At 58.1% G+C, this 57,487-nt stretch carries 52 protein-coding genes (2 of these 52 cut by a window edge); 11 read left to right on the top strand and 41 right to left on the bottom strand.

Annotation, left to right across the window (positions count from 1 at the left end):
• Positions 1-193, bottom strand: the start of a protein-coding gene (locus tag AAGD24_RS19290) for an AEC family transporter (protein ID WP_036211478.1). Its footprint begins 695 nt before the window's first position; only the first 193 of its 888 coding nucleotides appear in the window; it begins with the start codon at positions 191-193; the stop codon falls past the left edge of the window.
• Positions 194-398: 205 nt separating this feature from the next.
• Here AAGD24_RS19290 and AAGD24_RS19285 point away from each other — a divergent pair, with 205 nt between their 5' ends.
• On the top strand, positions 399-1,571 hold the full coding sequence (locus AAGD24_RS19285) for a MalY/PatB family protein (RefSeq protein WP_379866021.1): 1,173 nt from the start codon (positions 399-401) through the stop codon (positions 1,569-1,571).
• 5 nt (positions 1,572-1,576) lie between these two features.
• On the opposite strand, the gene AAGD24_RS19280 is transcribed toward AAGD24_RS19285, so the two are convergent.
• A complete protein-coding gene (locus tag AAGD24_RS19280; protein WP_379866019.1) occupies positions 1,577-2,116 on the bottom strand; it encodes a carbohydrate-binding protein in 540 nt (179 codons plus the stop codon).
• A 47-nt stretch (positions 2,117-2,163) separates the two neighbouring features.
• Positions 2,164-3,087 (bottom strand): DMT family transporter, encoded by a 924-nt coding sequence (locus AAGD24_RS19275; protein WP_036211473.1) that lies wholly within the window; start codon positions 3,085-3,087, stop codon positions 2,164-2,166.
• A 293-nt stretch (positions 3,088-3,380) separates the two neighbouring features.
• Between AAGD24_RS19275 and AAGD24_RS19270 the strand changes: the two genes are divergently transcribed.
• The gene (locus tag AAGD24_RS19270) at positions 3,381-3,983 is read left to right on the top strand and encodes a PEP-CTERM sorting domain-containing protein (protein ID WP_379866017.1); all 603 of its coding nucleotides are present in this window, start codon (positions 3,381-3,383) and stop codon (positions 3,981-3,983) included.
• Positions 3,984-4,051: 68 nt separating this feature from the next.
• On the opposite strand, the gene AAGD24_RS19265 is transcribed toward AAGD24_RS19270, so the two are convergent.
• Positions 4,052-5,515 (bottom strand): succinylglutamate desuccinylase/aspartoacylase family protein, encoded by a 1,464-nt coding sequence (locus AAGD24_RS19265; RefSeq protein ID WP_075194674.1) that lies wholly within the window; start codon positions 5,513-5,515, stop codon positions 4,052-4,054.
• Positions 5,516-5,736: 221 nt separating this feature from the next.
• Between AAGD24_RS19265 and AAGD24_RS19260 the strand changes: the two genes are divergently transcribed.
• Positions 5,737-5,895: a YqaE/Pmp3 family membrane protein gene (locus AAGD24_RS19260; RefSeq protein WP_007155136.1), complete on the top strand. Its 159-nt coding sequence runs from the start codon at positions 5,737-5,739 to the stop codon at positions 5,893-5,895.
• A 42-nt stretch (positions 5,896-5,937) separates the two neighbouring features.
• On the opposite strand, the gene AAGD24_RS19255 is transcribed toward AAGD24_RS19260, so the two are convergent.
• The gene (locus AAGD24_RS19255; protein WP_288352450.1) at positions 5,938-7,575 is read right to left on the bottom strand and encodes an MBL fold metallo-hydrolase; all 1,638 of its coding nucleotides are present in this window, start codon (positions 7,573-7,575) and stop codon (positions 5,938-5,940) included.
• Between the two features lie 282 nt (positions 7,576-7,857).
• Here AAGD24_RS19255 and AAGD24_RS19250 point away from each other — a divergent pair, with 282 nt between their 5' ends.
• Entirely contained in the window at positions 7,858-8,286 is a 429-nt protein-coding gene (locus AAGD24_RS19250) for a thioesterase family protein (RefSeq protein WP_036211464.1), read from the top strand.
• Positions 8,287-8,289: 3 nt separating this feature from the next.
• Here AAGD24_RS19250 and AAGD24_RS19245 read toward each other — a convergent pair whose 3' ends face one another.
• The 4 genes from AAGD24_RS19245 to AAGD24_RS19230 form a co-directional block, all read right to left on the bottom strand.
• Positions 8,290-9,564, bottom strand: a complete 1,275-nt coding sequence (locus AAGD24_RS19245) for an MATE family efflux transporter (RefSeq protein ID WP_051947109.1) — start codon at positions 9,562-9,564, stop codon at positions 8,290-8,292.
• 268 nt (positions 9,565-9,832) lie between these two features.
• Positions 9,833-10,330, bottom strand: a complete 498-nt coding sequence (gene tpx / locus AAGD24_RS19240) for a thiol peroxidase (RefSeq protein ID WP_007155738.1) — start codon at positions 10,328-10,330, stop codon at positions 9,833-9,835.
• Positions 10,331-10,432: 102 nt separating this feature from the next.
• Complete coding sequence (locus AAGD24_RS19235; RefSeq protein ID WP_379866014.1) at positions 10,433-11,638, bottom strand: Bcr/CflA family multidrug efflux MFS transporter; 1,206 nt, start codon at positions 11,636-11,638, stop codon at positions 10,433-10,435.
• Between the two features lie 223 nt (positions 11,639-11,861).
• On the bottom strand, positions 11,862-12,773 hold the full coding sequence (locus AAGD24_RS19230; RefSeq protein WP_379866012.1) for a LysR family transcriptional regulator: 912 nt from the start codon (positions 12,771-12,773) through the stop codon (positions 11,862-11,864).
• Positions 12,774-12,912: 139 nt separating this feature from the next.
• On the opposite strand from AAGD24_RS19230, the gene AAGD24_RS19225 reads away from it, so the two are divergent.
• The gene (locus tag AAGD24_RS19225; RefSeq protein WP_085678462.1) at positions 12,913-13,584 is read left to right on the top strand and encodes a haloacid dehalogenase type II; all 672 of its coding nucleotides are present in this window, start codon (positions 12,913-12,915) and stop codon (positions 13,582-13,584) included.
• 167 nt (positions 13,585-13,751) lie between these two features.
• Here AAGD24_RS19225 and AAGD24_RS19220 read toward each other — a convergent pair whose 3' ends face one another.
• Positions 13,752-14,903: an alpha/beta fold hydrolase gene (locus AAGD24_RS19220; RefSeq protein WP_379866010.1), complete on the bottom strand. Its 1,152-nt coding sequence runs from the start codon at positions 14,901-14,903 to the stop codon at positions 13,752-13,754.
• A gap of 182 nt (positions 14,904-15,085) precedes the next feature.
• Between AAGD24_RS19220 and AAGD24_RS19215 the strand changes: the two genes are divergently transcribed.
• Positions 15,086-16,000, top strand: coding sequence for an acyltransferase (locus AAGD24_RS19215; RefSeq protein ID WP_379866008.1), 915 nt, complete (start codon positions 15,086-15,088; stop codon positions 15,998-16,000).
• Here the strand turns inward: AAGD24_RS19215 and AAGD24_RS19210 are convergent.
• From AAGD24_RS19210 to folE, 18 genes are all read right to left on the bottom strand, one after another.
• On the bottom strand, positions 15,994-17,082 hold the full coding sequence (locus AAGD24_RS19210; protein WP_075194679.1) for a S41 family peptidase: 1,089 nt from the start codon (positions 17,080-17,082) through the stop codon (positions 15,994-15,996). The two genes, AAGD24_RS19215 and AAGD24_RS19210, sit on opposite strands and share 7 nt — an antisense overlap.
• 40 nt (positions 17,083-17,122) lie before the next feature.
• On the bottom strand, positions 17,123-17,935 hold the full coding sequence (locus AAGD24_RS19205) for a hypothetical protein (RefSeq protein ID WP_136633694.1): 813 nt from the start codon (positions 17,933-17,935) through the stop codon (positions 17,123-17,125).
• Positions 17,935-18,390, bottom strand: coding sequence for a YcfL family protein (locus tag AAGD24_RS19200; RefSeq protein ID WP_379866006.1), 456 nt, complete (start codon positions 18,388-18,390; stop codon positions 17,935-17,937). The genes AAGD24_RS19205 and AAGD24_RS19200 overlap by 1 nt, the downstream gene beginning before the upstream one ends.
• Entirely contained in the window at positions 18,387-19,631 is a 1,245-nt protein-coding gene (locus tag AAGD24_RS19195; protein WP_075194682.1) for a hypothetical protein, read from the bottom strand. Before AAGD24_RS19195 ends, AAGD24_RS19200 begins: the two co-directional genes overlap by 4 nt.
• Positions 19,615-20,256, bottom strand: a complete 642-nt coding sequence (locus AAGD24_RS19190; RefSeq protein ID WP_075194683.1) for a penicillin-binding protein activator LpoB — start codon at positions 20,254-20,256, stop codon at positions 19,615-19,617. Before AAGD24_RS19190 ends, AAGD24_RS19195 begins: the two co-directional genes overlap by 17 nt.
• 18 nt (positions 20,257-20,274) lie before the next feature.
• On the bottom strand, positions 20,275-21,642 hold the full coding sequence (locus AAGD24_RS19185) for a carboxyl-terminal protease-like protein (protein ID WP_379866004.1): 1,368 nt from the start codon (positions 21,640-21,642) through the stop codon (positions 20,275-20,277).
• A gap of 458 nt (positions 21,643-22,100) precedes the next feature.
• Positions 22,101-22,304, bottom strand: a complete 204-nt coding sequence (locus AAGD24_RS19180) for a hypothetical protein (protein ID WP_085678484.1) — start codon at positions 22,302-22,304, stop codon at positions 22,101-22,103.
• A 67-nt stretch (positions 22,305-22,371) separates the two neighbouring features.
• A complete protein-coding gene (locus tag AAGD24_RS19175) occupies positions 22,372-24,360 on the bottom strand; it encodes a ribonuclease R family protein (protein ID WP_379866002.1) in 1,989 nt (662 codons plus the stop codon).
• Positions 24,361-24,435: 75 nt separating this feature from the next.
• Entirely contained in the window at positions 24,436-26,154 is a 1,719-nt protein-coding gene (locus AAGD24_RS19170; protein ID WP_379866000.1) for a diguanylate cyclase, read from the bottom strand.
• 74 nt (positions 26,155-26,228) lie between these two features.
• Positions 26,229-26,678: a DUF411 domain-containing protein gene (locus tag AAGD24_RS19165; protein ID WP_036211433.1), complete on the bottom strand. Its 450-nt coding sequence runs from the start codon at positions 26,676-26,678 to the stop codon at positions 26,229-26,231.
• A 125-nt stretch (positions 26,679-26,803) separates the two neighbouring features.
• On the bottom strand, positions 26,804-29,068 hold the full coding sequence (locus AAGD24_RS19160) for a heavy metal translocating P-type ATPase (protein ID WP_379865998.1): 2,265 nt from the start codon (positions 29,066-29,068) through the stop codon (positions 26,804-26,806).
• A gap of 6 nt (positions 29,069-29,074) precedes the next feature.
• On the bottom strand, positions 29,075-29,506 hold the full coding sequence (locus tag AAGD24_RS19155) for a MerR family DNA-binding protein (protein ID WP_199448358.1): 432 nt from the start codon (positions 29,504-29,506) through the stop codon (positions 29,075-29,077).
• A gap of 217 nt (positions 29,507-29,723) precedes the next feature.
• A complete protein-coding gene (locus tag AAGD24_RS19150) occupies positions 29,724-30,041 on the bottom strand; it encodes a hypothetical protein (protein ID WP_036211429.1) in 318 nt (105 codons plus the stop codon).
• Between the two features lie 58 nt (positions 30,042-30,099).
• The gene (locus tag AAGD24_RS19145) at positions 30,100-32,361 is read right to left on the bottom strand and encodes an EAL domain-containing protein (RefSeq protein WP_075194691.1); all 2,262 of its coding nucleotides are present in this window, start codon (positions 32,359-32,361) and stop codon (positions 30,100-30,102) included.
• A 54-nt stretch (positions 32,362-32,415) separates the two neighbouring features.
• Entirely contained in the window at positions 32,416-33,723 is a 1,308-nt protein-coding gene (locus tag AAGD24_RS19140; protein ID WP_379865995.1) for an HD-GYP domain-containing protein, read from the bottom strand.
• Positions 33,724-33,775: 52 nt separating this feature from the next.
• The gene (locus tag AAGD24_RS19135; RefSeq protein WP_228209987.1) at positions 33,776-34,189 is read right to left on the bottom strand and encodes a CoA-binding protein; all 414 of its coding nucleotides are present in this window, start codon (positions 34,187-34,189) and stop codon (positions 33,776-33,778) included.
• 14 nt (positions 34,190-34,203) lie between these two features.
• Positions 34,204-34,584: a dihydroneopterin triphosphate 2'-epimerase gene (gene folX, locus AAGD24_RS19130; protein ID WP_036211420.1), complete on the bottom strand. Its 381-nt coding sequence runs from the start codon at positions 34,582-34,584 to the stop codon at positions 34,204-34,206.
• A gap of 26 nt (positions 34,585-34,610) precedes the next feature.
• Positions 34,611-35,177, bottom strand: a complete 567-nt coding sequence (gene folE / locus AAGD24_RS19125) for a GTP cyclohydrolase I FolE (protein WP_075194694.1) — start codon at positions 35,175-35,177, stop codon at positions 34,611-34,613.
• Between the two features lie 194 nt (positions 35,178-35,371).
• Between folE and AAGD24_RS19120 the strand changes: the two genes are divergently transcribed.
• Positions 35,372-36,286 carry an alpha/beta fold hydrolase gene (locus AAGD24_RS19120; protein WP_036211414.1) on the top strand — a complete coding sequence of 305 codons (915 nt, stop codon included), beginning with the start codon at positions 35,372-35,374 and terminating at the stop codon, positions 36,284-36,286.
• 11 nt (positions 36,287-36,297) lie between these two features.
• Here the strand turns inward: AAGD24_RS19120 and AAGD24_RS19115 are convergent, their stop codons facing one another.
• Positions 36,298-37,401 (bottom strand): diguanylate cyclase, encoded by a 1,104-nt coding sequence (locus AAGD24_RS19115; RefSeq protein WP_051947084.1) that lies wholly within the window; start codon positions 37,399-37,401, stop codon positions 36,298-36,300.
• 142 nt (positions 37,402-37,543) lie between these two features.
• Between AAGD24_RS19115 and AAGD24_RS19110 the strand changes: the two genes are divergently transcribed.
• On the top strand, positions 37,544-38,638 hold the full coding sequence (locus AAGD24_RS19110; protein ID WP_379865992.1) for a patatin-like phospholipase family protein: 1,095 nt from the start codon (positions 37,544-37,546) through the stop codon (positions 38,636-38,638).
• A 69-nt stretch (positions 38,639-38,707) separates the two neighbouring features.
• Positions 38,708-38,956 carry a CDGSH iron-sulfur domain-containing protein gene (locus tag AAGD24_RS19105; RefSeq protein ID WP_379865991.1) on the top strand — a complete coding sequence of 83 codons (249 nt, stop codon included), beginning with the start codon at positions 38,708-38,710 and terminating at the stop codon, positions 38,954-38,956.
• On the opposite strand, the gene AAGD24_RS19100 is transcribed toward AAGD24_RS19105, so the two are convergent.
• The 12 genes from AAGD24_RS19100 to pilG form a co-directional block, all read right to left on the bottom strand.
• A complete protein-coding gene (locus AAGD24_RS19100) occupies positions 38,953-39,951 on the bottom strand; it encodes a PAS domain-containing protein (protein ID WP_126811091.1) in 999 nt (332 codons plus the stop codon). The genes AAGD24_RS19105 and AAGD24_RS19100 overlap by 4 nt on opposite strands.
• Positions 39,952-40,090: 139 nt before the next feature.
• The gene (locus AAGD24_RS19095; RefSeq protein ID WP_036211404.1) at positions 40,091-40,903 is read right to left on the bottom strand and encodes an iron chelate uptake ABC transporter family permease subunit; all 813 of its coding nucleotides are present in this window, start codon (positions 40,901-40,903) and stop codon (positions 40,091-40,093) included.
• Complete coding sequence (znuC, locus tag AAGD24_RS19090; protein WP_036211401.1) at positions 40,890-41,666, bottom strand: zinc ABC transporter ATP-binding protein ZnuC; 777 nt, start codon at positions 41,664-41,666, stop codon at positions 40,890-40,892. The genes AAGD24_RS19095 and znuC overlap by 14 nt, the downstream gene beginning before the upstream one ends.
• On the bottom strand, positions 41,659-42,150 hold the full coding sequence (locus AAGD24_RS19085) for a Fur family transcriptional regulator (RefSeq protein WP_085678507.1): 492 nt from the start codon (positions 42,148-42,150) through the stop codon (positions 41,659-41,661). The genes znuC and AAGD24_RS19085 overlap by 8 nt, the downstream gene beginning before the upstream one ends.
• A gap of 77 nt (positions 42,151-42,227) precedes the next feature.
• Positions 42,228-42,689, bottom strand: coding sequence for a chemotaxis protein CheW (locus tag AAGD24_RS19080; RefSeq protein WP_036211395.1), 462 nt, complete (start codon positions 42,687-42,689; stop codon positions 42,228-42,230).
• An 11-nt stretch (positions 42,690-42,700) separates the two neighbouring features.
• Positions 42,701-43,753, bottom strand: coding sequence for a chemotaxis protein CheB (locus tag AAGD24_RS19075; RefSeq protein ID WP_036211392.1), 1,053 nt, complete (start codon positions 43,751-43,753; stop codon positions 42,701-42,703).
• A complete protein-coding gene (locus AAGD24_RS19070) occupies positions 43,753-51,267 on the bottom strand; it encodes an Hpt domain-containing protein (RefSeq protein WP_379865987.1) in 7,515 nt (2,504 codons plus the stop codon). The genes AAGD24_RS19075 and AAGD24_RS19070 overlap by 1 nt, the downstream gene beginning before the upstream one ends.
• A gap of 11 nt (positions 51,268-51,278) precedes the next feature.
• Positions 51,279-52,178 carry a protein-glutamate O-methyltransferase CheR gene (locus AAGD24_RS19065; protein ID WP_036211386.1) on the bottom strand — a complete coding sequence of 300 codons (900 nt, stop codon included), beginning with the start codon at positions 52,176-52,178 and terminating at the stop codon, positions 51,279-51,281.
• A 27-nt stretch (positions 52,179-52,205) separates the two neighbouring features.
• Positions 52,206-54,281 carry a methyl-accepting chemotaxis protein gene (locus AAGD24_RS19060; RefSeq protein ID WP_036211383.1) on the bottom strand — a complete coding sequence of 692 codons (2,076 nt, stop codon included), beginning with the start codon at positions 54,279-54,281 and terminating at the stop codon, positions 52,206-52,208.
• Positions 54,282-54,372: 91 nt separating this feature from the next.
• Positions 54,373-54,918 (bottom strand): chemotaxis protein CheW, encoded by a 546-nt coding sequence (locus tag AAGD24_RS19055; RefSeq protein ID WP_007154226.1) that lies wholly within the window; start codon positions 54,916-54,918, stop codon positions 54,373-54,375.
• 20 nt (positions 54,919-54,938) lie between these two features.
• Complete coding sequence (gene pilH, locus AAGD24_RS19050; RefSeq protein ID WP_007154227.1) at positions 54,939-55,301, bottom strand: twitching motility response regulator PilH; 363 nt, start codon at positions 55,299-55,301, stop codon at positions 54,939-54,941.
• A 32-nt stretch (positions 55,302-55,333) separates the two neighbouring features.
• Complete coding sequence (gene pilG / locus AAGD24_RS19045; RefSeq protein WP_007154228.1) at positions 55,334-55,726, bottom strand: twitching motility response regulator PilG; 393 nt, start codon at positions 55,724-55,726, stop codon at positions 55,334-55,336.
• 295 nt (positions 55,727-56,021) lie between these two features.
• Between pilG and gshB the strand changes: the two genes are divergently transcribed.
• Both gshB and AAGD24_RS19035 read left to right on the top strand, forming a co-directional pair.
• Complete coding sequence (gshB, locus tag AAGD24_RS19040) at positions 56,022-56,969, top strand: glutathione synthase (protein ID WP_075194698.1); 948 nt, start codon at positions 56,022-56,024, stop codon at positions 56,967-56,969.
• Between the two features lie 39 nt (positions 56,970-57,008).
• Positions 57,009-57,487, top strand: partial view of an energy transducer TonB gene (locus AAGD24_RS19035; RefSeq protein WP_085678515.1) — the 5' portion only. It continues 388 nt past the right edge of the window; only the first 479 of its 867 coding nucleotides appear in the window; the start codon lies at positions 57,009-57,011; the stop codon falls past the right edge of the window.

Below are 57,487 nucleotides of genomic sequence, written 5' to 3'. Positions count from 1 at the left end.
GAGCCAGGCTGGTGTAATCCTGCAGCGGAGCCTGTTGATCAGCCAGAACCGCGAACACCAGCATGGGGACGAACAGCTCCATATTGAGGGTGTTCAAGCCTTTGATGTCTGGAGTGCGATATCGGCCGTAAAGGGCACCACAACCGGCGATCAGAAAGACCGGCAACATCGTGGACAGGATCTGGGCAAGCATTCAGGGGCTCCGAGGGTCGATCAGGGTAAGCAAATAACTCGTTAGGTTCGCAATTATACCGGGTTCCAGGCAAGTAAAACCTGTGCCCTTGCGACCAAAGATAACCCCTTCTATAAGCTGGGGAAGCAGCGCCCAACTTGCACGGATTGTAACGACTGCCACAGAATAACCTTGCCTAACTCACCATCCTAGCGGAGAGCCACTTGTGCCTGAGACCTTTGACCAGCCTGTTGAGCGGGAAAACACCTGTTCCGTAAAATTTGACGCCCGCAAAGCGGTATTCGGCAAAGATGACGTTATCCCCCTATGGGTGGCGGATATGGACTTTCCAGCGCCGGAAGCGGTGACCAGGGCTCTGGAAGAACGGGCAAGGCACCCGGTATACGGTTATACACTGTTTCCGGAGAGCCTGTACCAGTCGGTGATTGACTGGTTTGAACATCGGCATGGCTGGGTCATTGAGCGGGAATGGCTAATGATGGCCCCGGGGGTGGTGCCTTCGCTGCACGCGGCGGCACTGGCGTTTGCTGGCGAAGGTGAAGGGGTGATAATACAGCCTCCGGTTTACCCGCCTTTCTTCAGTGCCATTCGGAAAACCGGTCGTGCGGTGATTGAAAACCCGCTGGAACAGGTGGATGGCCGTTATCAGATGAATCTCGAACACCTTGAGGCCTGTGCAGCGCGGGGCGATGCCAGAGTGTTGCTGCTGTGCTCGCCCCATAACCCGGTGGGAAGGGTGTGGGGCGAAAGCGAGCTCAGGGAGGTATTGGCCATTGCCAGGCGCCACAACCTGGTGGTGCTGTCGGATGAGATTCATTGCGACCTCACCTATCCGGACAAGCCTGCCCATCATGTACTGGCGAAACTGGCCGATGAGGAACAGGCCCTGATTACCACCGTAGCGCCCAGTAAATCCTTCAATATGCCCGGTCTGGGCTTGTCGGCGCTGGTGGTGAAGAATCCAGAGCATCGGAAGTTATTGAAAGACGTGTTCGACACCATGCACATGAACCAGTGCAATCCCTTCAGTATCGCCGGCTTCGAGGCCGGGTATCGCCAGGGTGGCCCGTGGCTGGACGAACTCATGATCTACCTGCAAGGCAATCGTGACAGGGTGATGGACTACATCCGCCAACACATGCCTGACATCCGGGTAACGGAGCCGGAGGGCACATACTTGTTGTGGCTGGACTGCCGGGGCCTGGGCATGAGCGACGCGGAACTGAAACGGTTTTTTGTGCAGGAAGCGGGTATTGGCATGAACCCGGGCATCACCTTTGGTGAGCCCGGCAGCGGGTTCATGCGTATGAATATTGGTTGCCCGCGCCGGGTTCTGGACACGGCCCTGGAGCAGATCCGGCAGGCGCTGACTGAATAACCGGGTCAGTTGGCATTTTCAGCGCCGTTACTGCAGGGATCGTCTACTGGCTGCCAGTGAGGCGGCTGGCTCATGCCTGGCATCTGGCCGTTGCTGGGGCGTATGGCGCGGTAAGTCTGCCCTTCATGGATGGCCATCTGGCCCACGGTATAGCTGCCGCCAAAGCTCCATCGCCCGGGTTCTTTGCAGGCCTGTGGGCGCTCGTTGGAGGCTTTTACAGGCGGTTGGCCGGCGTCGGTCGGTGCCTGTGGCTGACGGTTCAGCCTACCTTCCGATTTGCGCTCAGCGACGTTGCTGTCATCACGACCGACGCCGCAATCAGGCACAGACGCCAGTCTTTCCCATTCGAAATCCGCACCGGGTGTTTTACCCTCGTGGAGTTCGCGGGACTGGTACCAGTCACCCTGGTGAAAGACCGTCTGTCCCGGTGGGTAATAGCGGCTCGGTATCCAGGTATTTTCCTCAGGATCGCAGGGGGCAGCGACCGCTGGGGTGTTGAAAGCCGCCAGTATCAGTACGCCGGCCCATCTGAAGCGCCTTGTCATGCCATTGACCATGAATGCCTGCCTTGTCGATATTTGTTGTTGGGTGCTCAACGGTATTTGCGGCGGAGTTCGGTGGTTCGGGTGGCCAGGAACAGTCCGGCCAGAATCAGAAGGCCGCCAATGACATGGAACAGGCCCAGGCGTTCCCCGAGGAAAATGCCCGCCATCACCGACGCAAATACAGGGGTGAGGTACATGAAGATGGCCGCTTTTGCAGGACCAATCCGATGCACCCCATGATTCCAGAACGCGTAAGCCAGAATACCGGGGAAAATTGCAAAATACATCATGGGCAGCGCGGTTGATGCGTTCAGCTCGAATCCACCTGAGAAGAACAGTAGGTCCACCAGGAAAAACGGCAAGATCACCATAGTGCCGCAGGCGATCTGGACGGTCAGAAAGGTCAGCGGTGGCAATGGTACCGCCTGGCGGCGAAGCAGTACTGAGAACAGACCCCAACTGGATACCGCCAGTACCATGATCAGATCACCGGGTTGCGCCCGCAAACCGGTCAGCACTGAGAGGTCTCCCCGCGCCACAACCGCCAGGATGCCCAGTACCGCCAGCCCGATTCCGAGAGCCTGAATGGGGCGTGTGCGATCTCCCAACAGCAACCAGGCCAGTAACGCCACCATGATGGGTATGGTGGCGTTAATCAGCGCGATGTTGGTGGCCGTGGTGGTCACCGCGGCAAAATAAAGCAGCGAGTTGAACGCCGCCACACTGAACGTGGCGAGTGCCAGTATCGACAGTGCGTGTTCGCGGATGACCCGGCGCTGGCGCCAGACCCCCGGCAGCCCGAAGGGCAGGAGTATCGTCAGGGCAATCACCCAGCGCCAGAACGACATGGACAGAGGAGGAATCTCGCCAACCACACTTTTGGCCACCACGGCGTTGCCCGCCCAGAACAACGGGGTCAGGACCAGGCCGGTGTAGGCCAGCCATAGTGGTTTCGGGGTTTCTGAGGGCACACCGACTCCTGTCAGGGTTTTTGGGTTTCTGATCTGGTTCGGGAGCCCGAAGGATACTACGCCCTGCGAGCTAATGCCTTGTTACCAAAGTGGTAGTGGAGATATTGGTTGATCGTATCCGGCTGGTGACTGTCTGATTGGGTGTCAGGATTTCTTACAAGCCCGCTGCTGGATAAATGCAGGATTCAATATAGATTCTTGTTTTAGATTGGAAATTCAGATGTTGGTATAGCAGGTGCCTGTATGGCGGGGCAGTAAAACGAATGAAATGTGGGATAACCCAGGGAGCAGCTATGCGACATCTTAAACTCACCATTGCACTACTGATTTCAATGTGCCTGCCTGCATTGGCAAGCGCGGCAATGATTTCTGCCAGCTATCAGGTCAACCTGAATGATTCAGACCCCGGACTGGTTGTTGATTCTTCAGACTATGCAGCCAACCCGTTTTCTTTTGATCTGAATGCCGGTGAAAGTACGACCTTTAATCTGTTCAAAATCTGGACGACTGAAGGCACGGTCAACAGCGATGACAAAGTCGCCAAACCGATTTCCGTCGATTTCAACTTCACAGCACCGGAACTGATGAGTGGCTCTGTCAACGGGAACACCTCCGGAGATTCCGTACTCTTTGGCCTTTACCAGGAAGGTGTGCTGTCCTGGAACGGTTCGCTTGACCTGGTGTTTGGCGCATTGGGCGATGGTCTGCTTCGTGTGTCCCTCCTCGACACCACTTTTAACGAAGGCATCTTTGGGCTGGGCAGCTACGGCTCCAAGGTTAAGGCGAAGATTGAACTGATTTCTGAAGCCAGCGAAGTACCAGAGCCTGGAACTCTGGCCATCCTGAGCCTCGGTCTTCTCGGTATGGGGCTGCGTGCCCGCCGACGTTCAGCCTGAACGGTTGCGTTTAGTATCCTGACAGTTGAACGATAAAATCGGGTCAGAGCTTGCTCTGACCCCATTTTTTATTCTCCCGGCACTTCCGCTTCTGTGCCGACGTGATAGGCCGCAAAACCGGCCATGACCACCTGATCCACCGCCATGCCGATAATTCGGCCGCTGCTGCGGGCGCGGATGGGATGCTGGGCGTTGGTGATGGGATCCGAAACATAACCCAGGATTTCACCTTCAGAAACCTTGGCCCCCAGCTTGGTTTCGCTGAACAGAATGCCGCCGTGTTCGGCCCGTATCCACTCGGAATCGTAATAGACGGGTTCGGGGTCTCCCCAGACGAACATCCTTGAGATCATGCCTTCCTTGTCCATCAGACTGGTCAGGCTGTTCACCCCGGCCTTGATCTGGTGCTCCTGGATTCGCAGTGATTCACCGGCCTCCATGGTGACGGACCGGATACCGGCTTCGACAGCGGCGTGACGAAGCATGCCGGTGGTGCCTGTACTGTGGACGACTGCCATGCGGTCAAATCCACGGGTGAGTTCCGCCACTTCCGGGTTATTCATGTCCGCACGCAGTTGGGGCAGGTTGGTGCGCTTGAGAGACCCGGTGTGGATATCCACCAACATGTCGCAATGACGGATTACGTTCTCGAACAGCGAGTGGGCAATCCGGTCCGCCAGGCTGCCATCGGTGCTGCCGGGGAAGTGACGATTGAGGTCACGGCGGTCGGGCAGGTAGCGGCTGCCTTGCTGGAAACCTGGCAGGTTGACGATGGGAATGCCGATCACCCGGCCGGAGAGCTTGTCTGGCTCCAGGTCGTACATGGTTCGGCGGATGATCTCGATGCCGTTGAGTTCATCACCGTGAACGGCACCGGTCAGGCATAGGTTAGGGCCGGGTTTGGAGCCATTGACCACCAGAACCGGTGTTGGTTGCGACAGGCCGGCAATCTGGATGGCAGGGGACCAGGCCAGGCGAGTCGACGTTCCGGGCAGAACCTCGGCACCGAGCATTTTCAGGCTGGTGGCCTTTTCGGGTTCCGTCACCTCAGCAGACTCTTCCACGCCGTTTTCATCGGTCGCCGTTGCGGGGTCTGCGCCCTGGGCAGTGGGTTTGGGCTGATCCGCCGTTGCGTCGGGCTTCGAAGGTTCGGGCTCCGAAGTCTTCGACTCCGCTGGTTCAGCGGGCTTTGGAGGCGGCGCCACCTCCTTTAAATCAACATTGGGGGCCACTTCTTCCACGGCCGGTTCTGCCGTGGAATCTGGTGTTTTATCCTGTGAGGCGAGCTCCTCATCGGATTTCTGAGTGGTGTCTGCTTTACCGCTATTCTTTTTCGGTTCAGACGAGCGCAAGGGTTCCGAATGCTCGACATCCTCAACACTCTCGTCCTCGGCAAGCTCCGCGACGAGCATCTCCGTGTTATCGGAGTCATCGGACTTGTTTGCGTAGACGGCAGGGATTGCGACCAGGCTGCCAGTCAGGGTAAACATCAGGCCAGCGCGAAACAGATGTGTCAGCCAGCGATACAGCATAATTCCTCTCGAGTCTTCAGCCAGTTTGAGGCTCGTTGTCCGATCTGTGAAAACGGTACAAGGATAGAGACCCCATTGTTTCATGAATACGGCTGTGACAAAGGTTTAATGCCACTTTCATGAACTCATTGTGTAATTCCGCAAAATGACCTATTCAAAGAGGTTACAGGATGCGGATTGCAGTTCTGTATCCGTTATACGTTCGATGGAGGATAAACTGTATGGATCTTTTGCGAGTTCTGGTTGCGATTTTGTTACCGCCGTTGGGCGTCTTTTTACAAGTGGGGATTGGCAAACACTTCTGGATCAACATCCTGTTGACGATTCTCGGTTACATTCCCGGTATCGTGCACGCCGTCTGGATCATCGCGAAAAAATAGGCCGCCCCTGAGCAGGAACCAAGTGTCTGTGAGGGGCGGGCTTCAAATGTCGGGAGTGGTGCGCCAGATGTCGCCTTCTCGCGCAGCCCGGCCATCTGCCTCCAGTTTTAGCAGGTGCGCCAGCGCGGAGCGGGCGGCGACGCCATGGATCGCCGCCGGGACATCGTCATAGGCCTTTGCGGTCAGATCTTTCAGGCTGGCCGGGGCGAGGCTTTTCAGCACCCTGACAACCTTGTGCTCCCGTGCCAGACGATGCGTGATGAGATAATCAATCACCGATTCGGGGCGTGCCATCAGGAAACCGTGGGCAGGCGCTATGTAACGCACGGACTCGGCCAGCAGGTCGTACAGCGACTCCAGGTAGGCCTTCATGTCACCGTCTGGCGGATTAATGACCACGGTGGAGCCCTGCATGATGTGGTCTCCAGAAAACAGCAGCTCTTGCTCCAGGAGCAGATAGCAAAGATGGTTGGAGGCATGCCCCGGGGTGTAAAGGGCTTTCAGGGTGCCAGCCTCGGTGACGATCAGGTCACCATTCACCGGCTCTACATCCGGCGAAAACGTCTGGTCCTGGGCCGGGCCTTCGGGAGCCAGCTGGCCGTAAACGCGACAGCCGGTTCTTGCCTTCAGTGCCACTGTTGCCGGCGAGTGGTCCTGGTGGGTATGAGTGACCACCACTTGATCAATCGCTCCACCAGTGAATTCCAGAATGCGCTCAATATGCGTTGCGTCGTCCGGGCCGGGGTCCAGTACCGTAAACCGTTTGTGGCCAAGCACATAGGTGTTGGTGCCGGGGCCGGTCATCATTCCCGGGTTTGGCGCTGTCAGGCGAACCACACCGGCCGCCACCTCCACCGGTTTCCCGGGAACAATGTCCGCGTGTGTAGAGCCTGCACCCTCCGGGTCCAGCTTGACCGCTTCGTCATAGGCGGGTGCCCCCGGCTCCAGCATCGTGGTCCTGTCTTTCTTGACCGCCGGCCACGGCTTGTTGGGATAGGGCTCCGGCGGATTAGCGTGGACATAGCGCATGAGGGCTTCCGTGGTGCCGAACTCCGCCAGTATCCGCAGCGTCCCAATGGTTGGTAACCCTAGCAGGCGGCGGCCACTGCGATGATCTTCCAGGGCTTCCGCCGGGCTCAGCCAGACGTGGTCAATGGTTTCATTGCCATCATGACTTGCCCGTTGCCCTTCCGGTGCCACTGCAATGAAGAAGCGGGTATCAAAGCGCCGGGGAGGTCCCGGCGGTGTCACCCAGTGCCCGAGGTAGCCCAGACGGTCCAGGGGAATGGTGAGGTTATAGCGATGGCACAGTTCCGCCAGGGTTAACTCACCTTTAAACAGAGCTTCGCGGTCGCTGTGAATGGGGTGGTCATGAGTCAGCGCAGCACCTTTTTCATCAACGGCTAACAGAATGCCCGCTTCCTCAAAACACTCCCGGACAGCCGCAAGCATGTAGTCGGCGCCACCTTCATCCATGGCCATTGTCTGGCTGATTTCAGTGTCAGCCCGCCCGATTGCGTGGGCCCGCCCATTGTTTTCCTGATCGTCGACAGAACCACCGGGAAAGACAAAATAGCCCGGCATGAATACCGCGTCCCAGGTTCGTTGCAGCAGCAGGATCTTTGGACCTTCAGCAGTGTCTTTGGTCAAAACCAGCGTGGCAGCAGGGCGAATATCCATAGAGTGTCCGTATCTGTTGGTCAGACTGTTGGTGCTGGAAAGAGGTTGGGAGGCTACTGTCAAAACACGCTCAAGCACGTCCATGTGGCGCTTGAGCTCCGCCATCCATGGCTCCGCACAGTTTTGACAGTAGCCTCCCAACCCCTTTCATCGGGCAACGGTGAAGGCTGCCGGTAAAAGTCCAAGATAACGAATGTTCGGTCTGCTGTCTCGGGGTGTCGGCATGGTTACAACCAAGTATCATTGGGTTTACAGAAAATTCCCCCACACAGGAACGCCGACTTGGCTCGCATCAAGCTCTCTTTCCCGGATAACGCCTTTTATTTTGAAACCAAGATGCCGGTTCGGATCACCGATATCAATGGAGCCAACCATCTGGGAAACGATGCGTTAATCTCCATGCTGTCTGAAGCCAGGGCACAATTCCTGGTGAACTATGGTGTCGAGGAAGCCGACAAAAACGGCGTGGGTATTATCGTGACCGACCTGGCAACGATGTACCAATCGGAATCGTTCTTTCCGGAAATGCTCCGCTTTGAAGTGGGGCTGATGGACTTCAACAAATACGGCGGGGATTTCGTATTCCGCGTAACCAAGGCGGAGAGCGGTCAACCCGTGGCCCTGGCCAAGTACGGTTTCGTGTTCTTCAATTACCAGCGCAAATCGGTTGTGCCCATGCCAGAGAGTTTCCGCGCACGCTTCGGCGATTAGTATTTAGTCCTGGAGTGCCAGCTTTCGGATGCCTTGCCGGTAGAACAGGTAGGCCATGACACCTGCCATCAGATTGCCAACCAGCGCACCGCTCATCAGGCCGTTGATACCGCCGAGCTGTGAGCCGAGCCAAAGCAGTGGCAGAAAGCAGAGGAATAACCGCAGGACCGACACCAGCAGCGCCCGCATGGCAAGCCCCAGCGCATTGCACACCGACACCATCAGCATGCAGATGCCCAGGCCGGTATAGCTCAGCGGCACCCGAACCAGATAACTGCCCAGCACATCGCTGACGGCGCGATCGCTGGTAAACAGCTCTGAGACCACTCCTGACGCTAAAAGCCAGATCAATCCAATGGCCAGTTGCCACACCACCACAAAACGAACCGCCAATCGCACGAGAACGCGAATCCGCGCAAGCTCACCGGCCCCAAGCATGCGGCCAATCATGGGCGGCATCGACATGGTCAGTGCCAGCACCACCACTATGGAGAAGAACTCGAGGCGAGTGCCCAGGCCCCAGGCCGCGACGGCGGCGGAGCCAAAGCCAGCCACCATGGCGGTCGCGAACATGGCCGAGGCTGGCGGCATCAGCTGGCTAACCATGGCCGGCGCCATGATGCCATTCAGTTGTTTCAGTGCCTTGCCGAGGGCCAGCTGGGAAAGGTCGAAGCGTATCCAGCCAGAGCGCAGCAGTTTGGGGTAGATAAACAGGCAACCGATACCGAAGGCGGTCACGGTTGCCAGGGCAGCGCCTTGCAGGCCCCACCCGAAAACGAAGATGTACAACGGGTCCAGGGCGATGTTTGCCACGCTGGTGGCGACCATCATATAGCCAGGGAGTTTGGTATCGCCATGGGAGCGGCACACGCTGTAACCAAAGTAGAGCATGGCGCCGGTCCAGGCGGAGAGCAGCCAGGGTATCCAGTAACTGCGGATCAGCGGTAGCAGGCTCTGTTCGGCGCCCAGGCCAGCCATAATCTGGGTTTGCAGCAGCCAGAGGGCGATACACAGGATAATCACCAGAGTGGCGCCTACGGTGACGACGAGACCGCCCAGGCGTTCAGCGCGGAGTTGGTCGCCGGCGCCGAGGGTTCTGGAGATGATGGCGGTGGTGGCGATGCCAAGGCCCACCTGCAGGCCGATGATGAGCTGCTGCATGGGCAGTGTGAAGCCCAGTGCCGCCAGTGGGTCGCGGCCGAGTTGGCCAATAAAGGCGCTGTCGACGAGTTGGAAGGTCATCAGTGACAGTACGCCGAAGAGCATGGGCCAGGTCATGGTGAACAACTGGCGCGGCAGGCTGGCTTGTGGGGTGGCGTTCGTCACGTTGGTGGCTTCTGTTCCAGGTGTTTTGCTCGGTGGGCGATTCTAGCAGTTATCGGTTTGTGAGTGGGTGCAAAGGCCGGGGCGCCTTCCCCAGACACGCCGTGAACCCATCCATGGGGGCTCGGCATTGCCATCCCTGGCAATGCACGGTCTGGGGAAGGCGCCCCGGCCTTCGCACATCGATTACGGAGTCGCTTTCAGTAAGTCGGAGTGCTGGGAATCAAAGCGCCGAAAGAGCGGCTTCGTAATTCGGTTCTTCCTTGATCTCACCAACCAGCTCACTGTGTAGAACCTTGTTGTTCTCGTCCAGAACCACCACTGCGCGGGAGGTCAGGCCAGCAAGTGGGCCGTCCTGGATGGCAACACCGTAATCTTCCTGGAAGCTGTAGTTTCGGAAGCTGGAAAGGGTAGTGACATTTTCCAGGCCTTCGGCACCACAGAATCGACCGGCGGCGAAGGGCAGGTCGGCAGAAATGACCAGCACCACCGTGTTGTCCAGGCTGCTGGCTTTTTCATTGAACTTACGGGTGGAGGTGGCGCAGGTCGGGGTGTCTACGCTGGGGACAATATTCAGAACTTTGCGCTTACCAGCCCAGTTGTCGAGGGTGACGTCTTCCAGGCCCTGAGTGGTTAGGGTGAAGTTGGGGGCGGTGTCGCCGGTTTGCGGAAGGGTGCCGCTCACGGTGATTGGATTGCCGCCGAGTGTGACGTTGCTCATTTGGAACTCCCTGATACTGGTCTAATGGATTTGTATTTAACAGCTTACTCTGTGTAGCCCATTTTGGATGTTTTTTCATCCGGGAGTCGAGTTAAGTTGGTTTCAGGCGGGCTCAAATCCGGGAGCCGGATGGCGCTGGACCATTAGCAGGTAGCTGCCGAGGGCCGCAATGGCGCAGGCAGCGATGATGCCCGCCATCACCAGTGACGTGCCGTCGTGGAAGTGCCCCACGAGAGCACCCACAATGGCTGCAACCACCATCTGGGTGAAGCCGAACAGTGCGGAGGCCGAACCGGCCATTTGGGGAAAATGAGCCAGGGCCCCGGCCATGGTCTGGGGCAGGACCATGCCCACACCGACCATAAACAAGGCTTGTGGCAGCACCACTGCCCATACGTTGTAAACCTGCGAGGCTGCCAGTGCGGCCATTAAGCCGCCACCGATAACCGATATCGTCAGGCCTCGCACCAGTATCTGATCTGGCGCAAACGAGCGGCCCAGGCGGATGGCCGTGAGGTTGCCGCCAATATAACCGGCCACGATACAGGCGAAGAACAGACCGAAGTGCTGGGGTTCCACGCCCAGGAAATCAATCAGCACGAACGACGAGCCTGACAGGAACGCAAACAGGCCGGCGAAGGTCAGGGAGTTGGTCAGGGTGTAGCCCAGGAAGCTGATGTCCGAGGCGATTGCCCGGTAGTTCTTCCACAGGCTGCTAACGCGAAGGGATTGCCGGTTTTCCGGGCGCATCGGCTCGGGAATACCCACTGCAACCACCACAGCCATGATGAGCGCATAGCCACCCAATGCCAGAAAAATTGACGACCAGCCCAGGCTGACCACCATAAAACCGCCGAGAGTTGGTGCAACAGCGGGTGCCAGGGCCATGATGCTGGCCAGAATAGCCATGATTTTTGCGGCGTCCCGTGGAGAATAGATATCCCGTACGGCTGCCCGGCCCAGCACTGGACCGGCCGAGCCGCCAAGCGCTTGCAGGAAGCGGCACAGGATCAGTGTTTCAATATTGGTCGCAAGAGCACAAACAACGCTGGCGATCGCAAACAGCAGGAATCCGCCAATCATGATGGGCTTACGCCCGAACCGGTCCGCCAGCGGGCCGCAGACCAACTGGGCCAGGGCGAACCCGACCATGTAGATACTCAGCGTAAGCTGTACTTGACCTGTATTGGCCGAGAGCGCCTCTCCCATAGCGGGCAAGGAAGGCAGGTACATATCAATCGCCAGCGGCCCGAGGGCGACAGCGGCTGCCAATAGTATCGTTGTCCATACACTGGTGAGTGCGAGCATTACTGATCCCGGAATCTTTGGAGTACGGCACTGGGTGAGAGCCGGCCTTCTGAAACACGCTGTCAATACATCCCTGTACGCTCGGCTCCGCCATCCATGGCTCCGCACGGTTTTAGAAGGCCGGCTCTCACCCAGCGCTCAATCTGATATGGGGAGTCTACGCTCGTCCTGTCCTGGGATAACGGCCAGCTATTTCATACAACGTATGAACAAATTAGATGAATTAAGTATTGAGGCCATTGATGGTCGCTGCTACGCCGTTGACGTGGTTTCGAATCCAGCGGTGAGCGGGGTCGTTCTGGTTGCGTTTGTGCCACAGCATCAGCAATGTGAATGGCTTGTAGTCGAACGGTAGGGGTGTCCATGCAAACTGTTGCAGTAAGTCCTCACTCATGCGCTTGGGCGCTGTGGCGAGCATGTCAGTGCCATGCAGGAAGGCTGGCAGGCCAGAAAAATTGGACACGGTTACGGCGGTTCTCCGGGTCAATCCCTGGGCGGCTAACGAACCTTCGAAAGCCGTTTTTTCACCCGTGCCGAACAGGATGGCGATGTGGTCCGCCTTCAGATAATCCGCCAGGGCCTCCGGGGCCTGGCGGATGGCGGGATCGTAGAAAACCACCATCTGATCCGCCATCAGGCCCCGCTGCATGATGTCGGTAGCTTCCGGTGCGTGAGGGGAAATAATCAAGTCACACAAGTCTTTACGCAACATGTCGGCGGTCGGAATGCCCGAGGGGACAACCTGCAAGCGGATGCCAGGCGCTTCTTGTCGGATCACGGACAGCAGTCCGGGTAACAGCAGGTCGCGCTGATAGTCGTTGGCGGCGATGGTGAAGGTGAACTCGGCCGTGGCCGGGGCAAACGGCGGCCCGGAAGACAGGGAGTGCAGGTCGTCCAGTATCTGGCGAATGTGTGGGCCGGCCTGGAGAGCATACCGGGTGGGGACAATGCCTCGGCCGGATTTGACGAACAGAGCGTCGCCCAGGGCCTGGCGTAATCGGTCCAGGGTGTGGCTGACAGCCGATTGACTCACGCCCAGTCGCACAGCAGCTCGAGAAACGCTGCCCTCATCCAGCACTGCAATGAAGGTGCTGAGGGAGCGAATGTCGAGGTTAAATGTATCAACAGGGTTCATGAATAGCAGTGTACCCGAGGCGTGGGAGGTTGCCCATTCCGGAGTACTTTGTTGTTGGTGGTTTGAGTAAGCATTCAAAAAACGATGTCGACTGGTTTACGATGTCGTGACACTGGTTGAAAAAATTTAGGAGCACCCGATGAAACCGATCCTGGCGTTCGATGTATACGGAACCCTGGTGGACCCCATGGGAATGGCAGACCTGTTGGCGCCGGACGCAGGCCAGGCGGCGGAGTCCGTGAGTGCCCAGTGGCGGGAAAAACAGTTGGAGTTTTCCTTTCGCAAGGGGCTGATGCGTATGTACGAGGATTTCGGAGCCTGTACGCGGCAGGCGCTAAGGTATGCGATGGCCAGCCATGGGTTGAGCTTAAGTGGAGAGCGGGAAGATGAGTTGATGGGGGCCTATCTGTCCCTGCCTGCGTTTGACGACTCGTTGCCGGCACTGGAATCCCTGCAGGGCGAGTATCGGATGTTTGCCTTTTCCAATGGCACCTATCCGGCGTTGGAGAAGGTGCTGGGGCATAACCATTTGCTGGATCAGTTTGAGGGGTTGGTGTCGGTGGATGACATCAAGAGCTTCAAGCCGGACCCGGCGGTGTATGCCTATGCACGACGGGCAACCGGGGCGATGGATAAGCCTCTGTGCCTGGTGTCCAGTAACGCGTGGGATGTGATTGGTGCCCGGGCGGCGGGGTTGACGGCCATCTGGGTGCAGAGGGATGCCGGGAAGGTGTTTGAAGATTGGGGGATTGAGCCTAATGCGGTGGTTCGGAGTCTTTCTGAGCTACCTGCTACATTGGATAACCTTTAACTTCCGGGGTGGCGCGTCTCGTAGCGTCCCTTCCAAAACACGCCTCAAGACGTCCTGTTCGGCTTGGGCTCCGCCATCCATGGCTCCGCACAGTTTTGGAAGGGACGCTACGAGACGCGCTTCCGACTTATGTGCCGGCGGTCTCCCAGTCGCGCGTTCTGTGTGATTCAGTCCGATCTTTCAGCCAACCACTCCGCCATCTCCAGCCAACTTTCCTTCGGCGCCTTGCTGCCGGCCAGAATGCCCATGTGACCCCCGGGGGTAACCCGGAAAGTGACGTCCTTCGAGCTGACATGGTCTTCGATGCGTTTAACCGCGCCGGGTGTTGCCAGGGTGTCTGTGTCGCCGGCGATGGCAAGTAAGTTGGCGTTTACATTCTCCAGCCGGGCGACGTCTTCGCCGATCTGGATCTGGCCTTTGGAGAGTTCGTTGTCGATCCACAGGCGTACTACCGCGTCCTGCACGATGCCGCCCGGGTAGGCGACCATGCGGTCGAGGAAGGCGGAGGTGGTGGCGTGGCTGGCGACGAAGTCGCGGTCGCCCAGGCGGACGATGAGTTCCCAGTAGCCCATCACGCTGCCAATGGGGTTGGTGAGTTTGAAGCCGATGGTGTTGGCCCAGCCCGGAGAGTGGAACCAATGAGGTTTCACGTCATGCAGGCGGAAGCCGGTGCGCTTACGGACGAAATCGGCGACGTCGGACACCCGCTGGTACATCAAACCCATCAGCCCGGATGCGTGGCTGTCGATGGGCGAACCCAGCACGATGGCGTTGCGGATGTGCTGGTCGCGGCTGAGGGCAGAATAGAACAGCGTGAACATGCCGCCCAGGCTCCAGCCGTGCAACGACAGCTCCTGCTCACCGCTGTGCTCCCGCACCCGGTTCAGGTATGCCGGCAGCAACTCCGCCACGTAGGTGTGCAGGTTGTAGTGACTATGCTGGCGCGTGGGTACGCCCCAGTCGATCAGGTACACCTCAAACCCCTTGGCCCGCAGGAATCGCACCAGGCTACGCTGGGGAAACAGGTCGTAGATCAGCATGTTCACCGCCAGTGGCGGCACGATTACGATGGGCGTCTTGTGGGGCGTGCGCTCCACATCAATCATCTCGCCATCCAACTCGATAAAATCCTCGGCCAGCGGCGGGTAGTATCGCAGGCTCGCCAGCCCATCGGTGTACAAGGTCTCGAACGGTGTCTGCCCTGCCTGCACCAGGCTGGCGGCCCGGAATACGCGGTCGAAGGCGTTACCGGCGTATAGTGCCGTCTGGCGGGTTATTCCCGAGGCTTTGTTGAAAGCGTAGCTGAGCGGGTCGGGCATAGAGGTTTCCATAAGGTTTATGTCGAGAACAGGTTCGGAATAAGACTAGACTACCTATACAGATCGGAACTATGGCAAGAACGTCCACCACTAATGGCAAACCGGTCACTTCAGGCCACTGCCCAAACCTGCCAACCATTGGTATCATTCAGCCATCTTAAAAAACCAACAACAGGACCACCATGCTCAGCTTCCTGCCAGCTCCCGTTATCGGCGTCATCAGTTCCATCCTCCTGGGGCTGAATACCCTGTTCTGGTGCCTGCTTCTCTACATCCCGGCGATATTGAAGCTGATTATTCCCCACACCGGTTTCCGGGTTCTGTGCACCAAAGTTATTATCTGGATCGCCGAAGCCTGGGTTGCCTGCAACACCGGCTGGATGAAACTTACCCAAGGCACGGAATGGACCGTCCACGGCGCCGAAAAGCTTAAACGGGAAAGCTGGTACCTGGTGTTGAGCAACCATCAAAGCTGGGTCGACATCTTCGCCATGCAGCGGGTGTTCAACCACCGTGCACCGTTTCTGAAGTTCTTCCTCAAGCAACAACTGATCTGGGTGCCGGTCATAGGGTTGGCCTGGTGGGGGCTGGATTTCCCGTTTATGAAACGCTACACCCGTGAGTACCTGATCAAGCACCCTGAAAAGCGCGGTGAAGATCTTAAAGCGACCCGTACGGCCTGTGAGAAGTTCCGCTACACCCCGGTGAGCGTGATGAATTTCGTTGAAGGCACGCGCTTTACCCAGGCCAAACACGACAAGCAGAAATCAAAATACACCCACCTGCTGACGCCCAAGGCCGGTGGCGTGGCCTTTGTGCTGGATGCCATGGGCGACTCCATCGAAACACTGGTGGATGTCACGATTGCCTATCCAGGGGGCGCTCCAACATTCTGGGATTTCATGTGTGGAAGGGTGAGTAAAGTCGGCATGGAGATCGACACAGTTACCATCCCGGCGCACCTGAAGGGCCGGGATTATGCCACTGATGCAGAGCACCGAAAAAACGTGAAGAACTGGCTGGCAGAGCAGTGGCGTGCCAAAGATGAGCGGCTGACGCGTATGCTCTCCAGCCGCTCTGCTGATAATACCTACTGAGACGAGGCAAGGGCCGTCGCGAACTCAGGATAAATCTGGCTGGTCGCTTGGATGACGTCGCTGAAGTTTGGGTCTGATCCGTACTCTGATTTCAGGTATCGGGCCATGTCAGTCAGTGACCGGAAACTCATGTCGGACGTTGCTCTGACATACTCCCATCCGCCGATGCTCTCAATGGCGGTACTGCGACCAACGTCCTTGCCGACCTTTGAGCCGACCATGCCGCCGATAAAGCTTCCAAACGGCACGGATTCAAGGGCTTTGTTGGCGGCATAGGCGCCCGCCACTGCTCCTACCGCACTGCCGGCGGTGGCGCCAATATTGGCATTCAAGGCCTTGTTCACCCATTCGGCGGTTACACGGTCGCTGGTGTAAGGGCTCATGAAGTTGCCGGTATTGTCGTGGATGACCAGGCTTTTCCTCGCTTTGGCTTCGGCCTTGTGTTTCAAGTCAGCTTGACGTTGCTTGACCAGAAGGAAATCGCTTTGTGTGGCTAAGGCGCGTTGAAGTGTCACCTCCCGGGGTTCGCTATTGGCGGCATTCAGCAAGGTTAACTGGAGCTCCGTGCCTGGTGTTCCGCGAATCAGCCACACGAGCTGACTGAGTTTGAGATTATCCACCGGATACGGTTTTCCATCCAGAGTCGGGCGGATGGCGATAATCTGATCACCAACGGCCAGTTGTTCACTGGTCGCTGCCGGGCCGTTCGGCGTCAGCCACGAAACAAAGAAGCCTTCCTCTGTTTTTTCCAACGAAGCGCCGATAAGACCGTCGCCGGGTTTGTCTGCTTCCGGAATAGGATGGCTGCTGACGTCTGACGGTAAGAACTGACCAATGTCGTCCTGACACCACCATGTATAGGCAAACGATTCGGGGCGCACCGTTACGGCTGCCTGTTCCGGGTAGATTTTTATCTGCTCTCCCGCCGAGTCCAATCGAACGCACTGCGTCAGACCGGCCCAAAACAGTTGGTTACTCGACATGAGCGCGGGATCGGTGGGCGTCTCAGGTTTACTGGCGCAGCCACCCAGCGCAACGACGATGGGAAGCAGGAGCAAGGTAGGCTTCAATTGGAACGTCATGAAACAACAGTCCTTCTCAGGTTAGGTCGGGTATTGAGCGTTAGCGGGCAACGCTTGCCAGGGTTTGGAGTGCGAGTTCCCCTCCGATTTCATCCAGCGTGAACGTGTGCTCCACTTTCTGGAAACCATGGTCGGTTGCTTTCCATTGACGAGCCTTGTCCTTCTCGGGAGGGACACCGTTGGAACTCAACATGGCGCGAATCGAACCGTTGTGAACGTCCAGTACTTCAATTTCGAACCGGTCATCGGCGATTCGGCGGAATACCAATAGCATGTCAGCGTGTTCACCCAGTGCTCGCATCTCGAGACGGCGTTGATCCGGCGACAGGCGTGAGAAATCGCCGGTTTCCAGGGCATTGTCGGTGATGCGCATGATCGCATTTCGGTCCACCACGGTGACGCCGGCTTCTGTCAGTTGGCTGACCAGACCGCTCTGCAGTTCAAAGGCGGGGCTTGCCGGGCCAGTCGTTCGGTTCGAGCGGTACTCTCCCTGCGCAGCGATCTGGCTTTGCCCCTGCAGGTCGACGTTGCCGTCCGGAACGTTGCCTTTCAGCGAGCCCCGAGCGGATACTACGCCCCGGGTGCTACTGCGCCAGTCACTAACCTGATCGTCAAACGCCCGGTTCCAGAACACGGCCACTCTGGGCGTGTTGCCGTCAAACGCTGCGCGGAAACGATCGAGTATCGCCTCCTCACTTTCCAGGCGTTGGGGGGCCGAGCGCTCATTTTGTAGATCGCTATCGGTCAACGGCTTCTGCGCCGGCGCCATCATCGGTGCCGCTTCATGACTCTGGCTGGCGGCCAGGCTGAAGCCCGGTACGAGCGCACAGAATACAATGGCGAGATGTTTCATCAGTTCAGCTCCCGTACTTCCACGCGGTACTGCAGAGGCTGCGCGGTGGTAGACAGTTCGCGGTAAGTAGAGAGGCTGTTGGCAGGTACGGTGGTTCGTTGCCAGTTAGGCTTCACATCAGTCGGTACGCCATCCTGATCGAAGAACTGGGTTCGGGCTTCAACCTGATAGTCATAATCGGTGTGGTTACGCAGGACGGCGTATACCTCGGTTGTGCCCGTCGCGGTTGCACGCTGACCATGCTGAACCACCGACAACCGATAGCGCTCACCGTCGCCGAACAGGCCGCCAGACCAAGTGCGCTTCAGATTATAGTCGCTGAATACCACGGAATTCATGGTGACTGGCGCCGTGCGCTCAGTCAGATCGGTGCTGTCAGAGGGCAGGCTGGTACAGCCCACCAGCAGACCGAGCCCCATGGTTGCTGCGGTCAATGTTTTAACGAGAGGGTTCATTGAGTTTCTCCTGGGTTCGGGCGACGGGAGGTGGCAAAGGCCAGGCCCGCCCCGCGACCATCAAAATGGAATGAGGTTGAGTCAGTGAGCCCTGGGATAGGCTGATCGTACTGATCGAGGAAGCGAACGACGACTGGCTCCCCCTCGGCAGCGGTCACCGGTATGACATGAATGGTGTCTGGCAGTCCGGCCCAATAGCGTATGTCGGCACGGGTATTGGCGGAGGCTGACAGACCATCTGCGGCCACGCTGATCAGGCTCACAGCAGCGAAACCGGCACCCAGTGCACCACCGGCCGCGGCACTGGCACCCGCCAGTATGCTGTCCTGACTGACCGTGCTCAGGGTCGAGCCGACGGCTCGGGTATTTTCCTTGAACTGGATCTGACCTTCCACGATACGGTCGATGGCGCGTCCACCCCGGGTTGAGGCCTGGAAAAAGACATCTTCCATGGGGTAAACCGACGACCACTCTTCGCCATTCCTGACTTCGGCGCCAACATCCCGGAAGTTCTTGCCCCGTCGATACACCAACTGATAGTGACCAACGCCGTCACCAAGTTTGCGGGGCGATTTACCGGTTTCGACAATCAGCAGAGCATTGTCGTTGGCCCCAGGAATGGGGGCATCTGGCCGGTAAAGCTTGAGCTCTTCAAAATGCTCTGCGGCCAGTTGGTCACTGCCCATTTTCTGTGCGGACCAGCCAGCAAGGTATAATAGCAGTGCGAAATCCGTGCTGTTCTGTTCTTCCTCTGCAAAGGCATCCTGCAACAGGCCGGCCAGAAAACTGGCGCGGGCGTTGCCATAGTCGCCGTCTTCCAGGTAGATCAGGCCGAGGTAAAAATACACCATGGCCCGTTCGTAGGGTTCGCCTTTGAAGTCTTTCTCCGCTTCCTCGTACCAGATGCTTCGTGCCTTTCTGGCGGCCTCGGAATCGGCATAGACATTCTCGATCTCAAGCCGGGCCTGGGTCAGCGTGTTCTTCGCCTCGTCCCGATAGCCGGCCCGGTAGGCTTTGACCCCGATTTCCATCAGGTTCAGCACCTTGTTGCGAGGACCCTCTTCAAACAGGTTCTGGAAGTCAGCACGCAGAGCGGCAGGCTTGCTGTTGATCAGGCTTTGTTCGGCAGGTGCGAGCGCGGCCCGGTCATAGACCTTGGGGCCAGACGCGCAGCCAGCGATCGCGCCGGCAAGAATTGTGGCCAGCGCAGGCTTTAACAATCGCTTATCGATAGACCACATTGTCCTTGGCCGCCTTTCTCATTTCATAGAGTCCGCTCCACACGATGGTGCCCAGTTCAAGATCGACCATTTCGAAGCTGATCTGGCTGTAGCGGGATTGGGTTCCGGTGTCGCGGTCGATGGCGTCCAGCGACGTGATACGGCCACCCATGCGGAAATCGGCACCGGCCTGCGCGGCAGTCTGGCGGATCGTACCGCCGTCGACGGCGCCGTCACGCTTCAGGTCGCGCTCTTTCTGGACCATGTCGGAGAAGTGGCGACCCACAAAAACCATGCGGCCGTTGGCGGCTCGATTCAGTTCGATGCGCAGGCGGTCGGTGAGCATGTTGGTGTTGACCACCGAGGTGCTCTCGTTCTTGATGTACTCGTTGTCGATGATAATGCGAGGCGGTGTAGAGCGACCGGTCAGCATCGGGTTGGCCAGCATATCCCGCATCATCTGGTCGGTGACGGCAACAACGTCCTGGCTTTCGATACCAACGCCGCCAACTCGGCCAGTGCTGGAAACATCTTCGTAGACCGTGGGTTTACCTTTGACGTTCTCGATGTTTCCGGCGCATCCGGACAGAACCAGAGTCGCCGTTGCCAGGGCGCAAGCCGTTGTGAGTGCAGTTTTTCTAAGCATTCCATTCTCCATTTGATGTTAGCGGACTTGCGCGAGGGTCTCGGCCAGTTCGGGATAGATCTGTCGGGTGGCATCCATGGCATCAGCAAAGTTGCCGGTATGGCCGTATTTTGCCTTCAGATAGCGAGCCATGGACGATATATCGTCAAAGCTGCGGTCGGAAGTGCTGCGAATAGCTTCCCAGCCGCCGGACGCGCTGATCGCGGTTTCACGGCCAATGCTCTTGCCGACTTCGGCGCCAACAGTACCGCCCAGGAACCCCCCAACAAACGGCACCTGTTCGAGAGCTTTTTCACCCAGATACGCACCGGCTGCTGCACCGACGCCGGTGCCAACGGTTGACCCGATGTTGGCGTTAATGGCGGAGTTGACCCACTCGGCCAGCACGTCGTCGCTGGTGTAGGGGCTCATGTATTTGCCTTGATTGTCCTTGCGCACCAGTTGTTCGAGGAGCTCTTCCTGGGTTGGAATCCGGATGTTGCCGTTTTCGTCACGGAGTTTGCCGGTATTCGCCGCAGCCAATAACTGGGCCGATGGGGCCTCATTAGTCATGCGATCCACCAACCCCTCGGGGAGGCCAGCGTCCTTGAGCACTTGGTGGTGAGCCCGGGTCATTCCCGTGTAGTAGCCGGATTGAATGGGCTGATTTGGGTAGGCGTTGAGCATCTGCACCAGCAGTTGATCTGCGTCGACGCCCTGAGCCAATCTGGTTTCCAGGTCGATGCCACGCAGGCTATCAGGGCCGATCATCCACGCTTGATAGCGAACCGGCAGGAGATCGGTGTAACCGGGTATATTGCTGTTGGCAGCATGGTAAGCGAGGGTGTCGGTTTCAGGGGCTTGATCGATCAGCTGCAGGATGGCAGAAGGCCGGTAAACGGAGTTTGCGCCGGGGCCGGTTAGGTAGGCTGCAATTTCTTCGGTGGTTTGGGGATTAAACTGCTCGAATTCGGTGCGCTGCTGATCGATAGTGGCCAGAACGTTGTCCCTGTGATAGTCAGTAACGTAGGCTTCGGCGACGGATTTCTCTTCTTCCTTATCGCCCAGTGTACCCAGAAACATCATCGGCGTCGGGAAGTAAACAGAGAAATAGCCGTCGATAGAGTAATCGACACGGCTTTCCAACAGCGTTTCTCCCTGCCAGGTCAGAGAGAAGACGTCTGCATAAGGTGTTTCGTCCTTGATGGGGACCAGCGTCAGCGTCAAGATGTAGCCAAGAAAGCTCAAACCATTTAAATCGGGTGTTCCAGCCATTTCCGTTGTGCGGGTTACGACAACCTCAGGGACATCAGCGGATTCCGGAACCAGCCAATCAGGACGTTCGTCTCCGACAACGGTGAAGGGGACTGTCCCGGTGTTATAGGATGACGAGGTGGGGGCACTCACACTGTCGGGATCAAATCTGTAGGTTTGGCAGCCCGTAAGCAGGGTTGCCAGAGACAGGCCAAGGAGTGATACGCCTGCCCGTTTGATCGAGGACCGTTTTACCTTTGAGGTGGAACGAGAAGGACTTAATGTCATCCCTGATACCTTATATGTGTTGATTTAAAGGTGGTGTCGATAACAACGACACTCTGTTAACAGGGTAACTGTATAAACAATTTTTAATGACAGTGTTAGGCTCGGAAGGTCGCGAGGCAGGGGATCGAGTTAGAAATACGTCGCGGAAAACAAAGAGTCCGTTGCGTAAGCTATTAAAGCATAAGCCTCTTTTTGGAAAAGAGGCATGAAATATATAGAAATGCAAAAAATTGCAAGATAATGTTAGCCCGCCTTGAAGGAAGGTGGTTGGCGGGATCAGTGACAGGCCAAGGACGAACGCTTATGAAGATGCTCGGACAGAACTAATTGCTATCCTCGTCTTCGATTTCGTCCGGGTGCTCTTTCTTGTAGCGCTCCCACTCTTCCCAGTCATGGGGTGTGCCAGCATGAGGGCGCTTCAAGTGCTTTGCGTGTTCCATCGCATTGTGGCGCAGGCTGTGGTCGCGCTCCTCTTCTTCCTCTTCGAAGCCGTACTTCTTCAGGAACTCGGTTGGGCTGATAGGCATCCGGATTCACCTCCGTAACGAATAAGTGCCCGCTTATTCACTAAGATGGCGCTCCGGAGCCGGATTTTCAAGCCTCGTCGGTGTTCGCAGGCTCGCGGCCTTCAGTCGGCGCATCCACCAGATTGAACTGGATCTGCTTTCTTTCGTCGTCGACGCCGGAGAAGGTCACAGTCACGGGTTGTTCCAACTGGAACGTACGGCCGTTTTTGTTGTGAACCAAGCGCAACGTAACGGGATCGAAGCTGAACTTACCTTCAAGTGTCTTACAGCTCACGAACCCTTCCAGGCCGTTGGCGTCCAGCCGTACAAAGAACCCAGCAGGCGTTGTGCGGCTGATCACGCCAGTCATCGCGTCCTCGCCAAGGGTTTTCGCAAAATCGCTCTTGAGCCAGTTTTCAAGGCTGTTGGCTGCTTGGCGGGCGCGGATCTGGGTCTGTTGCAGTTCGGCCAGTTGGTCATCGTTGAGCTCGTTCAGCGATTCCTGCCACAGGATCGACTTGATCAGCCGATGCACGTGGAAGTCGCTGAACTTGCGAAGTGGCGACGTGAACGTGGTGTAGGCGGCCAGCCCCATGCCCTGGTGGGGGGCCGGCGTGAACGACAGCTCGGCGCGGGCAAGCTGGCGGGAAATAATGGCTTTGACAGGAACCTCTGCGTCCAGCCCGTCGGTCTGCTTCATCAGGTCGCGGAAGCCTGCGGCGCTGGTGGCGTCGATATCGGCGAGCTGTGGGGCATAGCCTTCCAGCAAGGCGCGGACGTTGTCGGTGCGGTCGTCCCGCAAACCGGGATGCTGGATAAACAGCCCCTTGTCACGTTGCCCCAGGAAGTCGGCCGCGCAGCGGTTGGCGGCGATCATGCATTCTTCCACCAGGCGATGGGCCTCGTTCTGAACCGAGGGCTCGATCAGCCGTATCCGGCGATTCTCGTCCAGGCGCAGCCGGAATTCGGGGCGGTCACCGTTCACCAGTGCGTGCTCGTTTCGCCATTTGCGCAGAGCGGTGGCGATCTGGTGGAGCTGGTCGAGGCTGTTGGAAACGGTATCCGGAAGCGCCTTGATATCGTCGTCTTCCCGGCCTTCGATCAGGTTGGAGACCAGTTCATAGCTGAGTTTGCCGTGGGAGCGAATCACTGCCTGATGAAATTGATAGTCGCCGAGGCTGCCATCGTTGTTCACCTGAAGGTCGCAGACCAGTGCCAGGCGCTCGGTGTCCGGCATTAACGAACACAGGCGGGTACTGAGGGTATCCGGCAGCATGGGTAGTGGTTCGCCGGGAAAATAGATGGCGGTGGCGCGGCGAAAGGCCTCCTGCTCGGCAGGGCTGCCCGGCTCGATAACAGCCGTCGGGTCGGCAATGGCAATGGACAGTTTCCAGCCAGTGGCGTTGGGCTCTGCCAGCAGGGCATCGTCCATGTCCTGGGTGCCGGGGCTGTCGATGGTCACATAGGGCTGGTCGGTGCGATCGTCCCGGCCTTCGCTTTTTGCGTCAACGGTTGATTCATCCAGCGCACTGGCCTGTTTCTGCACGGCGTCGGGCCAGGTGTCTGGCAGGTGGAAGGTGGCAACGGTGAGTGCGCGTTCGATGCCGGTATCACCGGCTTTGCCGAGGACCTTCAGGATCTTTGCCTGGCCTTTGCCATCCTTGATCGGATGTTTGTGAATCTGGCAGTAGATGTAATCGTCGGGCTCGGCACCCTGGCGTTCTTTTGGCGGTATGAAGATCCAGCGGTTGATGCCGGGGGTTTCCGGCACCACGAAGTGGCCTTTACCTTTCACCAGATAGCGACCAACGAACGTGTCCAAACTGGTGTCCAGAAGCTCGTCGATCATGCCCTGGGTCTTGCCCTTGTCGCCCTCTTCCTCGGTGATCTTGACGCGGTCACCGGGCAGCACTTTCTGCATTTCTTCCGGTGGCAGGAAGACGTCTCGCCCCTCATCCAGCGCAACAAAGCCGAAACGCCCATTGGTGGCTTTGACGGTACCCGGAAAGACAACCTTGTTTTCCTCGATATTGGTTTTCAGCTGGCGCAACTGGCTGAGGGCGTCGGCATTGAGCATGAACAGAACCTGGCTGGATAAAATTTGAGTGTCGCTGCGGAGTATACCGGTTATGGCGGTATGAGTCAGACCATGTTACGCGGGGTTAATTTCCTGGCCTGATCCATCCGTGATAAGCACTTTGTTCCGCCCCTGCTGTTTCACACGGTAAAGCGCCTGATCGGCCTGTCGCAGAATGGTGTCAACGTCGTCACCGGGTTGGCAGAGGTACCCGCCCACGCTAACGGTCACCGGCGTGCCGGTGCGAATGCTGTCCCTTTCGATGGTTTCGCGTATCCGCGCGGCAATCTGGCACAGCGTATCTTCATCGCAGGGCGAGAGCACCACCACGAATTCGTCGCCGCCCCAGCGGCCGGGGTGGTCGTAGGGCCGCACGCCGGCCTTGAGCCACAGTGCCACGCGGCAGAGAATGTCGTCACCGGCCTGATGGCCAAGCTCGTCGTTGATGGCCTTGAAGTGGTCAATGTCCAGCCAGATCAGACCAAAGCCCGTGTTCTGTCGTTTTGCCCGCTGTATTTCTTCATCCAGGGCTTCGTCCAGACCACGGCGGTTCTTCAGCCCGGTAAGGGCGTCAACACGCGCCAGCCTGTTCAGCTCGTCAGTACGTTGCGCAACCTTCCGTTCCAGTTCGCGGGTTGAATGCTCGAGGGTGTCGGTCATTGTCTCGAAATGACTGGCAAGCCGGCCGATCTCGTTGTCCGGTTTTTCCAGGTGCGGAAGCGCAAAGCTGCCACCTCGAACCTTCTCAACCGCACTCTCAAGGCTGACGAGGGGTTTGAGGATGCGCGAACGGATAATCAGATGGAACAGGATCAGGGTGACCAGCAAACTGGTCAGGAACACGGCAACCAGAGGCCATAGGTAACTGCGGGGCAGGAGCGTTTCAAGATCCAGCAGGGTGATCTCGAACCAGCCGATGGCAGGCAGGAAGGCCACGCCAGCCAGGTGTTTTCGGCCGTCCACGGTCACAAAGCTGCTCTCCACGGCACCGGTGGCGCCGCCCCGGTTTTTCAGAAGTTGCAGCATGCCGAGCACCTTCTGCTTGTCTTCCGGGTTATCAAACAGCAGGTCGACGGTGCTTTTCTGGCCTTCGGGTTTGATGATGCTGGCAAAGTCGATGTAGTTGCGGTCGCGGTAGAGCTGTATCGCGCCGTTGTAGTCCACGAACAGGGTGGTGATCCCCTCCTGGTCGATATCCACGATATCCTGCAGGAACGCGTCCAGGTCCAGGCCGGTACCGACCATGCCGACGATACGATCTTCCTCATCCCGCATTAGCACGTCGATCCAGAGTTTGGTCACACCGAGCTCGGTATCGGGGTTTACGTTCAGATGAAAGTTGCGGCCTTCCTCAATCAGTTGGAAGAACCAGGCATCTTCGGGTTTTTCGGGGTCCAGGATGTAGCGGAACTGATCATTCGCAAATTCGTTGTTGGCATTGTTGTAGTAGTAGCGGCGGGAATCACGGAGGGCGACGAAATAACTGTTGTCGCGGAAATTGCTTCGGAAGCTTTCCATTTCGCGTATGGCGTCGCTTTGTAACGCCTTATCTTCCGGTGAGGTAGCCCAGTTGACCAGCGTGGAGGAGTCGGCCATCTGGCGGGCGAGCCCGATTTCCCGTTCCAAGGATTGCAGCAGGCGGGCGCTGTCATAGCGCACCTGTATTTCGGCAACCTGCTGCCCCCAGCGCTCGATGATGTCGTCTGAAAGCTCACGATACGCGAGCCAGGAGGCGACTGAGGCGATGATCATCAGAGCCGCTGCCAGGCCCAGTAGTCGGGTTTTCAGGCTCAAAAGCTTTCCTTATGCACAGTCTGGATCTATCTGGAAGGTATGATAGAGCAGGCATGGCAAAGTGTGTAGGAAAACTAGTTGTGTTCTGCGAAGACTTTGGTCTGGCCGCTGTCGTTGAACATCAACACCTGATAGTGGTCCTTGCGATCCCCCACTTCCATGCCGGGTGAGCCAGCCGGCATGCCGGGCACCGACAGACCCTTTGCTTTCGGGGCCTGGGCGATCAACCGGTGAATGTCGTTGGCGGGCACATGACCTTCAATCACATAGTCGCCAACAAACGCGGTGTGGCAACTGGCGAGTGACGGTGTCAGGCCGGCGTCGATCTTTATCGGATTCAGGTTATTGGTTTCAGTGACTTCCACCTTGAAACCATTTTCCTTCAGGTGGTCCACCCAATCCGTGCAGCAACCGCAGGTCGGTGACTTGTAGACATGGATGTCTTTCAGCCCGTCTTCGGCCTGTAACTGACCGTTCAAGCCGACGGTTGCGACAAGGCCAAGGGCCAACAGTTGTTTTTTCATGATGTTACCTCAATGATGATGGCTGTGATCGTGGTTTGGTTCTCCGCCGCCAGAGGGTGACAACCAGAACCACCAGACGATGGCGGCCATCAGGATCAGTCCTCCGGCATTGACCAGAAGTGCGTTCATTGGTTCCCCTCCTTGCCTGCGTTACTGGTGGTTTTGAACAGTCGCAGCCGGTTGGCGTTGGTAACGACCGTGACCGACGACAGCGACATCGCGGCGCCGGCCAGTATCGGGCTCATCAGAATCCCCCACAGTGGGTAAAGCAGTCCGGCCGCGACGGGTATGCCCAACGAGTTGTAGGCAAAGGCGCCGAACAGGTTCTGATGGATGTTGCGTACCGTGGCCCGGGATATCTCAATGGCGTCGGCAACGCCGTGGAGAGAGCCCCGCATCAGCGTAATACCGGCGCTTTCAATGGCGACATCGGTGCCGGTGCCAATGGCAAAGCCAACGTCCGCCGCTGCAAGGGCAGGCGCATCGTTGATGCCGTCGCCTACCATTGCCACGGTATAACCTTTGCCCCGCATCTCGCTGACGATGGTGGCCTTGTCTTCCGGCAGAACTTCAGCGCGGTAATCGTCGATCCCGGTTTTCTCGGCAATGGCCCTGGCGGTGCCGTCGACGTCGCCGGTCACCATCATCACCCGGATGCCTGCGTCGTGCAGTCGCCGTATGGCGGCTTCCGAATCCTGTTTCACCGCATCGGCAACGCCGACCACTCCCAGCGCCTGATTGCCCAGGGCCAGGAACAGTGGGGTTCCGGCCTCGGCGGTGATGGCATTGGCCTCCTCCTGCAGTTCGGCCAGATCAATGTTCTCGCTCTCCAGCCAGCGGCGGTTGCCCAGGCGCGCGGTTTGTCCATCCAGCTCGCCCTGCACGCCTTTGCCGTTGAGGGCTTCGAAGCGGGTGACATTGTCCGGCGTTGCCCCTTGGTCCTTCGCCTTCGCCATAATGGCTTCGGCCAACGGGTGCTCCGAGTGTTGTTCCAGACCGGCGGCCAGGGCCAGCAACCTGCCGGTATCGCCGTCGGTGGCATGAAAACGGGTGACGGCCGGGTGACCCTCGGTAATAGTGCCAGTCTTGTCCAGGATCACCAGATCCAGCTTGCCGGCCGTCTGCAGGGCGTCCCCCTGGCGAATCAGTGCGCCGTATTCGGCGGCCTTTCCGACGCCCACCATCACTGACATAGGCGTGGCAAGCCCAAGGGCACAGGGGCAGGCGATGATCAGAACTGTTGTCGCGGCCACCATCATGTGAACCACGGCCGGTTCCGGCCCGACGTTGTACCAGACCAGTGCCGATACCACGGCAATCAGCATCACGCTGGGTACGAAAATCGAGGAAATCCTGTCTGCCAGGCGGCCGATAGCGGGCTTGGAGCCCTGAGCCTTTTTCACCAAACGGATGATTTGTGCGAGGGCGGTTTCGCTGCCGACGCGGGTGGCCTTGTAGATAATGGAGCCATGGGTGTTGATGGTGCCGGCGGACACTTCGTCGCCCTCGCCCTTGCTGACAGGCATGGGCTCGCCGGTGAGCATGCTTTCATCAACGCGGGTGCTGCCTTCGGTAATCTCCCCGTCCACCGGGAGTTTTTCACCCGGACGAACGCGGATATGATCACCCGCCCGAACCTGTTCCACCGGCAGATCTTGCTCCTCGCCATCACGGATTACGCGGGCGGTTTTGGCGCGCAGGTCCAACAGCCGGCGCACGGCTTCCGAGGTCTTGCCCTTGGCGCGAAGCTCCAGTGCCTGCCCCAGATTGATCAGGCCGATAATCATCGCCGACGCCTCAAAATACACGTGCCGTGCCATTTCCGGCAGTGCATCCGGGATGCTGGCTACCGTCATGGAATAGACCCAGGCAGTGCCGGTCCCCAAGGCGATCAGCGTATCCATGTTGGCATTGTGGTGCCGGAACGCTTTCCACGCTCCGGAGAAAAAGTGACCACCGGTGACAGCCATGACGCCCAGGGTGACCACGCCAAGGGTCAGCCAGATCGGTTGGTTCTCGCTGGTCACCATCATGGTGCCGAAACCCATGCCCCAGATCATCAGGCCGAGACCGAGTCCCAGACTGACAGCCATCTTCACCAGCAGGGTCTTGTACTGCTTACGATCCTCCTCCTGCTTGCGGTCGTCCGCCGCGTCAGGGTCTTCGATTTGGCTGGCTCCATAGCCGGAGCTTTCCACCGCCCTGATCAGAGCCTGAGGGTCAGCATGCCCGGTCGCTGTGGCAGTTCGGTCGGCCAGGTTCATGTGAGCGCCGGTGATGCCGTCCACCGACTTCAGGGCGCTCTCAATCGTATTCACGCAGGAGGCACAGTTGGCGCCGGTAACGGCCAGTTGAATCTGGCCGTCGTTCAAATCGGTTTTCTCATTCATCGAGCCTTACTCCTTCCAACCGTCGTCCGGCAGGGATTCATCCCAATGTTCAATCAGCCTGCAAATCGTGTGTCCGTCCGGTGTGCCGTCCGGCATATCCTGCCAGGCGGACAGCGCGGCGGTCATACGACTACGCAGTTGCTGTAACTCGGCAATCTCACGCTCCACTTCCACCAGCCGCTGCTGGAACACGTCCCGCACCATCGGGCAGGGCGAATGATGGTCATCTGCCTGCTCCAGAATCTGTCGTATTTCCGGCAGTGAAAATCCGAGTTGCCGGGCTTTGCGGGCAAATCGAAGGCGACGCAAATCCTCAGAATCGTACTGTTGATAATTGTTGTCGGGGTTCCGGGTAGGTTTTAGCAGTCCTTCCCGGGTGTAGAATCTAACCGTATCCGGATTTACACCAGCGCCTACAGCAATCTCTTTAACTTTCATAAGCCAGATCGCTACCAATCAAGTTGATCGAGTGGGTGGCTGAACCTTCTTCCGAAACTGTGCGGAGCCATGGATGGCGTAGCCCAAGCGTACATGGACGTATTTACAGCGTGTTTCGGAAGAAGGTTCAGCCATTCACGAATGGCACCCAAGTATGAGTGCTGTTGATACAAAGAATAGCTTAAAACCTGTGAGCTACTCACAGGTCAAAGGTTTTTCAGGAAGAGTTTTTAGCGCGCAGGAAAGTGCCACAGGCTTTGCACTGGTCCGGGGCCATCAGCTTGGCCTGCCAGCCAATCTTCTGCCCACAGGCGGGACATGCAAGACGCAGTTGCAGAATGATAATGGGGGTAACTAAAGCGGCAATCAGAAGCCCCAGCGGCCCCCAGCTGTCGCCACTGGACAGCCCGAGCTGGCTACTGAAGACCAGAACAATGACCAGCGAGAAGAACGCGAAAATAAAGTAACGCTTGTTCCAGGCTTCCCACCGTCGCAGACGGACATCCTGTTCCGCCGTCAGATACTTTGAACTCATGAGGCCCCACCTTGAAAATGAATACGGCAATAGTGGTGAATTGCGGCACTCATTTCAATCAGCTACCAACCGGCGTGTCGATATCCAGCAAACCAGCAGTTAGCGCTCGCTCCAGTTCACCTGCCGGAATCGGGCGGCTGATCAGGTAACCCTGAATCAGATCGCAGCGGTGATTCTTGAGGAAAGTCAGCTGCTCATGGGTTTCCACGCCCTCCGCCACCACCTGGATACCCAGGTTATGGGCCAGGTTAATCACCGCGCGGGTAATCACTGCGTCGTCGTGGCGCTCGGTAACGTCGGTAATGAAGGAGCGGTCGATCTTCAGCAGATCCACTGGGAAATCCCGCAGGTAACCCAGCGAAGAGTAACCCACGCCGAAGTCATCAATGGCCAGGTGCACGCCCAGCTTGTGTAGCTTGGTCAGCTGGTTCAGGTTGTGCTCGATATTCTGGATGAAGATCTCTTCGGTCAGCTCCACCTCCAGCCGGCTCGCGGGAACGCCATTGCTTTCCAGCGCTTCCTGGATATGGTCGACAATGCTTTCGTCATCCAGTTCGCGCCCAGAGAGATTCACCGCGATGCGCAGATGGGAGTAGGGGCCTTTCTGCCATTTCGCCAGTTGCCGACAGGCGGCCATGACCACCCAGCGACCAATGTCGGTAATGCGGCCGCTTTCCTCCGCCAGGGGAATGAAGTCCACTGGTGGCAACAGGCCACGGCGAGGATGCTGCCAGCGTATCAAAGCCTCCACGCTGTTGATGGACGAGTCGTTGAGATCCAGTTGCGGTTGGAAATAGAGCACGAACTCGTCGTTGGCCAGCGCGTGGTTAAGATCCTTGTCCAGTTCCAGGCGCATGACCTCCCGGTCCTGCATGCCCTCGGTGTAGAACTGGTAGGTATTGCGGCCCTGTTCCTTGGCGCGGTAGAGCGCCACATCGGCATTGCGCAGCAAGGTATCGGCATCCAGGCCGCTTTGAGGATAGACAGCCACGCCCATAGTGGCAGTGATGCTATGTTCCTCACCCTGCACGGCAAACGGCTCTTCAAAGCATTGCTTGATCTGGCCAAGCAGATTGATTACATCATCAATGTTTTCAACATGCTGCTGGCACACCATGAACTCATCGCCGCCGGAATAGGCCACCATCACTTTCTCGTCGCTCAGGGCATTCAGGCGTTCAGCGACTTTGATGAGCAGTTCGTCGCCGAATTGATGGCCGAGAGAATCGTTGAGCGTCTGGAACCGGTCCAGGTCGATCATCACCAGCGCTGCCTGGCGCATCTGACGGTCAGCGATGCTTAGGGTGTGCGCCAGGTCTTCCATGAAAAAACGGCGATTGGCGAGGCCGGTCAGGGCGTCTGTCGTTTCCAGGCGAGCGAGATCTTTTTGCACCGCCTGACGTTGGCTGATTTCCGCATCCAGCTCCCGGCGGGTTTTCAGCAGTGCATGGTTGCGCTTGAGAGTCAGCTGCACCAGGAGTGTGGTAAGGCTGGTCAGCAGGCCCATGAACAGCATCACGATGAAGGTCACAAATGGCCAGCGGCTGCGTTGTTCCTCAACCCACGAGATGGAGGGGGTTACCGCCAGTGTCCAATCGAGTGTTGGCAGGTCAACATCCAGGGTGCGGGAGAACCTGGAGTCTGTTTCCATGGAATCGTTAAGCACGTAGGCGGGGTCGCCTTTTTCCCGGATTTCGATGTGGAAGGAGGTCAGGGCGCGGTTGGAAAGCATGTAATTAGCCAGGGTTTCCATCCGGAACACTCCGGCAATAAAGCCGTTGTTGGCGTCACCGGTGGATATGGGCGCATAGATGACCATGCCCTTGCCGCCCTGCTTCAGATCAATGACGCCAGATATATCCAGATCACCGGTCATCTGTGCTTTCTGAAGCGAAGCACGCCGCTCCGGGGAGAAGGCCACATTGAAACCAATGGCGTCTTCGTTACCTTCGATCGGCACCATCCAGCGGATGACATAATCGCGGTCAATCCACTCGATCGCCTGGTAGACGCCAAAATCTGACAGGTATCGGCGGGCGTCTTGCTCCCAGATTTCTTTTGGCGTGTCCGGTAAGGCTTCAAATCGTTTCGCCATGCGGCTGATGGAGTTTGCGTGAACACGGAATTCCCGCTCCAGCCGCTTTGCCATCGAAGTGGCCTCGCTGCCAAGATTGGACTGGATTTGGGTGTGGTCCTGTTTTTCGATGCCGTACTGCAGAACCAGGGCGATTCCCAGGAACACCAGGAAAATCAGTGCCGGAAACGCCGGGTTCAGCAATCCCCTCACGAACAGGGTTAGCGCCGATGCAGGTTTGTCCACAAAATGCTCCGGTTGATGAGGTGAGTGACTAACATATCGGCCGTATTCATCTAATTATGAGGGATAAACGCTATGATCTGTTACCAATTGCTGAATCCTTCCCTTCAGTGAAATTCCGAAAGCACCATCCGGCAACGGATGGTGAATCGCCTGCTGCTCATCGGTTGTCGGGTTTGCCAGGTCAACGATTCGGGGAGGGACCGGCTTTTTGTTGGCATCCATCAGTATCTCAATCCTGGGTTTGAGTTTTTTACCCGGGTGCACGGTCACGATAAGGGCCACTTCCCCGCTGTTGAGCTCCACCAGTGTTCCAGGTGGATAAATGCCCACCATGCGAATAAAGGCTTCTACCATGTCAGCATCGAACTGCCGGCCGCGATTGCGGTATAGAACGCGGATGGCGTCAGATGCCGGAATTCCGTCGCGGTAGCAGCGGTCACTGGTCATGGCATCGAACGCGTCAACGATGGAGACCAGTCTGGCAAAGCGGCTGATCTGCCATTCCTCCAGTTGTTGCGGATAGCCGCGGCCATCCAGACGCTCATGGTGGTGACGGGTCACGTCCCCGATAATCGGATCCAGCTTCGGGTCAGAGCTCAGCAGCTCATAGCCGAACGTCGTGTGCTGTTGCATGATCGCATATTCAGCCGGGCTCAGAGCGCCAGGTTTATTAAGAATTTCGTCAGGAACCTTAAGCTTGCCCAGGTCGTGAAGCAGTCCGCACATACCGGCAATTTCCAGGTCCTCGTCGGGCAGTCCCAGAAAGCGTGCGAAGGCAACGGTAAAGATGGCCACCCGCAAACAGTGTTCCGCGGTATAGGCGTCGCGGGACTTGATGCGGCTCATCCAGAACATTGCACTGGCGTTGGCTTTGATACTTTCCACGCATTCCCGGATAACCGGGCGGGCGTCTTGCAGGTTCAGGTCATTGCCCCGTTCAATGGCAAGGGTGATCTGTTCCACGAATGCCTGGGTCTTGCCCCATACCTGGTTGGCGCGGGGGATCTCTTCCGCGAGGGAGCGGGTTTCCGGAAGTGGGGTAGCCGTGCGCTGTTTGTGACTGGTGACCCTTGCCAGGGCCTCAGCCAACACTTGCTCGTCGCCTTCAACCAGCGCCCATTCGCAGTACTGACGGAGTATGCGAGCCTGGTGGTCGTTCTCAAGAGTGAAACCCTGGAACAGTACGGGCACTTCGATCCAGGGTCGGTCCAGCTTGACGATGCGCATGCCGTAAGTCAGCAGATCGACGGGCAGACGGACGCGCTCAACTCTGGTTTGGGCGTCAGGGTCAAGCAAACCTGCCTGCGAACGGGCAATCGGTTTTCGTGAAGGTGGTGTGCTGGTTTTACGTCGGAACCACATGGCTCTGCCAGTCTTCTGATTGTCTGGCTAGATTATGGCAGAAGTGCTGTCTTCAGAACAGGCGGGGGATTTCCTGCTTGGGACACCGGTCCATGACCACTGATATGCCAGCGTTTTCCGCTCTGCTGGCCCCGGTTTCGTTGATCACACCAATCTGCATCCAGACAACCGGAATGCCCTTTTCAATGGCGGCATCGATAACAGGGTCGGTGTGGTTCGGTGCAAGGAACAGGTCGGCCATGTCGATTGTCCCGGGAACGGATGCAAGATCGGCGTAGACGGTTTCGCCCAATAGCGTCTTGCCAGCCAGCCGCGGGTTTACAGGGATCACCCGGTAGCCACGTCCCTGCAGGTAGGCCATTACTTCATGGCTGGGGCGGTGGGGTTTGTCACTGGCGCCCACGAGCGCAATCGTGCGGACGGTTTCCAGAATTTCGCGCAGTTGTTCAGGACTGTTTCGGGACATGCGATATCAACTCTTCAGGAATCCCGGTGTGCCTCAAGGCGAACGGACACCGACTCGGCATAGCGTAGCGCATGGGGTTTGTCGATTTCCACTGCCGCCCAGTGAACCGCTTCGTGCTCCATGACAATACTGAGCACCTCGTGGGTCAGCCGTTCCAGCAGGGCAAAACGGTTGCCGTCCACGTGGCCGATGATCTGCTTGGTAATGGTGCGGTAGTTCAGTGCCGCGCGAATGTCATTCTCGTTGATGGCGGCCGCGGCATCGTAGGTCAGGCAGACGTTGATCAGCACATCCTGCTGGTTGTTGATCTCTTCTTCCTTGATGCCGATATAGGCGCGCAGCAGCAAATCCTTGATGCGTACGGTTGCCTGGTGATTTCCGGTCACTGCAGTCATCTGGCCTCCTGGTCAACAATGGATGTTCAGCGATCCCGAATCAGGGTCAGGAACTCAGTGCGCGTGGCTTGCGACCTGCGGAACTGGCCCAGCATCATCGAGGTTTTCATGCGGGAATTCTGCTTTTCAACGCCACGCATCATCATGCACATGTGTTGGGCTTCAATAACCACAGCCACGCCCTTGGCGCCGGTCACCGCCTCAATGGCCTCGGCGATTTCGCGAGTCAGGTTTTCCTGGATCTGCAACCGGCGAGCGTACATGTCGACGATACGGGCAAACTTGGATAGGCCCAGCACCTTGCCATTGGGCAGGTAGGCAATGTGACATTTTCCGATGAACGGCAACATGTGATGCTCGCACATGCTGTACAGCTCAATGTCCTGAACCACGACCATTTCGTCCATGGCGGACTCGAAAACCGCGTTATTGACCAATGTATCCAGGCTTTGCTTGTAACCCTGCGTCAGGAACTGCATAGCCTTGGCTGCCCGTATGGGGGTGTCCTGAAGTCCCTCGCGATCAGGGTTTTCGCCCAGGCCTGCAATGATCTGCTGAAAATGGCTGGCCAGGTCGTCGAGCTTGTTGGTCATAGTCGCTTCCGGTTAAATGAATCAGTTCAGGGCGAAAGCTTAAGGGAATTTGGCCGCGCCCTCCAGATTTACGACCACACAGGGCGAAAAGACCACCCCGGAACGCTCTGGTTCGCAAATTGTCGGACCAGATCTGGCAGGGGCGGTTGGTTTGATTTAGAGTTTCAGTCTCAGGCTGGTTTCAGGAAACCGCAATGGAACAGGTAATACCGGGAGTTCGGGGTGCCGCCCCCGGCGCAGGGAATGCGACACTGGAATGGTGGCAACAGGAGGGCAAGTGGTTTTCCTATGGCGGCCACGCGATCTTCAGCAGAATGGCGGGCCAGGGCGATCCCGTGGTTTTGCTGCATGGCTTTCCGACGGCCAGCTGGGACTGGAGCCGGCTGTGGCCAATGCTGCAGCAGCATCACAGCTTGTTCACCCTCGACATGCTGGGCTTTGGCTTTTCCGATAAGCCGGCACTGTACGACTACAGCATCGAAGACCAGGCCGACATGTTCGAGGGCTGGATCGCCGGTCTGGGATTGAAGACAGTCAGTCTGTTCGCCCACGATTATGGCGGCAGCGTGGCCCAGGAACTGTTGGCCAGGGATCAGGAAGGGTTACTGCCTTTCTCCATTGCCCGGGTCGGCTTTCTCAACGGCGCCCTGTTTCCGGAAGTCCACAGCCCACTGTTAATTCAGAAGCTCCTGGGCAGCCCTCTCGGTGGCCTGATCAGTCGCGGTCTCACCCGTCGTACCTTCGAACGCAACTTCCGGCGTCTGTTTGGCCCGGAGACCCCGCCGTCACGGAAAGATATGGATGACTTCTGGTACCTGTTGACCTACAACAATGGCCGCGGAATTCTGCATAACCTGATTCACTTCATGGAAGAGCGCCGTTGCCATCGTAACCGCTGGGTGGGTGCCTTACAGAAGGCAGAACAGCCAATGAGGCTGATCTCGGGTGTGGCGGACCCGGTGTCCGGTTCCGCTATGGCCAGACGTTACCGGGAGCTGGTGCCGAACGCGGACGTGGTGAGCCTTCGCAACGTCGGTCACTACCCTCATTTCGAATCTACCGGTGAGGTGTATCGGGCGTGGCGGGACTTCTGCAAGCAGTCGGAGTAAGGCCCGAGGTGCTACAGGTCGTTGGCCAACGCTTTGTCTTCAGTATCTTCGGGTGGTTGCTCGTGCGGTCTCCTGGCGGCGCTGACTACTTGGTTACGGCCTCTCGCCTTGGCTTCGTAGAGTGCCTGATCCGCCCGGTTCAGCCAGACCGACCAGGTTTCACCCTTGCCGACTTCCGCCACACTCGCGCTGGCTGTGATCTGTATCCCTTCTACGAACGGGCGGGCACTGATGCTGGTCAGCAATTCCCGCGCGACTTTGTCAGCATCCTTCTGGCGGGTTTCCGGTAGTACCAACATGAATTCCTCACCGCCAATACGGAATAGACGGTCGCTCTCTCTCAGCCGCCTGCCAATCCGCAGTGTCAGCTCCTGTAGCACCTTGTCACCGGCCAGGTGGCCCCAACGATCGTTGATCATCTTGAAGTAATCCAGATCCAGCAATATGAGACTGGACACTCGCTCGTATCGCTCACGCATCTGGATCTGGCCGTTGAGAATATCCGCCAATTGCGAGCGGTTGAGGCAGCCGGTCAGGGGATCGGTGGTGGCCAGGCGAGTCAGCTCGACCTGCAGGCGGCCCACCAGCCAGGCAAAGATCATCACGAACAGGCAGGTCAGGCCGAGGGAAAAGGTGATACGCCAGAAATCCGCTTCTGGAAACGTAATAAACGACACAACGGACATGCTGACTACAAACACGATATTGCTGGCGGTGGCCTCCTTCAACGGAAGCAAAAAAAACAGTGCGGCGGCGGCCGGGTATGCCCAGTACAGCCCGGCGTGGCCATTGATCAGGGTGGAGTACACCGCGCAGACCACTGCCAATGTCGGGAACAGGCGCCCCTGGAGAAAATAGACACCGCGGAATCGAAGGAATGCAATAACGGCCACTGCATTCAGGCAGAACAGAATAAGAAGCGATGCCAGCAGAACATTGCCTTTTTGCCATTGCACCATCACCAGCGGAGCGACGGCAATAAAAGCCCAGAAATGCAGGTGATAGACGATCTGACGTTTAAAACCAATCACGGCCAGGGTGGGGTTGGTGGCCAGGTTGTCTGTAGTGGCAAGAGGATTCACAGCACACTCCCGCTGTTTGTGGTGGGCCCGCATTCCTTGATCCGGGCTTTTGCAAAGTCTAGCACGGCCTTCACGGGAAGGTAGTTGGTTTTACACCTTTCAACGGGCGAGAATCGCGCTCTGGCTGCCGGGAGCCCAGTTCGCTAAACTGGCGGGCTCGGAACAAGGAGCCGTTATGAGCGCAGTACACACCCGTTCTCCCGCATTGACCATACGCGCCGGCCGCCGTGCTTTTGAGCGGTTGCGGGAGCAACCGTTTGCGGCGGGCGACGTGCACGTCATCCCTGGCGCAGCGGGTGGCCCGAAGGCGTTGGGCATTTCCGGCCTGGATAAAGCCATCTTTGGGGACTTTCTGCCCAGGGCGCCACAGGAGCGCTCGCTGATTGGCTCTTCCATTGGCAGTTGGCGATTTGCAGCGGTGGCCTCGACGGATGACCCCAAGGCGCAGCTGGCCCGGCTGGCGGACCTCTACACATCCCAGCGCTTCGCCAAAGGCGTCAGCATGGCGGAAGTCAGCCGCAAGAGTGTGTTGTTTCTGGAAGAGCTGCTGGGGGGCCATGAAGACCACATTCTCAATCATCCCTGGTACCGCCTGAACGTTGTTGTGGTTCGCAGCCGCGGCATGCTGGAGCACGATACCAGGGGGCGCCTCAGTCTGGGCCTGATGAATGCCATCAGTGCCAACATGGTCAGCCGCCGACATCTGGGCCGGTTCATGGAGCGGGGCATCATCCATGATGCGCGAGTGAAAGCACCCCTGGCCAAGCTGGTGGATTTCCCCAGCCATGAAGTGCCATTGAGCCGCGATAACCTGATGTCAGCGCTGCTTGCGTCTGCGTCCATACCCATGGTGATGTCCGGTGTCCGCAACATTCCCGGCGCTCCTGATGGGTTATATCGGGACGGGGGCCTGTTGGATTACCATCTTGACCTGCCGTACGAACAGCCCGGGGTGATCCTCTATCCCCACTTCACCGATAAGGTGGTTCCGGGCTGGTTCGACAAAACCCTGCCCTGGCGTCGCGGCGATGCCACCCGGCTGCAGGATGTGCTGTTGGTGTCACCCTCCCCGGAATACCTGGATTCCCTGCCAGACCGGAAACTGCCAGACCGGAAGGACTTCGAGCGCTACATCGGAGACGACGCTGGCCGCGAGCGCGCGTGGCGCAAGGCGATTGCCGAAAGCGACCGGTTGGGTGACGAGTTCATGGAATTGGTGGAATCCGGGCGTCTGAAGGACGTCATTCGACCTCTGGATGGGAAGCGCTGAGCGCAGGCAATACGCTCCGCTTTGACTATACTGCCCTTGGATACAAAAGAATAAAGCAGGGGCTGACCAATGACTGATGAGAAGCCGGAAATTCCCAGAACCACGCCGTGTTCAGTGCTGGTCGAGGGCGGCAAGAACTACTTCTGGTGCGCCTGTGGCCGCAGTAACAGCCAGCCATTCTGTGACGGCTCCCACAAGGGAACAGGATTTACGCCGGTTAAATACACGGCTGAAAAGAAAGAATGGGTGTGGTTCTGCGGCTGCAAGCACACCGGCAACCCGCCGTTGTGCGACGGCACCCACAAAACCCTGGATTAGGGTGCCTGAATACCGGGCTGGAGGCTTAGCCGGTAACCGCTGAAACCGTGTAGCGTATCCTGCAATGCCAGTACTCTCAGCGTAACAGAGACTTGGCGATCGTCGGCATCCAACAGCTTGAGGTCGATACGCTGTATTTGTCGCTCCTGGCGGGACGCCTGTAGGGTCCTGAGGAAGTTTTCCACGTAGGTGGGGTCGACCAATTGCTCGAATGGGGTGCCGGCCAGGTCCGCCGGTGCCTTATTCAGAAGCTCCACCACCTGGGGTGAAATGTATCCGGTCAGTGCCTTTTCATCCAGCTCACAGATCGTTGCGCCGGAAAGGGCGACCAGGTCCCGGCTGCGTTGTTCGCTGTCATTCAATGCCTGCCGCAGGATCGATTTTTCAACCTGCATGTTGTTCAGTTGCTGTTCGTACCCGTGGGATACTTTTTCGGCGTTTCGGTAGTGGCTTTGCCACCGGCGGATGCGCAGGCACAGGAAAACCACGACCACCGTCGCCAGCACCGTCATCACCAGCCCCGCAAGCCAGATAAAACGGAAGGAACGGTGGGCAGGTTGAGACAGGAATCCGGAATCCGGCAGTGTGGTTACCAGCCAGCGATGCTCTCCAATTTCGACTTCAGAGCGCAGGGACTGGGAACGATCCGGGCTTTCTGCGCGAATGGCCTGGAACAAGGGGGTTTTGGTATGCCGCTCCAGGGTGTCCACGCGCAAATTGAGCATACCGGGTACCGCATCCTTGAACACAGTGGCAAGCCATAGCTCTGCGGGTGCTACGTTATTAATGGTTCTGGCTGGTGCGACTCCATCTGTATAGAGCGGCGGAAGCTCGTCATACCCACGTAGGCGGGCGACAAGCGCATTGTGCTGCTTGCGGTATACCTGCTCAGCGAGTGACCGTGATTGTTCCTCAAGCGCCTGCGCGGTCAGGCCGGTAACAACAAGGCCGGCAAACAATACCAGCAGGGGCGCCCACAGGTGTGGCAGCGCCATAGCGTGTCCTGTCCCTGTCAATCTGGGGCTTTCCATAGGTTGATCCATAACCGGTGGCGAACGTGTAGGGAACTTCCTGCTCTTATACTTTAGACCACTGCTCGTGCCCTGGGAAACTTTGCTCAGGAATCCATCGCTGTCAGGTCTGGACCTGCCGTGCCGAACCGTATACCAGCAGGAATACGGCAAAACCCGTCACCACCACCGAGGGGCCGGCTGGTGTGTCCAGGTGCCAGGACATCGTAAGTCCACCACTGACGGCGATAAAACCGAACAGGATGGCCAGCCCCACCATATGTTCGGGGTTGCCGGCCAATCTTCTGGCGGTGGCTGCCGGAATGATCAGTAATGCGGTAATCAGCAGGACCCCGACAATCTTCATGGCCACTGCGATCACGATGGAAAACATCAGCATCAGCACCAGCCGCAGACGTTCAACCGGTACGCCCTCAACCCGCGCCAGTTCCTCGTGAATGGTGCTCATCAGCAGACCGCGCCAGAGTACAGTCAGTAACGCCAGAATCAGGACGGCACCGCCGTATATCCACAACAGGTCGTTTCGGCTCATGGCCAGCAGGTCCCCGAACAGCAGGCCGGTCAGGTCCACTCGAATGTCGGGCATGAAGCTGAGTGTGACCAGGCCGATGGCCAGGGCACTATGGGCGAGGATACCCAGCAGGGTATCGGTGGCCAGAGTCTTGCTGCGAGAGAACAGCACCAGGGCAATCGCCAGCACCACGCAGGTCACGATAACCCCCACATTCAGCGGAACACTGATCAGAAAACTCAGGGCAATGCCCAGCAATGCCGAGTGCGCCAGGGTGTCGCCGAAATAGGCCATCCGCCGCCACACCACGAAGCAGCCCAGCGGACCGGCGATCAGGGCTACACCGAGACCGCCAATCAGCGCCCGCCAGAAAAAGTCGCCGAGCACGGCATCAATGATGGGCATGGGAGCACTCCGCGTGGTCATCGTGGTCGGCGGACACCACATCGCCATGCAGATCGTGGCTGTGGTTGTGGTGGTGATGGTATACCGCGAGACTTTCCGCTACCGGACGACCGAAGGTTTCGATAAAGGCGGGATCGTGGGAGATATCCGCCGGATACCCGCTGCAGCAGACGTGCTGGTTCAGGCAGATAACCTTGTCGGTGGCGGCCATGACCAGGTGCAGATCATGGGAGATCATGATCACACCGCAGTTCAGTTCGTCCCGCAGGCTACGGATCAGCTCATAGAGCGAGGCCTGGCCATTGATGTCCACGCCTTGGGCCGGTTCGTCCAGAACCAGTAGATCTGGCCTGCGAGCCAGCGCCCTCGCGAGCAGCAATCGCTGTTTTTCGCCACCGGACAATCGATGAACCGAGGCGTCGAGCAAATGTTCCACACCGGTCTTGGTCAGCGCTTCAACGCACTCCTGGTGTGATCTGCCACTGAGCAGCATGAACCGCTTTACGCTGAGTGGCAGTGTCGTTTCCAGTGTCAGGTGCTGGGGCACGTAACCGATGGTGAGCCCGGGCGCGATAGTCAGGGCACCGCCCGAGACCGGCTGGATACCCAGTATAGCCTTGATCAGTGTGGTCTTTCCGGCACCATTGGGGCCGATAATGGTGATGATATCCCCGCGCTGGACTCGCAGATCCACACGGTCCACCACGGGGCGGTCATCGAAGTTGACGGTTAATCGGTTCAGCTCTACCAATGCATCAGTCATGGGCAGTGTCCGATTTACAGCCTGGGCAAGTGCCGGATACCTCGATGGTCATGTTGTCTGGCTGGAAAGCCTCGTCCGCCGCAGCACTCTGGACCGCATCGGATACGCCAGGCGCCGTCAGTTCCAGCACGTTGCCGCAACAACGGCAGATCAGGAACAACCCATGGTGGTTCTTATCCGTGTGAGTGCAGCCGACGAATGCGTTCAGTGACGCAATCCGGTGAACAAGTCCGTGCTGCTGCAGAAAATCCAGTGCACGGTACACCGTGGGGGGCGCCGCATTGTGACCATCCGCAGCCAGCACGGCAAGCACGTCGTAGGCGCCAAGTGGCTTGTGGGATTGCCAGATCAGTTCCAGCACCCGCTCACGGGTGGGTGTCAGGCGGGCATTGTGCTGCTGACAGATAGTTCGGGCCTCTGTCAGCGCCTGGGCAACACAGGCGTCATGATTGTGCGGTCGATAGGGAAGAGCGCTGGGTGACATGGGCACTGTCCTGTAGAATTTGCAACATTATAACATTAGCAAAAGACAGTGCCAGGTGTGATGATCACCGGTGAGCGCTAGCGGGAGGCCTCCAGTGCCAATGACTCAAGGTAGCCGAGGTCGGGAATAAAGGCGGTTTCGCCTTCGACTTCAACCGCCATCAGGTCGGCAGGGCCGGTGTCGCCGTCAACCTTCTTCAACTGATCTTCGGTCAGACGTGTCTGGCTGGGGATGCCCTGGGTGACCAGCGCCATAAAGGGGACCGAGTTATGGTGATCACCGATGGTGTTCAGTATGACGATTCGGCCACGATTGCCACCGGGCACGGTCAGTTTGCCGCCATTCGCGGCATCGTAGGAGATCACCGGCAGGTTCAGGCCCCGCCAATCAAGCTCGCCCACCAGCCACTCCGGTGAATGCGCAGCGGGGTCGGAGCTGGCGAAGTCCACCACTTCCGCAATCGACACGTTAGGCAGCAGCAATTGCTTCTCGCTCATCGGTATCATGACGCAGGGCAGGGTTTGGCTGTTATCGTTCATCACTCATTTCCTCAGGCGGAATCCCGTTTTTGCCGGCCCTTGAGCAGGCAGGATTCTTCAATCGTTTTGACGAGTTCGCGGGCGAGCTGTTCCGGTGTACCACAGTATACGGAACACCCGGTTGCTGCCACGGAATCCGGCATGGAACTGTTACCGCAGCTGCCGCTCTCCTGGACCCATATGCGGCTACCATAGGCTTTCAGCAATGGCGCGGCAATGGCACCATCGTTGCCCATACCGGAAAAGATGATGGCATGGCATCGGGCACCGTAATGGTCGCCGATGTTCAGCAGTACCTGGTCAATGGAGGGGCCATAGGGGCCGGGCCAGGGTGTTTCCCTTTCCCTGAGTGCACCGCTGTCGTCCAGAGTCCACTCTCGCTCCACCGGCATCAGCACAACATCGCCATTGTGAACACGATACCCGGTTTCAGCCCGTTTGAGCTGGTAGTGGGCGTGACGGCCCAGCACGCGAGTCAGCACGTCGGTGAAATTGTTGTCGATGTGTTGGGCATAGATAAAACCCACTGGTAATCCGGGCGGCAGGCTGTCCAGAAAGGTTTTCACCGCGGCCGGGCCGCCCAGTGACGCCCCCAGAATCCAGACCTCTTCCGCCGGCAGGTCCGCTGAGGCCGGCTGGATCCAGTGAGGCAGTTTGGGAGAGGTTTCCGATTGCGGTTGTTCGGTGGCCAGCTCTTCAATAGCGGCCGCGGAATCCAGCTTTTCCAGGTGCCCGAGGGACTGCTCCAGCTTGTCCAGCAACCGGCGTTCCCAGCGGAAGTACTCCGTGGTGCCCGGTTTTGGGGCCGGGTCGAGACCAAACAGTACGGGGGCTTCGGTGTTCTCCAACAGGTGGTCAAACAGCACTGGGTGATCGGCTTCGTCTTCCAGGGTAATCAACCACAGGCTGGCTTCCGGGAATTCAGGGTAGCCCTGCAGGCGATCCGGGTCTCCGGAAAAGCAAACGTCCAGGCCGAACCTGGACGAGGCTTCCTGCAGGCGATGACGCTGCAGGACGATATCCGAGACGATACCGACCGCTGGCCGTCCTGGCTGGCCGGTCATCACTGATTCCTGGTCAGCCGCGTGATGGTGTCAAGCAGCTCGGTTTCCTGGAAAGGCTTGCCGAGGTATTCATTGACGCCAATGGCCAGCGCTCGCTCGCGGTGTTTCTCACCGGTACGGGAGGTAATCATGCAGATCGGCGTGTCCCGCAGGTTGTCATCGTGGCGCACAAAGCTCGCAACCTCGAAGCCGTCCATTCGGGGCATCTCGATATCCAGCAGGATAATATCCGGCTTGTGATCCTGCAGCTGTGCGACCGCATCCAGGCCGTCTTTGGCCGTGATCACTTCCATGCCATTACGCTCCAGCAGGCGGGACGTTACCTTGCGCACTGTTACCGAGTCATCCACCACCATCACCACGGTGGACTGCTCCTCACGGCGGGAGGCCTCTTTCGCATTCTCAAGGTTCGCCAGGCGCTGGCGCTCGGAGAGAATATCGGAACGGATCATGGCCGGCAGATCGAGGATCACCACCACGTTACCGTCACCCAGAATGGTGGCACCGGACACACCCCTGACCGTACTGAACTGCGGTCCGAGCGATTTAACCACGATTTCGCGGCTACCCATCAGGCTGTCCACCTGCAGGGCCATGGGCTGTTCGGCACCCCGCACCAGGATAACCGGTAACGGCAGGGCCTGACCCTGCAGCTTGGGATGGTGATCACTGTTCAGCAGGCTGCCGAGATACTGCAGGCGGTACTGCTGTCCGGCGTATTCGTACATCGGTGCGTCAGGCTTGTAGTATTCCTCAAGCTCGTAGGTACTGACCCGAACGATGCCCTCAATGGTGTTCAACGGAATGGCGTAGAAGTCCTCGCCGGTAGACACCATCAATGCCCGGTTGACCGATACGGTGAAGGGCAATCGAACGGTAAAGACGGTGCCCTTGCCAACGGTGGAGTCGATGTCCAGGCTGCCACCTAGCTGCTTGATCTCGCTGGCAACCACATCCATGCCTACGCCGCGGCCGGAAATCTGGGTAACGGCCTGGGCGGTGGAGAAACCGGGTTGCAGGATGAACTGCAGGATTTCTCGTTCGCTCAGGTCCTCGTCCTTGGCCATCATGCCCTGGCGAATGGCCTTGTCGCGAATGACCTGAGCGGGGATGCCCGCACCATCGTCGATCATCCGCAATACCACATCGCCACCTTCCCGGGTCAGCGACAGCGTCACTTCGCCAGTTTCCGGCTTGCCGGCCGTCTTACGGTCGGCCGGCTTTTCGATGCCGTGGTCCAGTGCGTTACGCAGCATGTGCTCCAGCGGCGCGATCATGCGCTCGAGGATGTTGCGGTCCATTTCCCCTTCCGGGTTGCGGACATCGAACTCGACTTTCTTGCTGAGCTCGCCGCTGATCTGACGGACAATCCGGCGCAGCCTGGGCACCATGGAGGCAAACGGAATCATCCGGGTCTTCATCAGACCTTCCTGGAGTTCCGTGTTGATCCGCGATTGTTGTACCAGCAGGGTCTCGGTGTCCCTAACCCGGTCGGACAGGGTTTCCCTCAGATCCGCAAGGTCCGACGATGACTCCGTCAGGGCCCGTGACAGCTGCTGGATGGCGGAATAGCGGTCCATCTCAAGCGGGTCGAAGTCGTCGCCGTAATCCGGGCCGTGCTCTTTCTCTGCGCGGAACAGGATCTGGGTCTCGGTTTCGATTTCCATCCGGCGCAGCTGCTCGCGCAGACGCTCGATGGTGGCGGCCATTTCGTCCAGGTTGTGGCTGAAATCGCTGGTTTGCTGTTCCAGTCGACCACGGGTAATACTGGTTTCACCGGCCAGATTAACCAATTCGTCCAGCAGCGGCGCGGAGACCCGGATGGTTTCCTGGGGCGCACGCTGGGCGGCAGCCGCTTTCGCGGGCGTCTTGGACGGAACCTTGTTGGGTTTGGGCGCGGGTACGACCGGTTTTTCCGGTTTGGCAGGCGCTTCCGCCGCCGGCTCCTGGGTCTTCGGCAATTTCTCTGTTTTTGCGTCCGGTTTGGCGGGCTCTGGAACAGCGCCTGTGTCTTCAAACCGCTTACGGATATCTCCCACCAGCGCCACAATTGCGTCGTGGTCATTGGTGATGGCCTGCCAGGCCTCGTCGCCCGGGGTATTACCACCCAGGTCGATCAGCCGCGTTTCCAGCGCGTGGGCCTGGTCGCCAAGCTCGACAAGCTGCGACAGCCGCGCACCACCTTTAAGGGTATGGAGGGCGCGCTGGGCTTCCTGGTTAAAGTGGTGGTTAGCCGGGTCTTTACGCCAGTCATCCAGTAACTGCTCCAACTGGTCGAGGATCTCGCCGGCCTCTTCCAGGAAAATCTCCAGGACTTCGGCATCGACGGTTTCACCGTCTGCAGAGGGTTCAGCCTGAGTGTCGGGCGCGGACAGCTCGTCACCGGAGACTTTGTGGGCGTCGTTCAGTGCTTCAACCAACACCATGTCCGCAGTGGGCTTGTTGCCCTCTTCCAGGCTGGTGAGCATGGTTTTCAGTGTGCCATGCGCTTTTTCACTGAGTTCCAACAGGATTGACTGATCGCTGGAACCGGCGATCAGAGGGTCCAGGGCATCAGACCAGGCCTCGGCCAGATCGGCAATCGGGTCGACATCGGACAGACGAGCGCCACCCTTGAGGGTATGCAGCTCCTGCTGCAACTGGGTAACGCCAGCCAGTTCTTCAGGCTCGTCGCGCCACTGGGCCAGGCATTCGCCAATGGCTTCGTGAATCTCCAGGCCTTCGTCGAGGAAGATGCCAACCAGGTCATCGTCGGAGGCCTTTGCAATAGCCTCTGTGACGGATGCCGGTTGTTCGTCGGCTGTGGGTGCCTCGTCGACGGGTTCCGGTTCTTCCGCTGGGTCTTCAGGTTCCGCGGATGGTATTGGCTTGCCAGAGAGGATGGCTTCAACCTTGGCCACCAGTTCTGTTGCCGGCGGGCAGGGTTTCTGGGTGGCAACCTGTTCAACCATTTGCGCCAATCGGTCGTGGCAGGCAAACAACAGATCGTTCATGTCGCTGCTGGCGTTCAGTTGGCCTTCGGCGACTTTCTCGAACAAATCTTCAAGTACGTGGGTCAGGTCGCCAATGGCATCGACGCCCGCCATCCGGGCACCGCCTTTGAGCGTGTGCACATCGCGTTGCAGCTCCGCCGCCACATCGCGATTGTTGGGGTCTTCACTCCAGGTATGTAACGCGCTGCCTGTGGAGTTGATCAGGTCGTAGGCTTCTTCCAGGAAGATGCCGATCAGTTCCGGGTCCAGATGAGACAGATCGGTGGCGTGCTCCTCTTCAGGTTCCTCCACCGTGCTTTCTGGCTCTTCGGTATCATCCTCTTCCAATTCGGCCAGCGGAATCTCGTCATCGTCTTCCGGTTCAGCGTCCTGCTTTCTGACATCGGTCACTGGCCTGGAGCCCGTGGCGCTGTCCATGTAGGCGTGGATTTCACTGATCAGGTCCGGCGCCGGGCGCGGTGGCTCCTGTTGCTCAAGGGCATCGACCATGCCTGCCAGTCGATCATGGCAGCGGAACAGCAGGTCGGAAAGCTCACCGGTAACGGCAAGCCGTTGCTCGGTCAGTCCTTCAAACAGGTTCTCCAGCTCATGGGAAAGATCGCCTACCGGTTGGATATCCGCCAGGCGAGCGCCGCCCTTGAGGGTATGCAGGTCCCGTTGTAGAAGGCGTAAAAGATCCAGGTTTTCGGTGTTGTCGCTCCAGCTCTGCAAGGCATCGGCGGTGCTGTCGATCAGGTCCCGGGCTTCCTCAAGGAAGATCTCCGCCAGTTCCTGGTCCATGTCTTCATCGGTGTCCGCCAACGGTGGCTGCTCGCCATCGAGTTCCGGAGCATCTTCCGCCTCGGCTTCCAGGCTGCGATCGATCTCTTCCAGATCCCCGGTGAACTCCTGCTCAAACGCATCCGGCTCATTGTCTGCGTGCGTCGCGGGAGCGAGGGTGTCCAGCTCGGCAATCAGATCGGCGCTGGCCTCGGTGGCCAGTCCGGCCGCGACCTGATCCATCATGTTGATCAGGTGTTCATGGCCTGCACGCACACTGTCGTAGAAAGGCGAATCGGGAACAAAATCGGGGTTTGAGGCACGCTCGTAAACCTGTCTCAGAGCACCTGACAGCTCAGCAACATCGGCCAATCCGGCGTCCTGTGCGCCCTCGGTGAGCAGGTGCAGCTCCTTGCGCAGGGTGTCCAGGGCGGAGGTTGCTTCGGGATTTTCCGACCACTCATCAAGAATCCGGTCGGCATCCAGCAGGATATCCAGACCTTCGTTCAGGAACAGCTGAACCAGTTGCGGTCGTGCGCTTTCTTGCGGTTCATCGGTTCGGGAGCCGTCGCCACGCAGGGTGGCATTGCTAACCTGCTCCAGTTTTGCCAGGAAGGTTTCGGTGCCCGGCAGGTCCGCCTGGGGATTCTCCCGAATCTGGCCAAGGCCCTGGGTCAGGAAATGACAGGTATCGCCAATCAGGCTTATAGCGTCGCGATCGGCCCGTTTGTTTTGTGCCCGGGCTTCCTTGACGAAGCGTTCCAGGGGCGTGATCACCGCGGCAATAGGTGCGATACCGGCGGTGTGTGCGCTGCCTTTGAGGGTATGAAGCGCGCGAGACAGGTCATCGGTATAAGCAACGCTCGCTTTGTCGCCTGCAGCATCGAGGAAATCCCGCAGGGTTTGCAAGTGGGTTTCGGTTTCACTTTCGAAAATATCCAGCAGCACTGGGTCGACGACGGTGTCGTCTTCCTCTTCCGCTGCTGTCAATTCTGGCTCGGCGTCTCCGTTCGTCGCTCCTGACTGTGGCTCAGACGGAGGCATGGTGCTGGCATCGGGAATTTCGCCGTTTGCCAGGGCGTTGGCGCGTGCTTCCATGCTCGATGTGTCGCGGGAAGGGGGCTGGCGTTTCTCGAAATCGTCAACCAATTCCGGCAGGGCCGCGGTAACGTCTTCCAGCAGCGCCGCAATGTCGTCGTTCATGAAAATGCTGCCGTCAATCACGCGGTTCAGCATGTTCTCAACAGACCAGGCCAGTTCGCCGACAACCAGCGCACCCACCATCCGACCACTTCCCTTCAGGGTATGGAAAGCGCGCCGGACTTCCGAGAGCGCCGTGCGGTCGTCGTGCTGACGTAGCAACATGGGCAGGTATTCGCGAACGGTATCCAGTACCTCACCGGCTTCCTCGATAAAGATCTCGAGAATTTCATCGTCGATAAGGTCATTGTCAAACTCAACCTCAGCTGCGGACGGTTGCCCGGTACTGACAGCTTCGCCGTCGTTGCCACTGTCGATTGTGGGTAGCTCATCATCCGCTGAACTGCCGTCTTCCGATGCGGTGTCGATGTCAGTTTTTCGCGTGGTAGACAGAGCTTCAGCGCGTTCAATCAGCTCTCCAACCTCGCCATCGGCCTGTCCGTCACGGAAGTCGTTGATCAGCGCAGGAATTCGACTGTTGACGTCATCAATCAGGCTGAACATGTCATCGGTGGGTCGTAGCGTCTGGTCGATCACCCGGTTGAGCAGGTTTTCCACGGACCATGCCAGTTCACCGATGCTGGTTGCGCCCACGAGCCGGCCACTGCCCTTGAGGGTGTGGAACGCGCGGCGGACTTCAGTCAGTGCGTCGCGATCGTCGTGGTTTTGGCGCAGGCGAGGATAGAATTCATTGATGGTTTCCAGGACTTCTTCGGCTTCCTCAATGAAAATGCCGAGGATCTCATCATCCAGCAGTTCTTTATCGGAGCTCTTGGATTCGGCTTCTACCGATTCGACGGGTACTTCCGAATCAATAACCGGCACGTCGTCAGCTGTTGGATGCTGCCAGGTAGGCTCCTCGCCAACCGGGAAGCCCAGGGAGTTCAGGCTGGCCTCGGCAACCCCGAGTACGCTCTCATTGTCGCTGATGCCCTCGGCGAGCCGCTCCAGATAGTACTCAATACTGGTAATAGCGTCGGCCAGCGTGTCGAGCTGTTTCCAGTCGGGAACCTGCTTGCCCCCCAGCAGTACGTCGGTGATGTAACGTTCGGCGGAGGCGAGCATGTCGGCCACGCGGTCAAGGGGAATCAGGCTCAGGCCACCACGGATGCTGTGCAGGAGGCCGGGGACGTGTTCGATTTCACCGGTTTCCCATTGGGAAGCGATGAAATTGACGATGGCCGTTTTTACCTGCTCCAGCGTATTGCGGGACTCCCGCAGCAAAGCGCTGCTGGCTTCACCCAGTTCGCGGGAGCCAAGGTTGATGGTTTGGGTGTCGTCGCCGGTGGCATCCGATTCCGACTGTCGGTCACTGTCCAGGCCAGCCAGACTGGCTTCGACGTAGAGCAGAGCGCCGGCAATATCCATCAGGGTGCCGTCATCCACCGAGTCAGACTGGTTGGCCAGCTTCTCGACCAGTTCGATCTGTTCGGTAATGACCTTGCGGGGTATGCCCAGGCCCAGCACCGCCAGGGTATTGGCGACCTGGCGCAGGCCCGGAAGCAGTTCTTCCAGTTCATCGTTCTGGCGTAGCTCGGAGCGCACAAACAGATCGAGCTGGTCTTTGAGTTTGGCCAATTCTTCGTTGAGGGCGCTGACCACCGAGTGGATGGCATCACGCCCTGGGCCGGAAACCCGGTTCTTGGCGGCGTCCACATCATCGTCGGAAGGCAGTGCGTGATCGAGCCGGTAACTGTCGCGCAGTTCCCTCACGAGTGGTGTATCGAGGTCGCGAGCACGAGCAACGTAGTAGAGCAGATGTTTCAGGAGAGCTTCTGGAACCGCCTGCTGCAGGATATCAATGTGCTCGTCTGTAAGACGGCGAATTTCGGCGTCCAGCTCGCGCAACAGGGACTTCACGGCTGTATTGACCGGGTTCGCATGCTGCTGGAGCGTTTCCACGAATGCTCCGGCTGCTTTCCAGAGTTCGCCCCGGGGCGTTTTCTGGCACAGGCGGATCAGCCGCTGGATCACCTTCTGCATGTAATCGAAATGGGCGTCCAGGTCGGCCTCGCGAATCACGCCAGCGAGGGCGAACTGATACATCTGGCGCAATTTGCGGATATGTCCAAGTACCTTCGGATCCTGAAGGCGCTGGGACACATTGGCGGCAGCCGTTGCCCTTGAGGGCGACAGGTCTGGCTTGAACAGCGATGTATCGGACAGCAGGGACTCACCCCGTGCAGCACGGAGATCGTTCAGCAATGGCAGTAGCACCATCGGGAAATCGTCTTTGCTACTGGCCAGGTGCTCCAGATACTGGGGCAGTTGCAGGATGGCCTGCATCAGCACATCGACGGCATCGTCCACACTGGCGACGGTTTCGTTCAGGACCGCCTGGGTCAGTTTCTCCATTTCCTCGGTCAGCAGGGCCGCGCCGTAAAGCTCGACCATCTGCAGGGTACCGTGAACCTGGTGGAGATAGTTCAGGCAGAAGCGCAGGCGCGCGGTGTCGTCACGATTCTCGACATACGCTTCCAGTGCGTGCTGACCCTGGGTCAACGTGTCCTGTATTTCGCCCCGAACCCAGTCCAGGGCGATGCTGTCATGGTGATTGCCCATAACCACTCCGGTTATTCTTCGTCAGTCTGGCGTTTGATCCACGCCAGCACATGTTCCGAGGGTACCCTCTGTAAGCCAGGGGGCTGCCAGTCGGTCAACTCTCCCTGGCCCAGGACCAGCAACCCCCCGGGCGCCAGCCGCTCTGCAAGCCTTTTCACGATTTCCCGCCGGCGCCAGCGCCGGAAATAAATCAGCAGGTTCTGGCAGAAGATAATATTCATTCCATGCATCGGAGCGTGTTTCAGATCCAGCACATTCAGTCTGGTGAAACACACCCGCTCCCGGATGCTTTCTATAATCTCGACGTTGTTCCGTTCCGCCGGCCGGAAATACCGGGCTTTCATGGCGTCATCCATTCCCATCAGCTTGCGGGCACTGAACAGGCCGGACTGGGCCTTGTCGATGGCCGGTTTACTGATATCGGAGCCGGTAACGCCAAACAATGGTTGTAGCGACAACCCCTCCATACTCTCATTCAGCAGCATGGCCAGCGTGTAGGGTTCCTCGCCGGTGGAACATCCCACACTCCAGGCCTCCAGAGGGCGCCGTTTCAGCGTCTCCCGGGGCCGGGTAAGCACATAGTCAGACACCAGCCGGAAGGCATCCGGATCCCGGAAGAACCGGGTTTCCTGAACCGTCAGACGATCCACCAGGGTGGACCATTCAACGACAGCGTCCGGGCCGGATACGATCTTCTCGTAATAGGCCTGATAACTACTGCAACCAATCTCCCGCATGCGAATCCCGAGGTTGGTCTCGAGAAACGATTTGCGCCCGGAAGACAGGGTAATGCCGGTACGATGTTCAAGCAGCGTCTGCCACTGGTTGAACTGCGCCTCGTCCATATCGGGAAGTCGGCGCAGTGACCAGATGCCTTCGGCAGGTGACAGATGGTTGCGTGTTTCAGCCATAAACTGTCAGCAGCCTCGGAGCGGTTGTCAGCTCACCACCGGTACGTCGCTGTCTTCCTCTTCTTCCTGATCGGCCGACTCTTCTTCGGGCAGTGTGAAGCCCGCAACAGAGGACCGCAGTTCAGACGCCATTTCTGCCAGGTTACCGATAGACTTCGCGGTCGCGTTGGTACCGGAGGACGTCTGCGAGGTGATTTCCTGGATGACGTTCATGGTGTTGGAAATGTGCGCCGCAGAGGACGACTGCTGACGGGCGGCGTTGGAAATGTTCTGGATCAATTCCGCCAGGGACATGGATACGTTCTCGATTTCCTCGAGCGCAATACCCGCGTCCTGTGCCAGACGTGCACCACGGACCACCTCGGCGGTGGTGTGTTCCATGGAGATAACGGCTTCGTTGGTGTCTGACTGGATCGTCTTAACCAGTGCCTCAATCTGCTTGGTTGCTGCAGAGGAACGTTCCGCCAGTCGCTGAACTTCGTCCGCAACCACCGCGAAGCCCCGGCCTGCGTCACCGGCCATGGAGGCCTGGATCGCGGCGTTCAGGGACAGGATGTTGGTTTGGTCGGCGATGTCGTTGATCAGGGATACGATGTCACCGATTTCCTGGGAAGATTCACCCAGACGCTTGATCCGTTTGGAGGTTTCCTGGATCTGCTCACGGATGTTGTCCATGCCGCGGATGGTGTTCTGTACCACTTCCGCGCCTTTCTTCGCGATCGCAACCGACCGTTCCGCAACCGCGGAGGATTCAGCCGCGTTGGAAGATACCTGGTCGATGGACACGGCCATCTCGTTCACAGCGGCAGAGGCGCCGGCAATTTCCTGGGCCTGGTGCTCGGAAGCATCCGCCAGGTGCATTGCTGTGGCCTGGGTTTCCTGGGCGGCTGACGCTACCCGTACCGCAGTACCACGGATCGCCTGTACCAGTCCACGCATCTGGTCGATCGCGTAGTTGATGGAGTCGGCGATCGCACCGGTGAAGTCCTCGGTTACCGTGGCCTCCGTGGTCAAGTCACCATCCGCCAGGTCGGCGAGTTCGTCCAGCAGTCGCAGGATCGCGTTCTGGTTCTGCTCGTTCTGTTCCTGGGTCGTTGCCAGACGCTCCTGGGCTTCGCGGTAGAGCACCACACCGATCATCACAACGATACCGACCATCGCGGCCAGGATGATGAATGCCAGCGTGGGGCTGACGAAACGGGATCCGGCCTGGCCGGTGAATTTCTCGGACAGAACCGACAGTTCGTCCAGCAGAACCTGTGAGTTCTGGAAGATGTCGCTGGCCGCAGTACGCACCTTGAAGAGGTCGGGAGAGGCTTCAAGGATGGCGTCTACGTTCTGGGAAACGAATTCAAACAGTTCGCCAACGGCTTCCAGGCCGTAGATGGCATCTTCATCGTTTACCTGGGAGATGCCCATGGCCGGGTTGCCATTGACCTGGCCGTCTAGAACCCGGCCAAACAGGCTGGCGTCGCGGCCAAACCGGTCAGCGGCGATAACCGCGTCTTCGTCACCGGAAAGTACGTTGTTGACTGAGCGCACAATCCGTTCCGCCAGCAGGGACTGGCGCTGTGCCAGTGCGATCTGTTCAGCGGGTGCGTTGTTATCCAGCAGGATCTGAACGATGTCGTCGTATTCCACCTGCAACTGCGGAATGGTTTCGTTCAGGGTCCGTGCCACTTCGTGGAGGCCGAGTACCGCGTCCTGGGTGGACAGGATGCTGTCGGCGTTGTCACGAACCGATTCCCAGGTCGCCTGCACGTTGCTGTCCTGTGCAACCTCGCTTGGGGGCAGGCCGGTTTCCGGATTACCGTCAACTACATAGCCCCACAACCGTTCGAACTCGTCACGGGAACGTCGCAGTGCGTCGAACGCTGACGCGGTACCACCGGCGGCTTCCGTCGCGTTTTTCGCGATTTCCTGAGACAGCACCCTCAGTTCGGCTGAGTGAGCGATGTATTCCTGATCGTTCTGGCTGTCCCGATTGATAATGAACAGCACCGCAACGAGCAGGACGGTCAATGCGATCAGCGCGGCAATCAGGCCGGCAACCAGTTTGTTGCCTCCCTGTCCCATACTGAGTCTTCCGGCTCTATTTTTCATTTTCTGGCTCCCGGCCTCTTCGTAATAGTGGCAAGTTTGTTTCTGCGGGCGTTGGGCAGGCGGGAAGATGTTCCTGCCAATGTCACCACCCTTACCATTGCGCTACATCCAGGAAGCGTTCGTCACCGAGAAGCTCGGCGGCGGAAAACACTTTCCAGACTTCCTCGTTACGCTCGTAGCCGCCATTCACAAACGGCTGAACGCTTGCAGGCACATCCTGTGGCGATGCCACGAAGCTGTCCACTGCGAAATACTGCATGCCTGAGACGCTGTCGACCACCAGGCCACTGAATACGTCCCCCTGTTCGACAACCAGCACCCTGCGTTCGCGGGTGCTGCGAGAAGAACGGGGAACTTCAAAAAAGCCGGCAAGGTCGACCAGTGGCAGGAGGCGGCCACGCACGTTGGCAGCGCCCATCATAAACGGATGAACCCCCGGTATGTGGGTATAGCGGGGGACATGGAGAATTTCAGTGACTTCACCCATGGGCGCTACGTAACGCTCACCCGCCAGAACAAATCCGATTCCGTTCCAGAGTTCAACGGCTTCCTGTTGTTCCGGCAGACCGGCAGCCATGGCTCGGCTGCGTCGGGCGATATCCGTCAGAACGGCAAAAGGGGCGGCCTGGGCGGACATGCTTACTCCACGGTTGGGGATCAGGCAATCAGGCTATTGATTGTTTTGATCAGGTCGTCTTCAACGACAGGTTTGACGAGGTAACCCTTTGCACCCTGGCGTGTTCCCCATACGCGGTCTGTTTCCTGATCCTTGGTGGTGACAATCACCACCGGAATGGAAGCGGTTTCCGGGGCGCGGGTCAATTGACGAGTTGCCTGGAAGCCGTTCAGGCCGGGCATGACGACGTCCATCAGGACCAGATCTGGTGTTTCAGCGCGTGCCTTGGCAACGCCGTCGGCGCCGTTGTCAGCGGTCAGCACTTCGTGCTTGTGCTTTTCCAGAATGGTCGAGATTTTCTTAACCTCGGTCGGGGAATCATCAACAATCAGAATGCGGGCCATGGTGTCCTCAATAGTTCTTTGCTGCAGCAGTTTTATTGTTCCGCCTGGGGAACATACTGGCGAATCGTGTTTAGAAGCTCGTCCTTGCTGAACGGTTTGGTCAGATACTGGTCTGAACCGACAATCCGGCCTTTGGCCTTGTCGAACAGTCCGTCTTTGCTGGAGAGCATGATGACCGGCGTCTTTTTGAAAGAGGAGTTGTTCTTGATCAGTGCGCAGGTCTGGTAGCCGTCCAACCGGGGCATCATGATATCGACGAAAATGATATTGGGTTGGGAATCGGCGATTTTCGCCAGAGCGTCAAAGCCATCCGTTGCGGTAATGACTTCGCAACCGACTTTCTTAAGAAGGGTTTCGGCGGTGCGACGAATGGTCTTGCTGTCGTCGATCACCATAATCTTCAGATTCTCGAAGTTGTCATCCATTGTCCAACTGCCTTGCGCTCAGCGACTGTCGTTATTTTCAACCGGGGTTTTTAACACAAACATTAACGATGTTCTATAAATCCCGCTCATTTATAGAGTATTGGCGGCCGGATAAAAAGTATAACTTTGTGACCAAATGTACTTCTGCCCGGAAAGTCACGTAATTGATACGGGATTTCTCCGGATGCATTCGCGGCTCGGGTACAATACCATCTGTGTCCACAGCATAGCACTTATTCCCAGGATCGCTCTGCAGACCGGTTCGTGTTTTCAACCTTTTACCTGGCGAGGCAATATGACAGTCCGACTCGGCATCGTGATGGACCCCATCGAAAAGATCCATTTCAAGAAAGACAGCTCTCTGGCCATGTTGCTGGCGGCGCAGAAGCGGGGCTGGGAAATCGAGTACATGGAGCTACCGGACCTGTACCTCAAGGGCGGACAGGCGAGGGCGCGAACCCGTGACCTGACCGTACACCTGGACCCACAAGACTGGTTCGGTTTTGGTGGCGCCCAGGACCGGGCGCTTGGTGATCTTGACGTCATCCTGATGCGTCAGGACCCACCGGTGGACCGGGAGTTCCTGATGGCCACGTTCATTCTGGAAATTGCCGAGCAGCAGGGCGCCCTGGTGGTCAATCCGGCTTCCACGCTGCGGGATTGTAACGAAAAGCTGTTCGCCGCCCAGTTTGAGGACTGCACGCCGCCGTTGATCGTTACCCGCTCGGCTGAGCGACTCAAGGAATTCTACGCCGAGCATGGTGATGTCATCATGAAACCGGTGGACGGTATGGGCGGGCGCTCCATCTTCCGGGTCAAGGAAAACGACGACAACCTTGGGGTGATTATTGAAACCCTGACCAACTATGGCGCCCACCAGGCCATGGCGCAGAAATACATACCCGAGATCAAGCAGGGCGATAAACGCATCCTGCTGATCGACGGCGAGCCGATTCCCTACGCGCTTGCGCGTATCCCCTCTCAGGGTGAAAATCGTGGAAACCTGGCCGCTGGCGGGCGAGGAGAGGGTCGTGAACTCACGGTACGCGATCGGGAGATCTGTGACCGTGTGGCGCCAGTGCTCAAGGAAAAAGGGCTCATTTTTGTCGGCATCGACGTCATCGGTGACTACCTCACTGAAATCAATGTCACCAGTCCCACCTGTATTCGGGAACTGGATGCCGCCTACGACATCGATATTTCCAGCCAGTTGCTGGATGCCATCGAGCGCCGTCTGAAATAATGACCTCCAGCCAGGTCTAACCGAGGGTAAATAGCAGGAATGGCAGTACAGGTCAGCGATTTTGATCGGTTTTCGTTCACGCTCTTCATGGCGCTGGCGCTCCACGCCATCGTGGTGCTGGGTATTACCTTTGCGCCCGAGTCTCCGCGCTCCTCGGCTCAGACCATGGAAATCACACTTTCCCAGTTTGACGACGAAACCGATCCGGAGGAGGCTGATTTCCTGGCCCAGACCAGCCAGAAAGGCAGTGGTACCGAGGATGAGCCGGTGGAGATGACCACGCCGCAGCCTTCCGACGTCAGCCAGCCGGAGGTCGCTGAGGTTCAGCCGGAACCTCCGTCTCGTGTTGAGCCCAGGCAAGAACAGGAACAGCCGGTGGTGCAGACACAGGCTCAGAATGAACGCCAGGTATCAGAGCCCTCGGCAGCGGAACCAACATCGGAAGAGCCGCTACCAGTGAAGGAAAAGAAAAGCCTGATGGAGCGCAGCCTGGAAATTGCCAGTCTGGAGGCGCGGTT

The sequence above is a fragment of the Marinobacter sp. M5B genome (assembly GCF_042604615.1).
GTDB lineage: Bacteria > Pseudomonadota > Gammaproteobacteria > Pseudomonadales > Oleiphilaceae > Marinobacter > Marinobacter salarius.
The sequence above is the reverse complement of the archived record's forward strand: the minus strand, read 5'-3'. Positions and strand labels throughout refer to the sequence as shown.

What these genes read in the sequence shown, in the direction of transcription:
- AAGD24_RS19280 (WP_379866019.1), bottom strand. Translation starts at nt 2,116, where the DNA reads ATGACAAGGCGCTTCAGATGGGCCGGCGTACTGATACTGGCGGCTTTC.
- AAGD24_RS19270 (WP_379866017.1), top strand. Translation starts at nt 3,381, where the DNA reads ATGCGACATCTTAAACTCACCATTGCACTACTGATTTCAATGTGCCTG.
- AAGD24_RS19265 (WP_075194674.1), bottom strand. Translation starts at nt 5,515, where the DNA reads ATGCTGTATCGCTGGCTGACACATCTGTTTCGCGCTGGCCTGATGTTT.
- AAGD24_RS19260 (WP_007155136.1), top strand. Translation starts at nt 5,737, where the DNA reads ATGGATCTTTTGCGAGTTCTGGTTGCGATTTTGTTACCGCCGTTGGGC.
- AAGD24_RS19255 (WP_288352450.1), bottom strand. Translation starts at nt 7,575, where the DNA reads ATGGATATTCGCCCTGCTGCCACGCTGGTTTTGACCAAAGACACTGCT.
- AAGD24_RS19245 (WP_051947109.1), bottom strand. Translation starts at nt 9,564, where the DNA reads ATGACCTGGCCCATGCTCTTCGGCGTACTGTCACTGATGACCTTCCAA.
- tpx (WP_007155738.1), bottom strand. Translation starts at nt 10,330, where the DNA reads ATGAGCAACGTCACACTCGGCGGCAATCCAATCACCGTGAGCGGCACC.
- AAGD24_RS19235 (WP_379866014.1), bottom strand. Translation starts at nt 11,638, where the DNA reads ATGCTCGCACTCACCAGTGTATGGACAACGATACTATTGGCAGCCGCT.
- AAGD24_RS19230 (WP_379866012.1), bottom strand. Translation starts at nt 12,773, where the DNA reads ATGAACCCTGTTGATACATTTAACCTCGACATTCGCTCCCTCAGCACC.
- AAGD24_RS19225 (WP_085678462.1), top strand. Translation starts at nt 12,913, where the DNA reads ATGAAACCGATCCTGGCGTTCGATGTATACGGAACCCTGGTGGACCCC.
- AAGD24_RS19220 (WP_379866010.1), bottom strand. Translation starts at nt 14,903, where the DNA reads ATGCCCGACCCGCTCAGCTACGCTTTCAACAAAGCCTCGGGAATAACC.
- AAGD24_RS19215 (WP_379866008.1), top strand. Translation starts at nt 15,086, where the DNA reads ATGCTCAGCTTCCTGCCAGCTCCCGTTATCGGCGTCATCAGTTCCATC.
- AAGD24_RS19210 (WP_075194679.1), bottom strand. Translation starts at nt 17,082, where the DNA reads ATGACGTTCCAATTGAAGCCTACCTTGCTCCTGCTTCCCATCGTCGTT.
- AAGD24_RS19205 (WP_136633694.1), bottom strand. Translation starts at nt 17,935, where the DNA reads ATGAAACATCTCGCCATTGTATTCTGTGCGCTCGTACCGGGCTTCAGC.
- AAGD24_RS19200 (WP_379866006.1), bottom strand. Translation starts at nt 18,390, where the DNA reads ATGAACCCTCTCGTTAAAACATTGACCGCAGCAACCATGGGGCTCGGT.
- AAGD24_RS19195 (WP_075194682.1), bottom strand. Translation starts at nt 19,631, where the DNA reads ATGTGGTCTATCGATAAGCGATTGTTAAAGCCTGCGCTGGCCACAATT.
- AAGD24_RS19190 (WP_075194683.1), bottom strand. Translation starts at nt 20,256, where the DNA reads ATGCTTAGAAAAACTGCACTCACAACGGCTTGCGCCCTGGCAACGGCG.
- AAGD24_RS19180 (WP_085678484.1), bottom strand. Translation starts at nt 22,304, where the DNA reads ATGCCTATCAGCCCAACCGAGTTCCTGAAGAAGTACGGCTTCGAAGAG.
- AAGD24_RS19175 (WP_379866002.1), bottom strand. Translation starts at nt 24,360, where the DNA reads ATGCTCAATGCCGACGCCCTCAGCCAGTTGCGCCAGCTGAAAACCAAT.
- AAGD24_RS19165 (WP_036211433.1), bottom strand. Translation starts at nt 26,678, where the DNA reads ATGAAAAAACAACTGTTGGCCCTTGGCCTTGTCGCAACCGTCGGCTTG.
- AAGD24_RS19160 (WP_379865998.1), bottom strand. Translation starts at nt 29,068, where the DNA reads ATGAATGAGAAAACCGATTTGAACGACGGCCAGATTCAACTGGCCGTT.
- AAGD24_RS19155 (WP_199448358.1), bottom strand. Translation starts at nt 29,506, where the DNA reads ATGAAAGTTAAAGAGATTGCTGTAGGCGCTGGTGTAAATCCGGATACG.
- AAGD24_RS19150 (WP_036211429.1), bottom strand. Translation starts at nt 30,041, where the DNA reads ATGAGTTCAAAGTATCTGACGGCGGAACAGGATGTCCGTCTGCGACGG.
- AAGD24_RS19140 (WP_379865995.1), bottom strand. Translation starts at nt 33,723, where the DNA reads ATGTGGTTCCGACGTAAAACCAGCACACCACCTTCACGAAAACCGATT.
- AAGD24_RS19135 (WP_228209987.1), bottom strand. Translation starts at nt 34,189, where the DNA reads ATGTCCCGAAACAGTCCTGAACAACTGCGCGAAATTCTGGAAACCGTC.
- folX (WP_036211420.1), bottom strand. Translation starts at nt 34,584, where the DNA reads ATGACTGCAGTGACCGGAAATCACCAGGCAACCGTACGCATCAAGGAT.
- folE (WP_075194694.1), bottom strand. Translation starts at nt 35,177, where the DNA reads ATGACCAACAAGCTCGACGACCTGGCCAGCCATTTTCAGCAGATCATT.
- AAGD24_RS19120 (WP_036211414.1), top strand. Translation starts at nt 35,372, where the DNA reads ATGGAACAGGTAATACCGGGAGTTCGGGGTGCCGCCCCCGGCGCAGGG.
- AAGD24_RS19115 (WP_051947084.1), bottom strand. Translation starts at nt 37,401, where the DNA reads ATGCGGGCCCACCACAAACAGCGGGAGTGTGCTGTGAATCCTCTTGCC.
- AAGD24_RS19110 (WP_379865992.1), top strand. Translation starts at nt 37,544, where the DNA reads ATGAGCGCAGTACACACCCGTTCTCCCGCATTGACCATACGCGCCGGC.
- AAGD24_RS19105 (WP_379865991.1), top strand. Translation starts at nt 38,708, where the DNA reads ATGACTGATGAGAAGCCGGAAATTCCCAGAACCACGCCGTGTTCAGTG.
- AAGD24_RS19100 (WP_126811091.1), bottom strand. Translation starts at nt 39,951, where the DNA reads ATGGCGCTGCCACACCTGTGGGCGCCCCTGCTGGTATTGTTTGCCGGC.
- AAGD24_RS19095 (WP_036211404.1), bottom strand. Translation starts at nt 40,903, where the DNA reads ATGCCCATCATTGATGCCGTGCTCGGCGACTTTTTCTGGCGGGCGCTG.
- znuC (WP_036211401.1), bottom strand. Translation starts at nt 41,666, where the DNA reads ATGACTGATGCATTGGTAGAGCTGAACCGATTAACCGTCAACTTCGAT.
- AAGD24_RS19085 (WP_085678507.1), bottom strand. Translation starts at nt 42,150, where the DNA reads ATGTCACCCAGCGCTCTTCCCTATCGACCGCACAATCATGACGCCTGT.
- AAGD24_RS19080 (WP_036211395.1), bottom strand. Translation starts at nt 42,689, where the DNA reads ATGAACGATAACAGCCAAACCCTGCCCTGCGTCATGATACCGATGAGC.
- AAGD24_RS19075 (WP_036211392.1), bottom strand. Translation starts at nt 43,753, where the DNA reads ATGACCGGCCAGCCAGGACGGCCAGCGGTCGGTATCGTCTCGGATATC.
- AAGD24_RS19070 (WP_379865987.1), bottom strand. Translation starts at nt 51,267, where the DNA reads ATGGGCAATCACCATGACAGCATCGCCCTGGACTGGGTTCGGGGCGAA.
- AAGD24_RS19065 (WP_036211386.1), bottom strand. Translation starts at nt 52,178, where the DNA reads ATGGCTGAAACACGCAACCATCTGTCACCTGCCGAAGGCATCTGGTCA.
- AAGD24_RS19060 (WP_036211383.1), bottom strand. Translation starts at nt 54,281, where the DNA reads ATGAAAAATAGAGCCGGAAGACTCAGTATGGGACAGGGAGGCAACAAA.
- AAGD24_RS19055 (WP_007154226.1), bottom strand. Translation starts at nt 54,918, where the DNA reads ATGTCCGCCCAGGCCGCCCCTTTTGCCGTTCTGACGGATATCGCCCGA.
- pilH (WP_007154227.1), bottom strand. Translation starts at nt 55,301, where the DNA reads ATGGCCCGCATTCTGATTGTTGATGATTCCCCGACCGAGGTTAAGAAA.
- pilG (WP_007154228.1), bottom strand. Translation starts at nt 55,726, where the DNA reads ATGGATGACAACTTCGAGAATCTGAAGATTATGGTGATCGACGACAGC.
- gshB (WP_075194698.1), top strand. Translation starts at nt 56,022, where the DNA reads ATGACAGTCCGACTCGGCATCGTGATGGACCCCATCGAAAAGATCCAT.